44 protein-coding genes (1 of these 44 running past the window's edge) are annotated in these 57671 nt (G+C 53.7%); 18 read left to right on the forward strand and 26 right to left on the reverse strand.

Annotation, left to right across the window (positions count from 1 at the left end; genetic code table 11):
* Together H7A51_19325 and H7A51_19330 are read left to right on the forward strand one after the other, a co-directional pair.
* Positions 1–829 (forward strand): transposase (locus H7A51_19325; GenBank protein ID MCP5538371.1); only part of this gene is annotated, 829 nt, incomplete at its 5' end.
* Positions 830–1022: 193 nt separating this feature from the next.
* On the forward strand, positions 1023–1655 hold the full coding sequence (locus H7A51_19330) for a hypothetical protein (GenBank protein ID MCP5538372.1): 633 nt from the start codon (positions 1023–1025) through the stop codon (positions 1653–1655).
* Between the two features lie 25 nt (positions 1656–1680).
* On the opposite strand, the gene H7A51_19335 is transcribed toward H7A51_19330, so the two are convergent.
* The 17 genes from H7A51_19335 to H7A51_19415 form a co-directional block, all read right to left on the reverse strand.
* A complete protein-coding gene (locus H7A51_19335) occupies positions 1681–2619 on the reverse strand; it encodes a hypothetical protein (protein MCP5538373.1) in 939 nt (312 codons plus the stop codon).
* Positions 2620–2672: 53 nt separating this feature from the next.
* The gene (locus H7A51_19340) at positions 2673–3704 is read right to left on the reverse strand and encodes a hypothetical protein (protein MCP5538374.1); all 1032 of its coding nucleotides are present in this window, start codon (positions 3702–3704) and stop codon (positions 2673–2675) included.
* Between the two features lie 25 nt (positions 3705–3729).
* Positions 3730–5502, reverse strand: coding sequence for a dynamin family protein (locus tag H7A51_19345; protein ID MCP5538375.1), 1773 nt, complete (start codon positions 5500–5502; stop codon positions 3730–3732).
* A gap of 126 nt (positions 5503–5628) precedes the next feature.
* Positions 5629–6678 carry a hypothetical protein gene (locus H7A51_19350; protein MCP5538376.1) on the reverse strand — a complete coding sequence of 350 codons (1050 nt, stop codon included), beginning with the start codon at positions 6676–6678 and terminating at the stop codon, positions 5629–5631.
* Between the two features lie 69 nt (positions 6679–6747).
* Positions 6748–7683 carry a hypothetical protein gene (locus H7A51_19355; GenBank protein ID MCP5538377.1) on the reverse strand — a complete coding sequence of 312 codons (936 nt, stop codon included), beginning with the start codon at positions 7681–7683 and terminating at the stop codon, positions 6748–6750.
* Entirely contained in the window at positions 7680–8717 is a 1038-nt protein-coding gene (locus H7A51_19360) for a hypothetical protein (GenBank protein MCP5538378.1), read from the reverse strand. The genes H7A51_19355 and H7A51_19360 overlap by 4 nt, the downstream gene beginning before the upstream one ends.
* A gap of 259 nt (positions 8718–8976) precedes the next feature.
* Positions 8977–10116 carry a phosphatidylserine/phosphatidylglycerophosphate/cardiolipin synthase family protein gene (locus H7A51_19365; GenBank protein ID MCP5538379.1) on the reverse strand — a complete coding sequence of 380 codons (1140 nt, stop codon included), beginning with the start codon at positions 10114–10116 and terminating at the stop codon, positions 8977–8979.
* On the reverse strand, positions 10116–11468 hold the full coding sequence (locus H7A51_19370; protein MCP5538380.1) for a hypothetical protein: 1353 nt from the start codon (positions 11466–11468) through the stop codon (positions 10116–10118). Before H7A51_19370 ends, H7A51_19365 begins: the two co-directional genes overlap by 1 nt.
* Positions 11461–15414: an AAA family ATPase gene (locus H7A51_19375; protein MCP5538381.1), complete on the reverse strand. Its 3954-nt coding sequence runs from the start codon at positions 15412–15414 to the stop codon at positions 11461–11463. Before H7A51_19375 ends, H7A51_19370 begins: the two co-directional genes overlap by 8 nt.
* A gap of 21 nt (positions 15415–15435) precedes the next feature.
* Positions 15436–16728 carry an aminotransferase class I/II-fold pyridoxal phosphate-dependent enzyme gene (locus H7A51_19380; GenBank protein ID MCP5538382.1) on the reverse strand — a complete coding sequence of 431 codons (1293 nt, stop codon included), beginning with the start codon at positions 16726–16728 and terminating at the stop codon, positions 15436–15438.
* Positions 16725–17759, reverse strand: a complete 1035-nt coding sequence (locus H7A51_19385; protein ID MCP5538383.1) for a hypothetical protein — start codon at positions 17757–17759, stop codon at positions 16725–16727. Before H7A51_19385 ends, H7A51_19380 begins: the two co-directional genes overlap by 4 nt.
* Positions 17756–19159: a GNAT family N-acetyltransferase gene (locus H7A51_19390; protein ID MCP5538384.1), complete on the reverse strand. Its 1404-nt coding sequence runs from the start codon at positions 19157–19159 to the stop codon at positions 17756–17758. Before H7A51_19390 ends, H7A51_19385 begins: the two co-directional genes overlap by 4 nt.
* A gap of 27 nt (positions 19160–19186) precedes the next feature.
* A complete protein-coding gene (locus tag H7A51_19395) occupies positions 19187–21247 on the reverse strand; it encodes a hypothetical protein (protein ID MCP5538385.1) in 2061 nt (686 codons plus the stop codon).
* A 12-nt stretch (positions 21248–21259) separates the two neighbouring features.
* Positions 21260–22300: a hypothetical protein gene (locus H7A51_19400; GenBank protein ID MCP5538386.1), complete on the reverse strand. Its 1041-nt coding sequence runs from the start codon at positions 22298–22300 to the stop codon at positions 21260–21262.
* A gap of 14 nt (positions 22301–22314) precedes the next feature.
* Positions 22315–23142 (reverse strand): hypothetical protein, encoded by an 828-nt coding sequence (locus H7A51_19405; GenBank protein ID MCP5538387.1) that lies wholly within the window; start codon positions 23140–23142, stop codon positions 22315–22317.
* Positions 23139–23600 (reverse strand): hypothetical protein, encoded by a 462-nt coding sequence (locus tag H7A51_19410; protein MCP5538388.1) that lies wholly within the window; start codon positions 23598–23600, stop codon positions 23139–23141. Before H7A51_19410 ends, H7A51_19405 begins: the two co-directional genes overlap by 4 nt.
* A 236-nt stretch (positions 23601–23836) precedes the next feature.
* Positions 23837–24637: a DUF2339 domain-containing protein gene (locus tag H7A51_19415; protein ID MCP5538389.1), complete on the reverse strand. Its 801-nt coding sequence runs from the start codon at positions 24635–24637 to the stop codon at positions 23837–23839.
* Between the two features lie 788 nt (positions 24638–25425).
* Here H7A51_19415 and H7A51_19420 point away from each other — a divergent pair.
* Entirely contained in the window at positions 25426–26163 is a 738-nt protein-coding gene (locus H7A51_19420) for a hypothetical protein (GenBank protein MCP5538390.1), read from the forward strand.
* 91 nt (positions 26164–26254) lie between these two features.
* Here the strand turns inward: H7A51_19420 and H7A51_19425 are convergent, their stop codons facing one another.
* The 6 genes from H7A51_19425 to H7A51_19450 all read right to left on the reverse strand — a co-directional run bounded on the left by H7A51_19425 (position 26255) and on the right by H7A51_19450 (position 35348).
* Positions 26255–27097: a hypothetical protein gene (locus H7A51_19425; protein MCP5538391.1), complete on the reverse strand. Its 843-nt coding sequence runs from the start codon at positions 27095–27097 to the stop codon at positions 26255–26257.
* A 150-nt stretch (positions 27098–27247) separates the two neighbouring features.
* On the reverse strand, positions 27248–28597 hold the full coding sequence (locus tag H7A51_19430) for a replication-associated recombination protein A (GenBank protein MCP5538392.1): 1350 nt from the start codon (positions 28595–28597) through the stop codon (positions 27248–27250).
* A gap of 347 nt (positions 28598–28944) precedes the next feature.
* A complete protein-coding gene (locus H7A51_19435; GenBank protein MCP5538393.1) occupies positions 28945–32094 on the reverse strand; it encodes an efflux RND transporter permease subunit in 3150 nt (1049 codons plus the stop codon).
* Positions 32095–32136: 42 nt separating this feature from the next.
* Positions 32137–33417, reverse strand: a complete 1281-nt coding sequence (locus tag H7A51_19440; protein MCP5538394.1) for an efflux RND transporter periplasmic adaptor subunit — start codon at positions 33415–33417, stop codon at positions 32137–32139.
* Between the two features lie 33 nt (positions 33418–33450).
* Positions 33451–34869 carry an efflux transporter outer membrane subunit gene (locus H7A51_19445; GenBank protein MCP5538395.1) on the reverse strand — a complete coding sequence of 473 codons (1419 nt, stop codon included), beginning with the start codon at positions 34867–34869 and terminating at the stop codon, positions 33451–33453.
* Between the two features lie 137 nt (positions 34870–35006).
* The gene (locus H7A51_19450; protein MCP5538396.1) at positions 35007–35348 is read right to left on the reverse strand and encodes a hypothetical protein; all 342 of its coding nucleotides are present in this window, start codon (positions 35346–35348) and stop codon (positions 35007–35009) included.
* A 230-nt stretch (positions 35349–35578) separates the two neighbouring features.
* On the opposite strand from H7A51_19450, the gene H7A51_19455 reads away from it, so the two are divergent.
* Positions 35579–36550, forward strand: coding sequence for a hypothetical protein (locus tag H7A51_19455; protein MCP5538397.1), 972 nt, complete (start codon positions 35579–35581; stop codon positions 36548–36550).
* A 52-nt stretch (positions 36551–36602) separates the two neighbouring features.
* On the opposite strand, the gene H7A51_19460 is transcribed toward H7A51_19455, so the two are convergent.
* Together H7A51_19460 and lepB are read right to left on the reverse strand one after the other, a co-directional pair.
* Complete coding sequence (locus H7A51_19460) at positions 36603–37427, reverse strand: squalene/phytoene synthase family protein (GenBank protein ID MCP5538398.1); 825 nt, start codon at positions 37425–37427, stop codon at positions 36603–36605.
* An 81-nt stretch (positions 37428–37508) separates the two neighbouring features.
* A complete protein-coding gene (gene lepB / locus H7A51_19465) occupies positions 37509–38780 on the reverse strand; it encodes a signal peptidase I (protein MCP5538399.1) in 1272 nt (423 codons plus the stop codon).
* 178 nt (positions 38781–38958) lie between these two features.
* Here lepB and H7A51_19470 point away from each other — a divergent pair, with 178 nt between their 5' ends.
* From H7A51_19470 to H7A51_19535, 14 genes are all read left to right on the forward strand, one after another.
* Complete coding sequence (locus H7A51_19470) at positions 38959–41160, forward strand: TonB-dependent receptor (protein MCP5538400.1); 2202 nt, start codon at positions 38959–38961, stop codon at positions 41158–41160.
* 101 nt (positions 41161–41261) lie between these two features.
* Positions 41262–42053 carry a DUF3450 family protein gene (locus tag H7A51_19475; GenBank protein MCP5538401.1) on the forward strand — a complete coding sequence of 264 codons (792 nt, stop codon included), beginning with the start codon at positions 41262–41264 and terminating at the stop codon, positions 42051–42053.
* Position 42054: 1 nt separating this feature from the next.
* On the forward strand, positions 42055–43443 hold the full coding sequence (locus tag H7A51_19480) for a MotA/TolQ/ExbB proton channel family protein (GenBank protein MCP5538402.1): 1389 nt from the start codon (positions 42055–42057) through the stop codon (positions 43441–43443).
* Between the two features lie 31 nt (positions 43444–43474).
* On the forward strand, positions 43475–44002 hold the full coding sequence (locus H7A51_19485; protein ID MCP5538403.1) for a MotA/TolQ/ExbB proton channel family protein: 528 nt from the start codon (positions 43475–43477) through the stop codon (positions 44000–44002).
* A gap of 2 nt (positions 44003–44004) precedes the next feature.
* Positions 44005–44412: a biopolymer transporter ExbD gene (locus tag H7A51_19490; GenBank protein ID MCP5538404.1), complete on the forward strand. Its 408-nt coding sequence runs from the start codon at positions 44005–44007 to the stop codon at positions 44410–44412.
* A 131-nt stretch (positions 44413–44543) separates the two neighbouring features.
* Complete coding sequence (locus H7A51_19495) at positions 44544–45248, forward strand: energy transducer TonB (GenBank protein ID MCP5538405.1); 705 nt, start codon at positions 44544–44546, stop codon at positions 45246–45248.
* A complete protein-coding gene (locus tag H7A51_19500; GenBank protein ID MCP5538406.1) occupies positions 45245–46627 on the forward strand; it encodes a tetratricopeptide repeat protein in 1383 nt (460 codons plus the stop codon). Before H7A51_19495 ends, H7A51_19500 begins: the two co-directional genes overlap by 4 nt.
* A 235-nt stretch (positions 46628–46862) precedes the next feature.
* Positions 46863–47414 (forward strand): PEP-CTERM sorting domain-containing protein, encoded by a 552-nt coding sequence (locus H7A51_19505; protein MCP5538407.1) that lies wholly within the window; start codon positions 46863–46865, stop codon positions 47412–47414.
* 107 nt (positions 47415–47521) lie between these two features.
* Positions 47522–49231 carry a VCBS repeat-containing protein gene (locus H7A51_19510; GenBank protein MCP5538408.1) on the forward strand — a complete coding sequence of 570 codons (1710 nt, stop codon included), beginning with the start codon at positions 47522–47524 and terminating at the stop codon, positions 49229–49231.
* 54 nt (positions 49232–49285) lie between these two features.
* Complete coding sequence (locus H7A51_19515; protein ID MCP5538409.1) at positions 49286–50953, forward strand: ASPIC/UnbV domain-containing protein; 1668 nt, start codon at positions 49286–49288, stop codon at positions 50951–50953.
* A 53-nt stretch (positions 50954–51006) separates the two neighbouring features.
* Complete coding sequence (locus H7A51_19520; GenBank protein MCP5538410.1) at positions 51007–52716, forward strand: hypothetical protein; 1710 nt, start codon at positions 51007–51009, stop codon at positions 52714–52716.
* A gap of 148 nt (positions 52717–52864) precedes the next feature.
* Positions 52865–53077: a hypothetical protein gene (locus H7A51_19525; GenBank protein ID MCP5538411.1), complete on the forward strand. Its 213-nt coding sequence runs from the start codon at positions 52865–52867 to the stop codon at positions 53075–53077.
* A gap of 109 nt (positions 53078–53186) precedes the next feature.
* Positions 53187–53447, forward strand: a complete 261-nt coding sequence (locus H7A51_19530; protein MCP5538412.1) for a hypothetical protein — start codon at positions 53187–53189, stop codon at positions 53445–53447.
* 124 nt (positions 53448–53571) lie between these two features.
* Entirely contained in the window at positions 53572–55047 is a 1476-nt protein-coding gene (locus H7A51_19535; protein MCP5538413.1) for a metallophosphoesterase family protein, read from the forward strand.
* A gap of 11 nt (positions 55048–55058) precedes the next feature.
* Here the strand turns inward: H7A51_19535 and H7A51_19540 are convergent, their stop codons facing one another.
* Positions 55059–57671, reverse strand: partial view of an ATP-binding cassette domain-containing protein gene (locus H7A51_19540; protein MCP5538414.1) — the 3' portion only. It continues 936 nt past the right edge of the window; only the last 2613 of its 3549 coding nucleotides appear in the window; its start codon lies off the right edge, out of view — the gene reads right to left on this strand; its stop codon occupies positions 55059–55061.

A 57671-nucleotide genomic window follows, 5' to 3' on the forward strand; every position in this document is an offset into this window, starting at 1 on the left:
GGCGCCCCGGCTTGCCGGGCACGTCGGCGAAGGCGACCTGTTGCTGGCCGACCGGGCCTTCTGCACCTATGAGTTCATTGCCATCCTGTTGGAAAAAGGAGCGGACGTACTCATGCGGCTGCACCAGGCCAGGCACCGCAAGCTGGACTGGCGGCGCGGAAAAAAAGTCAGCGCCATCGAGAGGCTTGTGACATGGAGAAAACCCGCGCAACAACCGGCCGGAAGTTCACTGGACAAGAAGAAGTGGGAAAGCCTCCCCGACGAGATCACCCTGCGCTATATCAAGATGGGTTATGAAAACCGAGCGGGGGAAAAGCAGATGCTTGTCGTGGTGAGCAGTCTGCTCGATCCGGTGGAATACGACGCCGTGGAGCTCTCCTCCCTCTACGCCGAGCGATGGCAGATTGAACTCAAGCTGCGCGACATCAAGACCACGCTTGCCATGGAACACTTTGCCGTCCAGACACCGGCCATGGCGCACAAGACACTCTGGATGATGATGATCGCCTACAACCTTGTGAAACAACAAATGCAACAAGCCGCCGTGGAGGCGGACAAGCCACTCAATGAAATGAGTTTTAAAGGCACACTTGATTACCTGACCGAACAACATGAATCCCTCCGGCCTCTGGCGGGAAGCCCCCGCAAGCTCGGCAAACGGCTTGCAGGAATCATCGCGGTCTGTGCCAGCAAACTCATCGACGTCCGTCCATGGAGACAGGAACCCCGGGCACAGAAGCGAAGGCCCAAGGGATACCAATACCTAACAAAGCCCAGACGGATTTTCCAAGAAATCCACCACCGCAGCAATTACCGAAAACCTGCTTAAGTTAGCGCCATTCGGTGCTGACACCATAGAATATACGGGAGGCTACGATGGTTGGGCGATTTCCGGTCGCTTCGCATATAGTCCATGGACAAGCGGTGATTTTGACAGTGAGCTACCACCAGTAAAGCGTGCTGCAGGGTTTGACCTCGGCCTGCTGTGCCCAAACGAGTGTGGGGGGAAGGTCGAACGGTATATGAATTACTGTCCGTCATGCGGAAAGGGGGAGCCTCCCGGGCTTATTGGAGCGGCCAAGCGTCTCGTTGGTTTTGACGTGTCCGCTATTGTCTGGAATCGAGAAGCCAATCCAGGAAAGCAATACCTCGCAGGGGCATTACTTAGTGACGATTGTGCTCGTTGTGGGTGGGAGGTTAGTAAAAAATGGATGCACTGCCCTTGGTGTGGCCTTGAGCGGCTTGTCCTGCCTTTCAGATTATGCGAAGCCATTGACTGTATCCGCAGCCAGCTTACCGATGACGAAGACATTCGCTTGCTCAAGACGATTGAGAGCCATGCGATCAACAACCATGACGAGAACGATTATAGTGATACTGTTCATCACGTGAGAACTTTTTTGGAGAACTGGCTTCGTTATATCGCTGAATGCAATGGGATCGCGGTAGGCGAAAGAGATGGAGCAGGAAAAATTGCCTACCTGTTAAAGAATCAACTCAGACCCGATAGCGAAGAGCTTTTTGAGTATGCCGGATATGTCATCAGCATCGGAAACGAGGGCGCCCACCGGCGACGGCAGATCAGCGAGGCTTCGGCTGTAAAGGCTCTTGAGAGCCTGAATTTATTTTTAGAGCGAACCAACGACTTCTTGTAAGAAGATTTTTCGAATCAATTTTCTTCTATGCACTGACCCGACAGAGGTGAGAGGAAGGTGATCGTTTTGCCTTGGTTGCTACTTTCACTGTGAAGGAAGCGATGCAAGCAATCTGCTCTTCTTTCGGGACAACAAGGCTGTGGAAATCCGCTGCGTCTCGGTAGCCGTGGGCCACGTCGAGAAGTTTGTGTTTGGGGATGTTGGTATGCTCGGAAATTGATGAAATGATGGCATCTATGTGGTTGTCGAGAAACTCACCTGCGGGGTAACCCTTGGGGCAATAGCTAAGGTCCCAGAATACATCGAGCATATCCGTGAGGAGGTTACTCCAATCACCAGCATATACAGGATCTGTAGCTAGATTTTCCCATATAGAATCAATCCATGGTACAAGGGTTCGGCTGCAAGGCATATTTCTTCCAGGGGCGACGGTGATGATTTCAAAGGGATGTTTGAGCTTGATGTATGTCTCATGTTTTTTACTCCATGTCATCCACTCCATCACCTCATTCCAAGAGCTGAAGGTTCCCATTACTGGATCATTTGCTGAGTCTACCCATACGTATCCACCATCATCTGTTCGGCCGCCCAGACAGATCCAATGATTTTCTAGTTCAGACCTGATGACTACAGGATTTCCAACCCGTAGAGAGGCATCCACTTTACGACGGATAGAAGAAGCTCGCCAGGATTCGATAGCCTTTGCTTTCAGACCCTGATTGCGAGCAATAGCGGTCAATTCATCAGATCCGGTGCCGGTTAATAGAAGTTTGAGAAACTTGGGATGGCTGCGCAGCAAGTGGAAATTTTGGCCCTGACCGAGTAAGACCATGGCGTGATGCAAAGCGAATAAACCGCACGAGCTTACATTGAGTAAGTTGAGAGATGTCAGGTTATGATCTCTGAGAGTTCCGGACCAAGTTTGGTAAGGCATGAAGCCATGCCATGCTATAGCAATATTCATAGTGCAATTATGTTAAGCTTAATGGATGTTAGTATGCTCAGCTATCAAATGTTCTAGGCGCTTAATTCCTCAGCTTGCACCAGCGCAAATAAGTCACCCGGGTAGTTCGCGAGGTAATCTTGGATGAGTTTATTTCCTCTCCGGATGTCCCCAGCCTTATGTAGGGCGGTTCCACGAAGCCATGCGTAGAAGAATGGTTCACCCTCCTCTTGTTCACCCAGTATGCGGAGTGCTTCTATTTCGTCTTCCCCCTCGATGAGAGCATGCAGATACGCAGGGTCCAGATACGCATCTCCCTCATACCTACCCTCTTTTATTCCTGCCGCGTGGGCGGCCCTAATGGATGCTTGCCACTTTCCGAGTTCCCGGTAAGCCATTGACTTGAAACGCCCCGAGATTTTAGTGGGTATGCCGTCAGCGTGATCGTGCAATAGCTGAATTAAATCGCGCCACCTGCCGAGTCCTTGCGCAAGTCGCATTAGTTGGTAAGGATTCTGTTTAGCTTGAGGTTCATTCAGTCCCTTATCAAGAATAGCCGTAGGGTTCTCCGAGAGATGTTCTCCATAATACTGCTCCAACTCTAAGAGGTCCCATCTGCGAAGTCGCTCCGGCATGTGCAATGCGCAGAACATTTCGAGATCGTAGCCGACAGCGGCTATTCCAAACACTCTCTGGGAGACAAGAGGTGTATCATCCGCACGAACCACAAGATCACAGCCAATATCGACCGTGTTACGACGTGCGCCGCTGCTTCCAAGTCGAACATGAAAAAATGTATCCTCAAGTAGTGAGCCAAGAATGAGTGCGTGCTCAGCCATATGGTCAAGAAATACACCAGCGGCGAGTGTGAAGCGCAGCAGTGTTCGCTCGTGGTCAATCGCCACAGGCGTAACCCATACCAATTGCCCTCCATCTAGCAGTGCACATAGTGTCCATGTTCCTTTCTCATCCTGTTCGAGTTGAGGAGTTTGAGACCCTTCTTCATCCGTATATGCCAATTCATTGAATACAGGTATCACTAGATTCTCCAGAATAGCTCTAAGCTGTTTCTTAGAGGAAGATAAGCTATGGTTTCTCCTGTGCATGAATGTGTCTTTGGTTCGTTCTAATTTAGCTGCCATCACGCAGGGTTGACAATTCGCTTTGAAGTAATGTGACATCTTCAATGTCTACATCGATCTCGCCGAGTGCGTTGTCGGACTTCTGCGTCCAGGAATTGAGGTCATGGTCGATTTTCCCAAAAAGATTCCCGAATGTATGCTTAATACTGTTAGCTATCTTTTCCTCGAAAACTGATCTGGAAGACTTGATTTGCCGCTCCATATCCTTGATGATCGCTCCTCGCTTCACAAGCAGGGTCAAGCCAATTAAGGTAGCCCCCAAGCTTGCGAGGATTCCACCAGTAATGTCGAATATGGCGATTTGGGTGAGTAGAGCAATGGCGCCACCTATGGCGATCATTGCCCCGCCACCGTTGATGTTGTTCTCAAGCTGGATGTCATCTGGTAGGCTCCGCTCAAAGCATTCGACCAGCGATTCTTTGTTCAAGTCATCACCAATGCCCTGATTCTTCTCTCTTCCATCAGCCATCAGGTCTGAGAAGCTATTACTCTGGGTGCTATGATGATCTTTGATTTTTTGATCGATTTCGTTAATCATGTCGTTGATGTCAGCGTGCAGTTGTTTGGAGCACCTTTGAGTGTCGAAGTTGATCTGCTTGGAGGCTTTTTGCTGAAAGTTTTTTTCGAGATCCTTTAGCCATTCCCTTAGGCTTACATCTTTGATGAATGGTATGCTGCGTCTGAAGACGGTGCGAATAGTGAGCCCAGCTTGGAAATCACGGACTAACTCATCTGTTAGTCTGTCGTATGTCCCCATCAGGCTCCCGGTTACAAAGTCACTCATTTCATTGATGTGGTGCTTCCGGTCATCAACGACATCTTGCAGACTTTCGGCGAACTGGAGATCGGCCATAAGCTTATCCTTTCCCTGGGCGAGATCGTTTGCGATTTCGTCCAGAACCGATTTCAGGATCTCACAGGACCCATCAAACTTGATATTCCAAACCTCTCCTGTTTCCACAGCTTTCTTTACATAGTCGCGGAACGGACTGTAGCCACTGTTCTCATCACCGGTTGCTTCCTTGAGAGCGGATACGGGAAAAATTTGAGGGTCTGATATACCAAATTTCCTCGCCTGCTTACGTACGATTTCAAAGTTTGTTTTGAGCGCATCTGGTGTTGGTAGATCGGCCTGTTGAAGCACAAAGACAACCCGGTGAAGGTAGTTGCTGCGAATTCGTCCCAGAAAATCCCACGCAGACCCAGTGTGAGGGTTCATAGCCGACAGGACAAAAACGACCACATCACACCTATGCAAATAGTCTTCGGTGATTTTCTCATGGTGCTGTTCGATGGAATTTGTGCCGGGTGTGTCCACCACCGTGATGCTTTTGAGCTCATCACAAGGCAGTGCGACCCGTTCCCACTTCGAATCTAGTTCGGTATGTTTTCGAGTGGGTCCATGGACTAGTTCCTGAATACTTTCGGTGCAAGGCCCAGCGTCAACCGGGCAGATTGCAGCACCAAGAAGCCCATTGATAAAGCTGCTCTTGCCAGCTTTAACCTCACCGACGATGACGAAAAGAGCAGCGAGGTCGAGTTGATCCAGCTTCTCTTTGAGGCGCTTAATCTGGCTTTTACTGGCAAGTCTCCCTGCAGCCATAAGGATGGTCTTGGTATATAGCTCTCGGAGATCCTCAAAGCTATTGTGTAGTCGTTCGCTGAGAATGCTATTCGATTGCTTGTTCTGTGAGATGAACTCTGGTGTAGATTTTGTTAAAGTTATCATTGTCTTGTCTATTTCGTTATTCTCATAAGGCATTGGGAATTGAACTGTTCCGGAATTTTATGCTTTTTTTCCAGAGGAGAGGGGGTGTTGGTTGTCATGGATGGGGGAGTGTGAGGGCTAGGTTCTCTGCCCACCGTGAAACGAGACTGGCTGTAGGGGCTAACGAGTCCAAACTAGGTATTCACCGCTTGCAGGATTGAAAATCATTTGCTGACGAGTCTCGCTGTTTAAGACGGGGTGATAGTCCAGACTGGATGCGATTCGCGCGAGCGGAGCCTGAGTAAGGCTCTTGCTAAGGTGTCCTTCGAGGGAACTGACACGATCCATTGAATCCTCGATCGTTTCGTCATCCCATAGATCGTTGTGATGGGAAAACTTGTGTGTTCGGTAATGGTTAGCTGCGCCCAGAACGCCATTGCGCATGTTGCGCCTTGAAAATTCTTTGCGTGTTCGCTCGATCAAACAGGCCTGACCAGAAGCTGAGCATACTGTGAACAGGACATTTGCTGATAGGCGTGTGTGGCTGAGAGCATAGCAGGCGTCCTGATAGGTGTCACAGGTTTCAAAAACGTGACGCAGAAGAAAAAGGGGGCCAAAATCGAATCCTGGAGTGATAGTGGGCGGAGCGTAATTGATGGTTGCCGAGTAGGCCCCTGGTAGCATGCCTGAAAGCACGCCTACCATTCCCGGAACCCCGACAGTGACGAATTCCCGGTCTCCCTCTTTGAAACGAAAGATCCTTGAGGCTCTCCCCATCGATTCTAATGGCCAGTCCATGTTCCTAACATGTAAAGTCTGATCTTTGGCCACTCGGACGGCGCCGGCAGTGCATCCCAGTCTAAGGGTCTTGCGTAGCCATGATGGCAGGTTTTGACCCAACATGTCTTTACGCTCACAAAGTTGGCTTAGCTCATATTGGCAGTTTAGAAATGTGATCAGATTTTTGGAAATTCCCGTGCCCTTGGACCAGGCGTTTATCTCTTCATGATAATGCCCTCCCGTAAGCGCGTAGACGTTGTTGAAGAATTTCATGCCAGCCCTTACGATTGTTGTTAGGTCATGTGGATTTGCCCCGAAGGTGTCGAGGGTTGATCGCTTGACTAGCGACTTTGCTATAGTTTTCTCATGGTGGATAACTTCATTCCATCTCTCGTTTTCCGGAAGGCTGATATCGATGATGTATTCATGAGTAAGTTGTTTGGCTTTCATGTAAATGTAGGATTAAATGTTGTGGAGTTGGTCTGAGATACTCGGACCAAGTTATTTGAGCCATCAACCCTAATTCAAGTGATGCGACTCCGGTGCTTCATTGCAGCTCAGTTGCTTGAGTGGTTCCTGATTGGGATGGCGAACATTCCTCCAGATCGATTTAGCGAGGCTAACAGCTCTTTGGGTTAACCAGAGCAGGGGTTTCCGCAAGTAGGTCAAGACCACCAATACGATGACCCAGGAGCATACCGTTATCAGCGGCCCTAAAAACCCTGTTAGAGACGCTTCAGCGAGTCCAAGGGCAGCCTCGGGTGCCTGCCATGCACTGACCAGAAGAGCGCCTGCAAATCCAAAGCTCGCAATACGGGCGGGTGTCATCAACTGAATGGCACGAGAACCTGACCTGCTCCATATTTTGACCATGGCTACAGTTTCTCTTGGGGTTTGGTGGACAGCAAACGATGCAATTCTCTGGAGGTCGGTAGGGGAGGCATCTGCGGCCAATTTGGTAAGCCACTTCTTAGGAGCAGTTGCTCCCAGAGCTTCCCCGCAGCCCGGGGCTCGTGCTTCGATCCTAGCTGCGTCATCCCCCCATTGCTTGGCCACCTTGAGCAAGGATTCGGTTCGCCCAGCCAGTGCTCGAGGCATTTCGGGTCCAATTTTAGCAAGTCGCCAGACATCATCTCCGTGTGTTACAGCCGCTTCCACGAGACCAAATCCGCCGCTTTCGGTCATTTCAGCTACTTCGTCGCCATATTTGGCAATGCCCTTTTTTACTGCTTCCTTGGCGGCAATCTGGCTTGCGTCATCCACGACGTGTCCACCTGCGCGAATCACGCGTTTTACCACTTCGCTGGCCAGACTACCATACGATGGGGTAGTAGCTCCGATCGCGAGAAGAATTCCTATTGATGCGAGGGCGTGTTTGATGAAGTTCGTTTTCATGGCTTTTGGTTTTTTATTGTTGGGTTTCATAGTTTTTGGTTTTTCAATATTGGATTTCATCGAAGAGCGGTGAGCAGCTCAGAATGAGCATTCTCACGGGATTGCAGTGACTGTTTGGCAAGTTTTTGAACTGTGGTATCCACTCGACTGTCCAGTATTCGCAGATGCTCATCCGCTGCCTGCTTGAACTCTTTGTGGACACCACCTCGAATCGCGCGAGGAAGAGTGGCGACGTCATATATTGTCCAAATGGCAAGCCCCACGGTGATGATGTCGCCAAAGGGAAGTGGGCCATCTGCAAGGGCTGTTCCCGCTCCGGTAGCAGCCTTGGCAATTTGGGGGGCAAGTTTGCTCCTCAGGTATTTGTAAACTACCTTGACCGACTCCCGTGTGCCTCGGACGGTGACAAGTTCGATGCCTGTTGCAGTGCCCGCGACTCCGACTTCAAGAGTCACATCAAAAGGCACCTTTTCATAGACTTGTGCTAGGTGGTCAAAGTTGGATTTGGGCAGGGTGGCTTTGTTCTGTTCAATGATATGTCCAACGGCAATGGCGTAGCGGTTGTTTACCGCTGTGAGGTCATGCTGCAGGGCATTAAGTAATCCGTCGACCCGCACGGAGGATGCTTTTAACGATTTGGTGAAATTTTTCGAGCGGGCTTCGATCCTTTTCTTTGCCCTGTCACCGCTCCGAACCTTGTCTTGTGCATAGTCGGTGATGAGCCACCCAATTTCACTAGTCTTGACCAGATTGCTGACAGCTGTATTGACACCTGCATGTGTATCCTCTCGATTCGTCTTCTGAGCATCTGCTATTTCAACGGCAAACTCCTCCCAGATTTTTTTTTCGGCAAGTTCAGCATCGGATTTGGCCTTTTCCAGACTTTGTATCACCTTTTCTGATGACTCATTCCAATTAACTCCGTTGACATCTTTCCTGTTGCGACTTCCACGGTCAGGATCCAGCAGCCCCACAATCAATGGGGTGACCAAAGCGCCGAAAACAAGGAGCAGTGGAATAAATTTTATCCATGCTTTACGGGGCTTGCGAGGTGTGGGTGATTCGGATGAGTTGTTGGATGGTATTGTTTTCATACACCCACTCAAGGCAGGTTCTCATCTGTCATTCCGAAAAAATGAAAACTTTTTCCATTTTTCGTTAATCACCATATTCCTATCCCACAGCAACTTGCTACAAACATGGGGGGAGGTCGTCTGCGACCGGTTCCCTCACGTCTACATCATTTCGGCTTGAGAAGCGATATTGAACAACTTGTCTGGCTGTGAGCCTCTCTTGTCAGAGCATAATAGACCTAGAATTCACCCAAAATTCCAGACATCTCCTTGGAATTTTTTAACAATCGTGTGCGAAGCAATGCGTCGGCTGGTCGGCGAGATGCCGGATTAAGGATCCCCATTCCGACAGCACCGGATGATCGACAGACCCTACGATCCCGAACTCAAGGTTTGCCGTCTTACATCCCGTATCGAGGGAGTAGGGATTGAAGTTCGCCGACTGCAGCCCGCAGAACTTGCCGTCGATCATGAACCCCTTGGCATGGAGTCCGGTCACTCCCAGTAGATGCAAACCTGACTCAATTAACCTCTCGGTAGCCGGATCAGGGTAGTCTTTCAGCTCGAAACGCTCGGGACGTACAACGGCACGTACACTGACGCCTCTGGCAAGACAACGTTTCAAAGCAGCTCCTAGAAACGGGATCTCGTCAGTTTGAAACAGAGTCATCGCGGCCAAAATAACTTCTTCCGAAGCCTGGTCGATGGCGTCCGCCAAGGCTTCGGCCATTGCGGGAGCACCGCCAGGATAGGAAACTAACAATTGTCCCCCGTTTCCTACATCCCATTTTTGGCGTCGGAGTTCTTCTGCACTGGACGGAGGCGGGCGATTCTCCCGTAAACTCACGGCTCCCGACCGATGCATCATTGAGAAGGTGGAAGCCGACCACGCGTCATCAAATGCGGCCTTGAGCCCAGCAAGCAAGCTTGTCTCATCAATGCTAACAGTTGCTTCCAAAGCATTTCCACGCAGCGAATTACGGGTAAGATTTGCCGAACCGAACCAAGCTCCGTTGCCGTCGGCATGTATTACCTTGGCGTGAGGAGTCGTCGCAGGAGATCTTAACAAAACCCCCTCCTTGGCTAATTTTCTGATAGCTTCATGATGAGCAGGAAGATCTTGGGATTCATCCCATCCCTTGGTAACAACCCCTTTCCGTGCATCCGTCAAACTAGTAAGACACTTCACAATTACTCCCCTCCGGCGAGCATCGAGAATAAGCGCGATAACTCCCGGATCATCGACGACCGGACTGATGACTCGCAAGACTGAACCTGATCGGGAATTTCGTATTACAGCCTCTGCCCCATCTGCCGGGTTCACATGAGACGGTGTGCCTTCAGCCTTTCCGATCACTGGGACAGCGACAGCAAGTGGTGCGTCCCGGTAATTCATTTCTATCCATGCACCCATTTCCATCAGAGGTATTCGCCCACCAGTTCAACTACCTGGCCATCAGGTGAGCGACTGGCTTCACTGAGCATCTTTTCCATGGTGACCCGGCAGTCGGCCAACTCGGCCGGCCAGTCCCCACTGATCCGTTCCTGAAACTCGCTCCACCACGAGCCAAGATCGACTTCTTCGCTTTCTGCCAAGCTAGAGACCTGTCGCAGTTCATCCATACCACGCAACAGCAACATTGCATGGGCGGTGGCCTTGTCGCCGGGAACCACCCGCCTAACGGCACAACTATAAGGATTCCACCAATACGGAAACCGCAATATGGTTCGCAAGGATGCTGGCATTGGGAGTTCCTTTCCTACCTCTAATTCCTCTCCTGCGGTATCCTCATGATCGTCGATTTCCTCGTCGTTGGCCCAAAATTGAAGTCCGGATGGATTCCTCAGTTTCACCACAAAGTCTCCGTCATTCGCAGAAAAATCGATGTGGCTTTCCCAATCAAATTTGACGTCACTGGCAACACGTTTGTCTGAATCCGGATTGAGAATTCCAGACGCTGACTCGCCTCCCCGCCGAAGAACCTCCTCGAAGGCCACACGATGTTCAGCGCTGACATTGGCCAACTCCCAAGACGGCATGAATGCCGGACGAACTGTCACTTCACCTCCCTCGGTGACTTCGAGCAACGCCAATAGCCAGCGTTCGTGCTTGATCTGCGATTTATTAGGAACAATCCCGAATGCTCCCGTTGGAACACCTAGCATTTCCCTGGATTTCTGATCCGCAGTCGTAATCGCTTCTGTCAAAGAAGTTTCACCCATGTTCCCTGTTGATGCGATCCAACAGAGGTTCCTGACTTCGTTTCCCGTAGAATCGGTAATCCGTCCAGCCGATCCTTTCGGATCTACTCGAAGCCATTTGGAACGATGCATTTTTGATAAGCTGACCGGCAACAGGCGGCCGCCCATTCCATCGATGAAAAATGCTTCGCTGCTTTCAATCTTGCTGCTCCACTTGCCTTGACTAAGTCTCTCAAGAGTATCGAGGGGAACGACATACCCCCCGTCCACGATACTAATCGTGCCGGGAAATCGTTGCAGGTTCTTCATGACGGCTTCAACCACGAATGCCTCTAAACCCATAAATCGCGCCATATGCCCAGCGTCCATTGGCCCGAATCGAGCCAACGCTTCAATCAGATAGCGTTCGACCACTCCGATCTCTTCCTCAACCCGAATCTTGATCACATGCTCGACTTCCAGAATCGGCCACGCGACCGGAACAAGACGGCGAATACCCGCTGCGTTCTCGGATCGAGCCAACGCTTTGTGGACGATCTGGTGGATTTGAATCTCTTCGTTCTTATTCATGTGATGCCTCCTCCCAAAGTTGAAGAACCCGTCCACGATCAAGCACATGATCCCGGAAGCGCCTAAGTACTTCTGAGCCCTCGCTAGTCCCATATCGAGGATCCGTGAGCACCTCAATATCACCAATAAGGACGAGCATTTTACGAGCTCGCGAAAATGCCACATTCAGTCTCCTGAGGTCATGTACCCACCTCAGTTTCGAGCCGAGGAAGCCCTTACCATAACACTGGGGGCACTTACCTCCTTGTTTGGTTCCTCTGCCATCACAGCGCTGACACTTCTTTGGACTACGCACCAACGACGCGATCATAACGTCCCGTTCAGATCCCTGGAAACTGTCCACCGAAGCGATGTCCGCCTCACTCATTTTAACCCTTCCATCACCCTGCAAATAGCTTCCAAGCGACTTCACCAGCAGTTCCCTCTGCGCCTTGTAGGGGGTGACGATACCGAACTCCGCGTCTTCAAGCATCCCATCGGCAGCATGACTAAGGACACGCTCAACCAACCGAGCCTCCAACGGGTTTCGATAGCTCGTGCTTTCACCAGTTGCCTGCTCCTCGACACGATCCTTGTAGTTTGAAGTCGAGATCAGGCATATCGACTTCGTGAACTCACCAAAGGAAATAGTCCGCTCTGCAGCAGCTACACCCGTCGCGAGCTTTCCTTCATAGAAAATATCGGCAACAAAATCGGCGATGTCCGGGTGCATCCTGAACTGCTTGTTAAGCATCACCCGCGGCACATTCGGCGAAGTCTCCATCAACCATTCGAAAGCGCTGCGCTCCAACCAGCATGAAGACATGGGGGGCTTGAACCGAGAGGTGCCTTTTGATTGAGCTACCTTGCAAGAAGGAAACCCCTTACAAGCTTCCTTGCAGTCGTCCCGAAGTTCCATTGGAGGAGCCGGAGGGAGTTGCATCTCGTCACCGATCAGCACCACCTGCTTTGCCCTGCCCATCGGGATCAGGGTCTGGGTGAGAGTCGCGTGAGCGGCTTCATCAATGACTGCCAGTTGAACGCCATCCTTGCCGAATTTGTCGTAAAACGATCTCCAGGATCTCATGCCAACGCAGGTGCTGAGAAATACCTGGCAAGTTTGCCAGAAAAGACCGGTCAGCTCGCCTGTGGCAGATTCCACGGACAGTTGCCACCTCCCGAAGAACTCAGCCTCTTCGGTATTTCTAACAATCGCGCGTTCGACCTCATTCAGCCGCTGCTCCCATTCGCTCTCGGTATTATCTTCATTGGCGATACCGGCAAAGGATGATTGTTCCCATTTCTCCGCAGCGATTTTCTGCGGCTCCCGAAATTTCTTTTCGGCTGCACTCCTCTCCTCGCGTAGTTTGGCGAGTTTTTTTACCAATGAGGCGATGGCCAATGCCCTACCATGTCTTGCATTGTCCCTCAGTTCCCCGAAATCACGCTCATGCAGGGACTTCACCTCTTCGATCTCGGCAAGAACAGTCTTCATTCTAGCTTCTTGTTCAGTAATCTCCCGCTCTGCCGCCACCCTCCCGTCCTCGTATCTCGACCAGTAGTCAGCGATGAGCTCAGGATCCATGAATCGATAAGGAACAAGTCCTGACAAATCGATCTTCCAATCCAACCGCTGGCTCTCGATCCACTCAGGATCCTTTTTGACTTTTTTCCGATAGGCCACTGCCGCCTTGTCCCGTCCCTTTAAGGCCTTATCACGCAATTTAGCGGCTCGATCGTGCCTCTTGCCACATTCGCGAATCTCCGATTCTCGGGACTGTCTCTGCTGGGTGGATTCCTTATCGAGGTTAGTAAGACCGGACGTTTCATCATCGTTGACCACCGCCATCGTCTCTTCGCAATGATTCCGTGCTGCCGTGACTCTCTTATCGAGATCATAGCGGATGTTGGCGAGAGTTGCAGAGGCAGTCTTCGCATCCTGCAGGCTCCCCCGAAGTAGCGCTAGCGAAGTTCCTCTCTCCTTACAAAAAACAAGCACTTGCTCACTCCGATCCTTCACCCGATCCAAAAAACCGTGCCTGGAACCGGCTTCCAAGTAGTCCCGCTCCAGGTCGGTCAACTTCGAATTCCCCTCTCTTGCATGGCGAACCATACGGATTCCCCCGTTCTTATGCAGCCTCTCAAGAACATTGCTCACCGCCTGATGCGTCTCACTAGATACGAGCACACGCTCTCCACGAGCGATACTTTGCAGAATCAATTCTGTAATCAACGTCGTTTTTCCGGTGCCTGGCGGACCTTTGACCAGAACCAGCGGCTCACCAGACAGGATCAGGTCCAGTGCCTCTCTTTGCGCTGGATTGTCGCGAACATGAGGACTGATTGGATTGATTCTCGGAGGCGTCTCGATAGACCGTTCTGTATTGGGAACAAAAGCAGTTAGAATATCCGGTGACTCATAAGGTCTGCACCATTCGGCCAATTCCGCTTGCTGAGTCAATTCGGAGGGCTTCACAACGTCAGCCTTGACCCACAAGTTATCAGGAAAGTCATCCGGTTCAATCTCCCGAGGAAGACTGATTTGGAAAAACCGCCCTCTCTCATCGTCTGCCACACCGAAAAAACTCACATTCACATCCTCTTGTAGCCGACCTGAAACACGTTCGATTTGCTCACCTGGCACGGAACGAGCATGGTCGCCATTATTCTCTAAAACCTCATCGCTCAGAAAAATCAAGGGTGTATCCAGAGGGAGTGGCTCCTCGTTATGCTTCAGCCACAAAGGTCGGCCGATGATAGGAAACTCCAGGACATGGCGTCCTTTCAGTCTCTTTGTGCTCGTCCTGGCCTTCCCCAGGCGCACTCGAAATTTCACTTCCTTGCCGGTAATCCCTCCGACCTGCATGGCACGCTCCAGGCAATGGTCGATCCTCCCAATCTCAAGCTGAAGCCCCCGTATCTCCTGCTCCTTGATCCAAACTAGATCCGCTCTTTTAGCCAAGTTCGCCAAAAACGAATTCGCCCCTTGGTTGAGGGGAATACGATTGTGAGATACAGTATCGATGGCGAACACTTGCTCTGGAGCGAGCGGCTTTCCACCTGCATTGAATTCTCCAGTGGATAGATGGAAACTAACCCTGATCGAACCCTCGCCGTGGCAGGGAAAACAATCCTCGTGGCCTGTCCCATCGCATGACGGACAGGTCAAGATCGGTGGTTCGCCACTACCATCGCATTTGTTGCAGGTAGCTCGGCCCGATCCGTTACAAATGCGGCAATGACCCAGCACTTCTCCATATTGCCCGATGCACTGACCCGAACGACCACGTTTTGGGCAGGTAACGACGCCAGCGCCGCCACACTTCCGGCAATTTCCGTCCGGCTGCCAACGTCCGCTACCACCGCATTTTGTGCATCTCTGTTGTCCACCCCCTTCGCACTTCGAACAGACGGTACAGAAGTCAAACGCCTCGGGTGCAATGAGTCGAATCCCTTCCCCCTCATCCACAAACTCGTTGGAATTCAGCGGCCGATTTGCCAATACCCACATCGGAAGCAACGAATTGGCCCATATATTAATAGCCACGAAGACATCATGTCCCGGCAGAACTTCTGCAAGGACGGTCAGTGGGCCGATTTCAACCGCGAGGAGTCGGTGGTCCTCCCAAGCAACGGACAACTCGGAACCCGGTGCTGCCGGCGCTGCCACTGCGGAAATGCCAAACACACTATCAATCCTGGCGGCATCATCACGGGATTCCCGCTTTTCATGAGGGAACCTTACAATCACATCCTTAGCCCGGTAGTTGCGACCCTTGTATTCAGGAACCAAAACACTCCCCGCGAGCGGCCGCCGAATCGAAACGGGCCAAATCTTGTGATCTTTTACATCTCGAATCATTGCACCCAATCCCTTCGGCACGGCCACTCCCAATGATTGAAGAGTCGGCGACACCCTCTTCTGAAACAGGTTATCCAGCGAGCGGGGTATAAATAGGTCGGGCATTGTCTATCGAATGGTCGAGTTCTACTCTCCTAAGGCAGCAGTGTAAATTTCATTCCACATTTTTTGAAACGCTAGAATGGTATTCTGCAATCTGGATTCATCCAAATGTCCAGTAAGGGTTGGTATCGAAAGCGTTCCTGCGTTGTAGCGTGTCGCTGCCGGATACTGACCCGGATCGAGAGGTGCCTTCGGCCAAGGGCCGACAGGAAATCTGGTGGGGTCGAAAATCGGCAGTTCGTGGAGGGACGGAGACCCCGGTTCATCCACTTCAATACCTTCGGCCTGTAGGGCTTTGACTAGATCACAACGCCGGATGTCCAATCCTTCGCAATCGATCCATGGTTTGAAGCCATACCAAGCCCCCATCGAAGTCACTTCTGGCCGAATCACCGGCGGGACAAGACCCGGAAGCCCAGAGAGACCATCCCTTAATCGCGTCAATGAGTCACGCCTCTGCCCAACCCAAGAATCGAAGTGGTTCTTCAGTTGATCGAGTATTACCACTGCGGCAATCGGATGAACACCGAGTTTGAGTCCATACCCGGTGCGACCCAAATCCTCGAAGCCGGGCGTCCGGATGTCTTTTTTGGAGCGAAAAAGATAATGGCTGAATAGCACTGCTCGATCCATAAGATCATCCCTTCGTCCCATCAGCACGCCTCCCATTCCCCCGGTCAGCATCTTCTCAGCACCGAGACTAGCACAGGCAAGGTCGCCCCAAGTTCCAACCTGTTGACCTCTCCACGAGGCTCCATGTGCGTGACTAATGTCCTCAACCCACGCGAGGTGGTGCCTATCACAGAGCTTGCGGATTGCGTCCTGATCAACGGGATGCCCCCATTGGGCATTGGTAACGATTGCCCTTGTGCGTGAAGTCACCGCAGCGGCGGCGGCAAGTGGATCGATGCAGCCCGTTTCCGGATCCACGTCAACCAAGACGACTTTTGCCCCGAGATGTAGCGCGGGGGTCGCGGTGGCATGAAAGGTGACAGTAGGACAGATCAACTCATCTCCCGGTTCGAGACCAATCGCAAAGAACGCGGTGTGGAGTGCAGCCGTTCCAGAGGAAAGCAGGATGGCTCGGGGTTGGTCGAATTGCTCACAGAGCGCATCTTCGCATTCGGCAATGATCCCATCACGGCCTTTGGGCGTCAGTGAACCACCTGCGGCAAGGTATCTGCTGATTACCGGTTGTGGATCATAGTCTGTCGGAGGCCATTTCCACTTGGTTGGCTGGTTTGAGGCTGTCCCGTCTGGACAGACATGGTTCGGATGCGAATTCATATCGATGACTTTGGGGTTTCTATTTTTCAAGGCATGAAGGAATCGCGAAAACCCCACCACGCCTCAGTATCATCCTCGGCTGGATTTTCCCTCCACCATGGAGCATTCAAAATTTCTTTCCCTTCTACAGGTCTCTCCACGAGCGTGGTGCCGCCAAGGTCGACCGGGGGGATTGCGCCGGGAAAATGTTCTTCGAGTATGGGCGAGGCAAAGGCCGGAGAGCCCAGAGCGCGACTCCAACCCGCGAACCACCAGCGTTCCGCATGGTATTCCTGCGGAAGAACCTCTGCAGCCAATAGAAGTGCTGGAGAAGACTTTCCCCCCATGGCTGCGAGGCGAGCTTCCGCGATCAGAGTCCAGAACTTCGGCATGCCTTCAAGCCCACTTCTTTCGACCGATCTCAGACGTGCCAAGTCGCCAGATCTAGCTGCCATCAGAGCCATGCCGGCAGCGGCATAGGCGGCCGTAACCCCTTCACCGACGGAGTGCACTACAAGACGGTAGGCCAGAGCCGCCGCCTTCTCTCCCGTGTGACCTAAGCGGGACCACGCATGCGCCTCGTAACAACGAACCCGGCCGGCGTATCGGTTCCCCGGTCCCAATAGAGCAACATCCTCCGCAAATGACGCGGCAGCATCTAGGGGTCGACCAGCCCGGAGCAAGACCTCTCCTCTTGCGCCCGCCACCTGAGCCATGAGATCCAGATGCTCGTTCCTACCTGCGGTGAGCCACGCCAAGGCACACCAATCCAGTGCATCAACCCACCACCCGCTGTCCGACGCCACCTTCGCCACACCCAATTGTGCCCAAGCTTTCAGCCACCCGTCCTCCTCTTGGCCGGTTCCTTTCAGAAAGGCTTCAAGGGCCTCCCGGTAGCGACCTCGATAATACGATTGCCAACCGAAAATAACCGGTTCGGCCTGATCCACGGCTTGTCCCTTCCTGTGGAGCAAAATTTCAAGCAACCCGGGATCCTGACGAGCCGCCTCCAGCGCCGCGTCCCACCGTCCAGCCTCTGCTAGATTCCAGGCAGCTAAAGTATGTTGCCAGGCAGTTCTCATGACCCGAATCCCTCCAATCCATGGATATGCGCCATTGCATAGGCTCGTTCAACCAATTCAAAAGCCTTTAAATGATCCCACAAGTCCACCGGTAGCCGCCCTTCCATTGCCGCCGCTTCCGCCAGTTCCACCAGCCTACCTGATTCCGCCGCCTCCCAGGAAGCGCTGCATTGATAGAGGACGCTTCCATCCGGTCTGAGCACCTGTTCGCGGTTGGCGTGCCACACTCCATCGGAGGTTCTAGCCCGAACTTCCTCCCGGCGCGCTCCTCCATGCCGATCCACCTCGATTCGCACCCATGTCGTCCCACAACGGCCAAGGAGCTTTGCCGAAGACTCGATTCCGGCAGCGAGATCACCAGAGTCTTCGAGAAAGCACGAAACGAGTTCCAGTGGCTGCCCAAGGACGAAGTGGACGAGGTCGAGCGCATGGTATCCTAGATCCAGGAGGGCTCCGCCACGGCAAAGGGAACGAGTAGCGCGGTGCCCGGCAGGTTTATCGCCAATCGGGCGCCCCAGTGAGATTCTCACCGACATTTCCGAAGGCCGGTGAGACTGGAGCGTGGCACGCAGTGCTACATAGGATGGATGAGAGCGCCTCTGAACCCCCACGATCAACGGAACCGGGTTTGACACCAGAACGTCCTGGAGTTCCGCAAGCTCCGTGAGCGAACCGGCAAGAGGCTTCTCGACCAGAATCGCAAGACCCCTATGCATGCATTCCCGTTGTAACTGCCCGACTCTGGTGGGCGGAACGGCAATAACCACGGCTCCCACTCCGTCCATCACACCCGGATCATCAATGCTGGTGAAAGTGGGGATTCCAGAGTCATTCCAATGCTCTCTGTAAGGTTCATGTGGTTCCACAATTCCCCTCAGCGACCACATCAAGGGCATCGTCTGGATTCGTTCGACCCATTCGCCGCCCCTCCCCGCAGGGTTGGCTCCGATCACAACAATCCCCATGGGGGCGGAAATCAGTGGTAGGCGCCAGATCTCGCGCACTCCGTCAAACCGTCCGGCAAGTTCAGCCCCGCAAAGATGCCATCCCTCGCGTCGCAGAATTTTCTGCATCCCGGCGCGCTCCTGAAAAGTCTTCAGCCAAACGGAAACAGCTCCGCTCTCCTTTGCATTTTGGACCACTGCGCGAAGAAGACGGGTGCCCAGGCCATTTCCGCGATGGGCCTCGGAAACGACAAGAAGCCAGCAATACCAGGATCCCAAATGCCCCTTCTCCACGACTGCCGCTGCCACAGGGGTCGAGTCCGAATCCCGGAAGACCATTATATGGGCCAACTCTAGGCGTTCCATCTCTGGCTCCTCACCCAAAACATCACGCAATAGGGGTGCCGTCTCCAACGCTGTGGCGGCTGAATCGAGAGGCAGATCTTGCAAATTCATAGGAAATTAAATGGCTACGGAGGAGTTTCAGTATTGATAAAAGAGCTGTGGATTGGTCTGGGGAGATGAACCGCGATCAAGGACATGCCTCGCTCGTAACAGCCATCTGTCCGGGGCTACAGCGGACTCACGATTGATCAGTCCAAATCCATGAATTGTCTCGAACAGTGCTGCCGACTCTCTCATGAACTCTGCCGCCGCATCAGGGTTTGAGGCCATGAGGCTCTCGCCAGCCTGAAGCAGGATGGTTCCACGGATGAATGCCAGCAGCCACCCGTTAGCCCTTCGGAGAATCTCCGACGCTTCGTCGAAATCACTTTTTGCACCTTCAAAATCGCCAAATGCCGCACGACAAGCGCCACTGTATTTCAGGGCCGTGGCAGCCGGCCAACCGTCCGCAAAAGCGGTATCCGGGATCGGCGGTTCCTCGGTCGGCCACCAGGACAATTTCGGATCACCTCCAGATAACAGCGCCCGGTAGCGGGCAAGATGCGCCGCACGTTGCACATAACCATCACCGTGCCGACTTTCATGTGCAAGACGCAATGACTCAATATATAGGTCGCCAGCTTGCTCCGGGCGATTCAAGGCATGCCACAAAAGTAAATACGTAAGGTTTCGTGGTTCAGATCTTTTATCAAGGGGCGCGCCGATATCCAATTCTTTAGCCAAATGCAATGCTTCCTTCAAATCTGCACGAGCTGAATCCGCCTTTACTTGGTCAGATGTCTCCAGCGCCTCATACATGCGCCCTTGTCCTCTCGACCCGATGGCGTGCAATCGAACGATGTGGCCATCAAGTTGGGGTAAACAGTTTGCCGCATGTAGGGCCTTAGTAGTGAGTTCCTCACACTGGTCGTGCTTGCACATGTCGGTAGAGGCAACGGCAATGCGAATGATTGCATTGCAGCCTTCTTTTGAGACCGTGCTGGGTATTTCGGGAAGTAGCCGAATGCACTGGTCGGGCACTCCTTGGTGGCAATAAAGGTCTGCACGTAACTTGGCAGCTTGGGATCGGCAGACATCCCATTGTAAGCCCGGGGTGTTTGAGATATTCGATCGCATGCAATCTAGTTGCAAAGCCAGAACGTGCAGGTCGGGTCTTGCGTTGCGCATTGAGTCTTCTATTTGTTCCAACTCTCGTAATGTCTCGTCCAGATTCGGAATAGTCTGGTAATCAAGAAATAGTGAATTCAAAAACCGCTCCAAATCGGCATTAGAATTTTCAAGGGTAGGAAATTTGGATTCTGGCAATAATTGCCGATCATGAGGGATTCCAATTTCGTCAATCAATCGTTTTTTGGCGGCCCATTCCTTGGAAAGGTATTCGGTTGTTGAGGTTTTTTCTGAGATGACATTCAGACCACCAGATGCAGCCCAATCGAGAGATGGCACATGTAGGTTTTTGAGGTGATGAAAAATTGCGACCAAGAAAGGCAGGGTAGCGCTATCGCCGCTTGGAAGACCGGCAGTTACAGGTGTAATGCCTATAATCCGAGCTTGTAGCAGCACCGCATCAGTTGCCCACTGGTTACGAACTGCGATTGCCCATGCCTCTTCCCACGATGCCCGCAGGCCTTCCACACTAGTCTGAACTCCATCGCTTGCGACCACTGTTGGGTCATCTCGTCTGTGCCTTGGTAGAATAATGAAAGGCAGCGCAATAGCCTCCGGCATGTCCTGACCATCGTTCCTGATAACCAGTGCTAATAACCCGTTTGCTTGCCTCCACATGGCAAGCGACTGATTCACGTGAGTCATGAATGCTGCCGAGCATTCATCGCACGCAATCTCCTCGCCATCATATTCCATTAACCGTTCGCGCTGGTTTCTGAGTAGCCACCCGCGAATTTGTTCCAGCACGCCTGCTGGGAGCATATCGTTTGGTATGTCCACCTTCGGCCAAGGTTCCCGCTGTCTGCTGATCCACGCACGGATCGTGCATTCCGCAGCTACCTCGAGCGCAAGATCGTGATCGGATACAGGATTGACCAACAATCGAAGAAGCTCATGCAGTCGGTCAACTCGCATCAACCTAAGGTGTCCACGGGATCGGCATACTTTACGAAGATCGTCTATGGTTGTCATGGTGGCCTTACCTCAATAGTCTGTTGGAATTAGGTTTGCTGATTGGCCGTCTGACAACTGGATACTCAAGCTGTTAGTTGAAAATTGAAGGGGTGTGCCCTTGCTTCCCGCCAAACCATTTCGGATCACGCCCACTTTTGCACCACTGCCGTCGTGAACGGTAGCGTTCTCAAACATGCCTGATGAATCATTTTCAACGCGCAGAGTATAAGCGCCCGGAGAAGCAAGAAGTTCAACCAGATGAACCACCACCGCTGAACCTTCTACTTGCCACGAATGGATCGCGAGCTTTCTGTCAGGTGTATCTCCTGCTGCAGCCAGACTTAGATGCTCCTCCACCTTGGGGATAATGGCAACAAAGGGAGTAACATTCACAGGCTGAAGTGAAGCCTCAGCTTCGTCAAATTGGATGGCCAGCTCGGTCAGGTGGTCGAGAAGCTGCATTTCTGACTTCAGGTATTCTAATCGAGGGTCATCTGAGTCGAAAATCTTCGTGCCAATCTTATCGGACAAGTCACCCATAGAGCTATCCCCATTACCTATCATGCGGCTGTAGAGGATTTTTGCAGACTCAACGATGGACAGATCAACTCGGCAAACCCCCCAGCCCTTACCAAGAATTTCGTTGGGGCAGGAGCGGGCGTTCCAAACTTGTAGAACCTGCAGAGGCTGGGCCTCTAGATGAGTTAGCAATTCCCAGTCGGTGGCAGGGGCAGAGTAGACCGAAAAAGGCATGAACCATGACCAGTCTTGATCCCATTCACCAATGACCAACACGTATATAGGGCGGATGTCGTTACCGGTGACCGTATGGCTCAATAGAAGCACCGATCCTGAATCAAAGCCAGACGCGTCGGAATCATAGGCTGGCGCTTGGAAAAGGGTATTGCTGCAGGCGCTGGCTTCACTAATCGGAGGGCTATTCGCCGATTTATCCTCTGTGCTTGTTTCGCGTAAGGTTTGCTCAGTCTCCCTCTCGCGACTCCATGCGACGTGGTGTCCATGTCGGGTCGAATAGTCCGGCAGGCCGTCTGGTTGAAAATTGGTGTTCATATACAAGGTCAGTGCTACACTCCATTAGCTATAAGGCAGTTCCCAATGCCACATTCCGAAGAATTTGCCCATTCAGCCAGCAGCCTGAAGAGAAACCCGGTTGCTTCGGGCAGGTCTTCGGCAGTGAAACCCTCTCTTTTTAGTCGAGAGAGAACTCGATCCAGTAGAATTTTCTGCCTCGTGTAGAGCGTTGACTGACTTGCTCCCAAACGATGGAGAATTTCAGGATGGCCAAGTTTGATTGTGTATGCTTTGGCCAAGAGTAGAATTTTTTCCTCTTCGGACAAATCATCGAATATCTTCCGAATAATGCTTTTGGCATTCAAATCGAGAATACTCGATTCGTCTGGTGTCTCACCTTGAGAAACATCTCGATTCGTATCGTCAGGAATTTCTGAGCTGAATTTTCGAGATTGAGTGACAATGGTTCGGCAGCGACTTTTTATCAAATTGTCTGTGCATTTTGCTTCCAGATAATTTCGAGCCTCTTCAGGCGTGCCTTTTGTAGAAGCTACCTCTAGATGAAATTTTTTGTAGACCTTTGCTCCTTCTTTGCTGCCTTCATCTTTAGAATTACGATTTGGTTTTGATCGAAACCAATACGACTCCTCCAAATCATACCAACAATCTTCACAATTGCCTGAGTAGTATAGATCGCGCGCATGTACTGGGAGGTTGTTTTCCTCATAGCCCACAGCTGCAAACAATTTTTTCCTGTAACGTTCATGCGCAAATTTTCCTAGCGCAGCACGCGTCTCGTCTCCACATCGAGACAAGGCGCACTTATCAAACCACTCAGCCCAGTGCTCAGGTTTGGTCAGCTTGGGGGGGGCATTTCTCATGGTTCAGTCAAGAGGCCTTTTTTTCTTAGAAAACTCCGAAGCTCAGATTCCTCGTTATCAGAGAGTGTAGGCTTGAATCTGTTGCGGCTTATGGATTGATTTCGGTCATCACCTGCATACGTGGTAAAATCCTTGGCCTCAAACATTGCTGGCCGCAGCACTCGGCCAAAATACCCGACTTTATCAGGATCGTTAGCATTCATGCCAGTCACGGGCAATGGGCCGGATTTGGAAACACCTAGAAGCAAAGGCCATGGGTCAAAAACGCTGGCTGAATTTGTGGTTCCTATACAGAGCCCGGGGTGTTTTCCCCCTGGGCGGGATTTGAAGGTGGGTATTTCGCGAAGCCAGAACTGATCAGGAACCCACCATAGAGAGCCATAATCTACACCAAAGACGGTGGCTACCAGTCTATGAAGACGAATGCTATTTGATTCCTTTTGAGATAGTTTGCTCATACATCTATGTAACTAAATATCTATTAGTTGTGTCCTTCTAATTGAGGTTATAACTTAAACGGAAAAATACTGCTGCTCTGATAGATAGATTCAGGAACGAAGTCAATATCCTTTCATTTGGGCATTTTTATTTAACACGCATAATAGCTCAGGGTGACTGCCGGGCACATATTCGGATCCATCTTTCAAATTCATTAAAACGGCATGAAGGAAAAAGAGCCGAAGCCACACTCGCCTCAGAGGAACTTGCGGATGGTTTCCTGGAACTTGTTGTAAAGGAATCCAAGCGCCAGCAGCACCAGGCCCAGGGTGATGAAACTGAGGATACGACCGAGCGTTTCCAGCCGCATCACATCGATGCATACGACGTGCAACACCGCGGCGGCAAGCCACCACATGCCGATCAGGCGGTAGGGGCGGCAGCGGATGGCGAGCCCGGCACAGAAGAGCAGCGAGGCTAACAACGCCCAGCAGATCGCCAGCCCGGCACCGTCGAAGGCCTCCAGCACATGCACGGAGGAGGCGAAGACCAGCGTGACCAGCCCCGTGAGCAGGAGTATGACACGGCACGGCTTCCACGCGTCGTCGTGTTTCGTTTCACGCCAGAGCATCGCGTGCATGACGAGGACGGCGAGAATCGGCAGGTAGCGAAGCCAGTCGTCCACGGTATGAATCATGACGGCACTCAGGGCAGCGAGCATGAGGGGAAACACGGCACCCGCCATCATCATGCCCGTCTCGCGGCGGCGGGTCGCCCAGGCCGCCATCAGCAGCCCGAGCGCGGTCAGGGTGAGGTCCGGGCGGTCGAACTCCTGGAAGGCGTGCGTCGCCACGGCGAGGGTGATGCCGAAGGCCAGCAGCCCCTTGAACACGCTGCCGCCCAACAAGCCCCATCCCCGGTCCACCAGCGCCAGATGCGCGGCCAGCAGCAGCGCCGGCGCCCATCCGGCGAGCGGGTGGCCATTTCCCAACTCCACCAACGTGACCAGAGCCGACAGGTGGAACACCAGTGCCGGACCACCGATGCTGCGGCGCATGAAACACTGCGCCATCCCGCAAAATGCAAAATTGGTCAGGCAGAGAAAAGATGCATTGAGATCATGTTAGGAGAGGTTCCAGTCCGTGGATTGTGGATTGGATGGTTGTTAGGTATGTATGTTAGTCTCCCAAATATCAACCTTTCAAATGCTAGCCGCTGACGCGGGAGGCTGTCCAACTGCCGCCGCGCCCCCTCCTTCGCTGAAGCTACGGGAGGACACGGCGGCATCCACCAGCGGACTGGCACGTGTCGTGCTTGGCTGACATCGCACAACATCTGTAATGGCGGCAGTGCTTGATCCTGCGGGAGCCATTCCGTGGGACTGCCCCATCCCGCAGCGCACCAGGCACGGTTCCGGCAGATCGTGCCTCACCGCCTTCACCATGCCTTCCGCCGTACCATTACAGCGAGTTGTGCGAAGTAAGCCGCACGCCTTGTGCCGGTCCGGCAGGTTGGCTCCTTGCGGCGCAGTTTTATGAAAGCTCCGCGCCTCGCTCACGTTGTCCGCCACCCCCTCCCGCCCTCGGTCTGCCCCGCAGTCAAAAAGATAACATAGGGATAGGTCTGGCGGTTCGATAGTCGAATCGCCATGCTTCAAGTGCTCGAAATGAAGAGCTTGAACCAACAAAACCTAACCACCATGTCAAAAAACAAATTTACCTAAAATGGAAGTAAGGAAGGCAATGTTGGCAAAAAGGGAGCAATGGGGGGGCCTTGCACCCTACATGGTTTTCGGATTCCCTTTCCCCTTGAGTTTTAAGGCTGTTTGGTTAAGCTCTCCGAACTATGAAAGCTCTTTTAGCCGCCGTTTTGGTATTTTCTCCGGCGATTCTGCTCCGTGCCCAGGAGGGTCAGGACAGCAAGCCGATCTGGAAACCCGAGGTGGGTGATTTTTGGACGTATCAGGTCGTGGTTGAAGTCCAGGAAGGAACGACGCTTCCGACTGGTGTGGATGGGCAGAAGATCGAGAAACTTGATGGCAAGGTGCGGGCGAGCTACATGCAGACCAGCGTATACCGGGGGCTCAAGAGCATGAAGGAAGGTGGCCCCGAGGTGCATGCTTTTTATGTTTCCAATGGTGACCAGTTAGAGGAAATCGAATACATGTATATCAGGCACGACGCTGTGGAAGCGGCGGGATCCAAGCAGGAAGGCAAGGCACCCAAGGAACTCATGCCGCTGAGCAAAGCGATCCCGCTGGTGCGCTCCGAGTGGAAAGGGGGCGAGGCCTTTCCGTTTATGATGGATACCGTGGTGGGGGAACAGAAGATACGCCTGGTTCGGAAATTCAAGGTGCTCGGTTGGGAGACTCTCGAAACCGATGCGGGCAAATTCAAGGCCCTGCATGTGCAGGTCACAGGCTTGAACGGCCCGATGGAGATTAAACGTAGCTACTGGTTCACCCCCGGCACCGGGTTTATCAAGGAGGTGAAAAAATACTACCTGGGCGATAAAACCGTATTCACCCAGACGCGTGTGTTAGAAAAAACGGGTAAGGCCCAAGCTAAGCCAGAAAAGGAATAGCGGCGGCGAGTAGAGCTCCACGGGCATTTCTTTTTCGCGTCATTGACGTATTCCGCGGTTTGAAAAACGAGCTTCTTTGCTGCTGACTTAACTACCAATTCCAGGCCTGTTTTTTCCAGAAGGCATGGAGTTCTTCAGTGCTGCCGTTAAAACCGTTGCGCTCAACAGGCCGGTCGAGGTTGCCAAAGTACTTGGGGGTGCGCCATGAACCTCCGCGGTAGTTGTAGGGGCGGGATGTACCGTTGCTCCACCAGACACCGCCGTATTGCCACATACACCAGTCCGACCAGACACCGGATGCCTTGGCGAGTTTGTAGGGGGTTTCCAGGCCTTTGTTTGTATTTGAGTACAGGGCAAGCCAGTAAGGGCAGCGACGTAACACGGCTTTCTGCGAGCTGGTGGCGTTTTGCAATGTCCTGCGGATCGTTGAGCTGTTCTCGAGATAGACGACGGGATACCTGCCTGTCAGCTGTTTGATTCTTGAGACAAAAGCGACGATGTTGGCCGCGCTGCAATCGGTGGCGATGTCGGTGACTAACAGTATCTGGTTGGCGCGGATGCCCCGGCTGGATTTGATCTCGCGCAAGCGGTTGATAAAGCGCTCAGCGTGATAGTTGGGCGCAGAATCTTTGAGTAGATGGTAGTAGGAGCCGAGTAGCAGGCCTTGGCGATCGGCCCCAGCCAGGAAATCGGCGCATTTGGTATCGAGTTCAGGCCCCTTGGCGCAGCGGGCGATGAGACCGTGGGCCCCGTTGGCTTTTAAGGCCGACTGGTCGGATGGGGAATAGGACCTACCGGCCCGTTGTTTTTCCTTGGGATCATAATGGGAGACATTGATGATCTTGGGTGATTTTGCATAGCTGACCTTTCCATACTGTGCGCATGAGGAGAATAATAGGGTGGCTAACAGCGGGAGGAAATATCGGTATCGCATTACCCGGTCAGTTTAACAGGTGTCAAAGGGGGAGAGAAGCGCATTTTTCATGGGGGCGGACTTGCAAACCGCATCAGTTTATCGTGCAAAGAATCAAGACCTGCATGATGCTCGACAGGAAGCCGTGGGCTACAAGTCGCCACTCCATGTTTAACCTTTGAACTGGCCACGCCAGTAATCGAGGCGTTCCTTGATGCGTTTTTCCAAGCCGTTTTCCGTGGGGGTGTAGTAAGTCCTGCCTTCGGGAAGGTAGGCCTGCGGCACGTAGTTGCCCTTGTAGTCGTGGGAGTAGTGATACTCCAGGGCTTGGTCGCTGGTGCCGGATTCCTTGGCCAGCATTTTGCGGGTTTTGGTGCGCAGATGTTCAGGCACCGCAAGCGTCCGACCTTCCTTGACGTCGTGCATGGCTTCACCGAGCGCGGCGTAGGCGCTGTTGGATTTGGGGGCGGTGGCGAGGTAAACGGTGGCGTGGGCGAGCGGGATACGGCCTTCCGGCATACCGATGAATTCAAAGGCCTGCTGCGCATCCATTGCGACGCGTAGCGCATTGGAGTCGGCGAGGCCGATATCTTCGCTGGCGGAGATAACGAGGCGGCGCGCAATAAACCGCGGGTCCTCACCAGCGGTGAGCATCTTGGCCAGCCAGTAAAGTGCCGCATCGGGGTCGGAGCCACGGATGGATTTGATAAAGGCGGAGATGGTGTCGTAATGCGCATCGCCATCGGCATCGTAGACGATGGCTTTTTGCTGGATGGATTCCTCTGCCACGGCCAGGGTGATGTGGATGCTTCCGCCATCGGTTTCTGGCGTTGTCAGGGCGGCAAGTTCAAGAGCTGTTAGTGCGCGGCGGGCATCGCCATCGCTTTTGTCGGCAATGTGGGCTAAAGCGTCATCATCCACCATCACATCCACGGCTCCCAAACCGCGTTCCTTGTCATGGAGCGCGCATTGCATCAGCTCTATCAGGTCAGCCGACGGGACCGGTTCGAGTTGGAAGATCTGTGAGCGCGACACCAGGGGAGAGTTGACGTAAAAGTAAGGGTTGTGGGTGGTGGCTCCGATAAACCGGACCGTGCCACGCTCGACGTGAGGGAGAAGCACGTCCTGCTGGGCTTTGTTGAAACGGTGGATCTCGTCGATAAACAGGATCGTGGTCTGGTCGCGGAGCTGCCGCCATTTTTGGGCCTGCACGATTTTGTCCCGGATTTCCGCGACATTGGATTCAACTCCATTGAGCATTTCAAAACGACTGTCCGTGCTATTGGCGATCACCGTGGCCAGGGTCGTTTTTCCCGTGCCAGGAGGGCCGTAGAAAATGAGGGACGAAAACCGGTCGGCTTCAATGGCCCGGCGCAGCAGCGTTCCCTCACCGAGGATATGTTTCTGCCCCGCCACTTCGGAAAGCGTGCGAGGTCGCATCCTTGCCGCCAGCGGGGCATCATGGGCGGGCGCGGCAGGGGCCGTGGCAGGAGGTAGGGATTCTGGAAAAAGGGAGTCCATCGCGATGGGCGTAGTTTAGACCAAGCAGAGCGGTAAGGCATACTAAAAATCCGACCGTGTTGACAATAGTACAAAAAGGCACGGTTCACTGGTCATCATCGCAGACCTCGGCCACGGCAGCTTCACAAGGTTGGAGTGATTTATCCAATGGGGACCTGATATGTTTATCGTGGTGCAAAACGCAATGTTGTGGATGCAATTTGGGAGTGCTGAGGCTTGGCTCCGCTTTCTCCTGAATCGGCTTGCCGTTCCCTGCCACAAAGCGGTGGCAAACCACGCGCACTCCAGAGAAAGCCATGGTAAGTCCAGGGGATCGGGTTTACGGTTGATGGGCGCGGTCGCAGCCCTTACTCTTTCCGGAATGGTTTCGCATACCACCCCCAGGCTTTTGCCATGAGGTTCTTGAAATCCTCAGTGGCCAGATAGGCGCAGGGAATGAGAAACAGGGTGATCACGGTGGCAAAAAGAATACCAAACGCCAGCGACACAGCCATCGGGATCAGGAACTGGGCCTGGATTGAACGCTCAAATATCAGCGGCATGAGTCCGGCGAATGTCGTGATGGATGTCAGCATGATGGGGCGGAATCTTGCCGAACCGGAATGGATCACGGCATCATAGGCATTTAGACCTTCCTGTCGCCTGCGGTTGGTGAAATCCACCATCACCAGGGAGTCGTTGACGACCACACCAGCCAGGGCCAGCATGCCAAACAAGCTGAGGTAGGAGGGGGTCAATCCTAACAACAGGTGTCCGGCGATCGCCCCGACGGCACCAAACGGGATAGCCAGCATCACAAAGAAGGGTTGCAGCATGGAGCGGAACGGAATGGCAAGAAGGGCGTAAAGCGTGAACAGCATGAGGCCGGCAGAGAACCAGAAGCGTTTTTTGTTTTCCGCGTCTTCTGCCAGCATGCCATCAAAACGCCATGTCACACCGGGCAACGCCGCTGTCATCTCATTGAGCTTTGGCTCGATTTTCTGCCCGATCAGGCCGATATTGGTGCTGGAATTCTGAGGCACGGCGGAAACGGTGAGCACACGGGCACCGTCTTTGCGTCGAATCGAAGGTGGTGAAAACCCACGGCTGATCTCCGCGACAGCATCCAGGTTGATGAGAGCGCCATTGGGTAGGCTGACCTGCAAGTCATCGAGAGTGTGCAAGGACTCGCGCTGCTCTTCCGGGAGCCGGACCATGACCCGGATGTTGTCTTCACCGCGTTGGATGCGTTGGGCTTCCTCCCCGAAAAACGCGGTGCGGACCTGGCGTGCCAGGTCGTCCTGGGTGAGTCCAAGGTCCCTGCCATACGGCCTCAGTTTGATTTGAAATTCATTTTGGGGGCTTTCGATGTTGGTCGATGCACTGCGGACCCCCTCGATGGCAAGCAATGCCTCCCGGACCTGGTGGGCCGCCGGGATCATGGTTTCGTCATCATTTCCGCGGAGTTCGATTTCGACATCATCACGCTCACGCATATAACCGCCGCCGGAGCGTTCCGTGCGGATGGTAAATGACCGGGCCCCTTGGATCTCACCCACCGCCTCGCGCCAGGCATCGGCGATTTCGGAGTTTTTGGGGCCGGCTAGTTTTCTTTTGCCGGGAGGCACGATTTCCACCAGGACAAAACCTCTCCGGTCATCGTTATGCCCCCAGCTGGGCCAGCCACCAGTGGATGCCAACACATTACCAATCAAGGAGGGACCGCCTTCACCATCGGTGAATTTCTCGCGGAGACCATAGGCCGCCTCGGTGATTTCCTGGATACGCTGCTCGGTTTGCTCGAAGGTGGTGCCGTCTTCCATACCGAGTTGCGCGAAGATATAATAGCGGTCGACCGTTGGTATCGATTGGAATCCCATCACACCACTTTGCCAAAATCCAAAGCTGGCCATGCCCAGGGCCAGGAACAGGGCCAGTGTGATGTAGCGCCACCGCACAGAAAGGTCGAGTAGCGGCTGGTAGACCCGGTCGACAAAGCGTTCAAGCCATCGGCTGACAGCCTGTTGGATGCGGGTCACCAAACCCTTCGCCTCGCGGTTCACCTTCATGTGTTTGAGGTGGGATGGCAGTACGAGTTTCGATTCGATGAGGGAGAAAATAAGGACGGGGATAACCACGTAGGGGATTTGTTTTGCCAGGGTTCCCATCCAGCCCGTCTGAAAGGCCAACGGGATGAAGGCGACCACGGTGGTCAGGACACCGAAGGTTACGGGCACCGCGATTTCCTTGGCTCCTATCGTGGTGGCATCCATCGGACTCATCCCGCTCTTGAGTTTTGAGAAAATGTGTTCACCGGTCACGATGGCGTCATCGACGACGATACCGAGCACGATGATGAATCCGAAAACGCTCATGATGTTGGCCGTGATGCCGAGCTGGGGCATCAGCATGAGAGCACCTGCGAAGCTGACCGGAATACCCAGCACCACCCAGAACGCGAGGGACAGGCGCAGGAAAACACCGAGGAGTAAAAAGACAAGGATACTGCCTTGGAGCAGGTTCCAGAACAGGGTGGAGATCCGGCCGCGCAGGCTTACCGAGTCGTCATCCCATGTTGCCAGCTTGACCCCTTCCGGGAAATTGTTTTTTGCGTTGGCGACGTAGGCATGGACTTGGTCGGAGATCTTCAAGGCGCTCTCATCACTCTGGCGCTTGACCTGCACAAGGGTGCAAAGCTCACCGTTGAAGCGGGTGACTTTGCGTTGATCATCAAAACTATCCTTGACTTCGGCGATGTCGCCCAGTCGGATTTCAGCGCCATTGGCCCGACTGATGATGATGTTTTCAAACTGTTCCCGCTCGAGAGCCTGGTTGGATGAGCGCAGCAGCACCCTGACCGAATCGTCGCTGATGGTGCCGGCGGAAAGGTCCATGGAATTCTGGCGTATCGCCCGGGCCACCTGGTTGAGGGTGATATCGTAGTCGCGCAGGATTTCCTTGTGGATCTCAATCCCGATTTCCTGTTTTCTTGCGCTGATGATATCCACGTTGGAAATCCCCGGGAGTGCCGCCATTTCGTCACGGGCCTGTCGGGCGGCTTCTAACAAATCCTTTTCGGTCATGTTCCCTGAGACCACAACGGAGATCACCTCCATCCAGTTGGCGGTGTCGGGAATTTGCACACGGGGTGGCTCCGCCTCGGAGGGGAAGGTGTCGATCGATCCGATACGCGACTCGATTTCCGTACGGAGTTTGTCCATATCCACGCCGTCCTTGACGTGGATGCGGAAGTTGGCCCGGTTGCGTGCGGCCTCGGCGGTGATGGATTTGATTTCCGAGAGCCCCTTCAGGACATTCTCCACGGGGATGACGATTTTTTGTTCCACTTCGCGCGGGGCACCGCCACGCAGCGGGATATCCACCATGATGAATGACATCCGGAACGACGGGGTGACTTCAGTGGGGATCTTGAAAAACACCGCGTAGGCGCCAGCCAGCAGAACCGCCACCATCAGGAAATTGGCGGCGTAATCGTTGCGTGCGAACCAGCGGATCATGGGGGGGCGGGTGACAGGAGTCGGGAGTCGGGAGTCGGGAGGTTATCTCATGGAATGTGTGCCATGCGTTCTTTGTCCTCCACCTTGGGATGATTTGTTAGCGGCATCAACTTTACCTTCGGAGATAATCTCTACGGGGGCACCCTCGGGGGCGTAGGGCAAATGCGATGTGGCAATCAGGTCGTCGGGTTCGATGCCATCACGAATGATGACCACCTCCTGGCCCGACCAGACCGGGTTGACACTGATGCGTGTAAGGGTTCCACCGCGTACCAGCAGCAGCTCATTGAGGCCGCTCATGTGTTCGCGGCGGACGACGTAGACGTTGTTGAGTTTTTTGCCCGGTATGGTTGCCCTGACAGGTTGGCCGATGTAGAGCGGCGGCGTATCGGAATTGAGTGAAAAGGGGTCGTCGATCCGGGCGATGACAAAGAGTTGGCGTGACCCCTCGTCCAGCTCCCCCTCGGCCCGGACGATGGTGCCGCGCCACGCGGGCGATGCCCCGGTTTCTTGTTCCGTGAGGATGGAGTTGAATGTCACCTGGTCCTGCTCGCCCTGTTCACCGGGTTTTTGGGGTGGGGTGAAATAATTCAGGTCCCGTGTTGTAAGGGGGAGTCGGACCTCGGCGAAATCGGTGGAAAAAATTTCGCCCAGCGTGGTGCCGCCGCCGACCTGCTGGCCAAGTCCGACGTGACGTTTCCTGACGCGACCATCGTAGGGGGCGCGGATTTTCGTCCGGGCCAGGTTACGTTCGGCGCGTTCGACGGATGATTTGGCGGAGTTGACGGTTGCCTCTGCTTCGCGGAGCTGGGGTTTGCGCAGGACCAGCTCACTTGGCTCCTCGCTGAAGCCGGCGTCCTTCCAGTTCAGCAGGGCCTGTTTGGCGCGGGCTTTTTCCTGGGCGAATGATGCCTCGGCACGTGCCAGCTGGGCCTGGGCAGAGGTCAGTTCTGTCTGGTAGTCCGCGGGATCGAGCTCCAATAGGATATCATCTTTTGCAAAAAAGGCACCGTCTTCAAAATGCTCGGAAATACGGATGATTTTGCCACTGATCTGAGCTGTCAGAGATGTGGCATTGTGGGTGCGGACCTCTCCCTGTGTTTGCAAGAGCACGGTGTGGTCCTGCCGCTTCAGGGCGATGGCTTTGGTCCGCAACATCGGTCGTTTCGAGCCAGCCTGACTCCTTGCAGGCTTCTCATTGAGTTCGGGCCCGATTTCGCGACCAAACAGGGTCATGGATTTCACCCCTTTGAGTCCGAAGAATGCCGCGCAGCCCACCGCTAGAATGGCGAGCGGAACCAGGATGTGAAAGAGTAGACGCATGGATATCAGGTGTCGGGAGGCAGGTGCCGGGTGTCAGGATGAGAAACTGCCGCCGAGGGCGAGGTGGAGATTGATACGGTTCTGAATCCTCTGATTTTGCAGATCGATCAACGAACTTCGGGCACTGGAGGCACGACGCTGGGACTCGAGTAAATCGATGATGTCGACACCCTCGATGCCTTCCGCGTAATCGCGCTCGGCTTGTCGTTCCGCCAGGGCGGCCTGCTGCAGTTCCTTGCGTAGGTATAGCTCTTGTTGCTGCAGCCATTTCTCGGATGCCAGCGCCGACTCGACCTCACGGAAGGCGCGCAGGGCGACATCGGAAAAATCATGGATGGCTGCCTTGTTCCTGGCAACGGCGGCACGGGCGTCCTCGCGCAGAGCCCCGCCCTCAAAGAGCGACTGGCTGATGGATGAAGCAATGGATGATGCAAGGTAACCGGGGTCGAGCAGTTTCCCCAGATCCGCCGAGCTGGTGCCCGTACCCGCGGTCAGGCGGAGAGAGGGTAATAGATTCTTCTGGGCGGCACGGGCGCGGTGGAATGACGCTTCCAGGCGTTTTCTTGCCTGGACGAGATCGGGCCGACGATTGATCAGCCCGGACGGGATGCCGGCCGGAACGGATTTGCGAATGTTGGGAAGGGCTGTCGGGGCGGTGATCGCTGCTTTGGGGTAGCGCCCTAGGACGATTTCAAGATTTCTTCTGGCATCGCCCCGTCGTTGCTGGCGCGAGCGGAGGATGCGTTCGGCACTGAAGACGTTGTTGCGTGACAGCTGGAGCTCCAGTGACCGCGCGGTGCCGGCTTTGTAGTTGCGTTCGATGATCTTTTCCACTTTCCGGTAACTCTCGAGCGTTTCCTGGGCCAGTTTGACCTGGTTTTCCGCGCTGATTAAATGATACCATAGACTCGCGGTGTTGGCTGCCAGCGACAGCCGGGTGTTCCGGAAATCAGCGACGGTGGAATCGTAGTCGGCCTGTGACGCAGTATGCAAATGGCGGAGACGACCCCAGAGGTCAAGCTCCCAGCTGGCACCGACGTTGATACTCTGGCTGGTTGAGTAGCTTCGGGTGCCACCGGCCGCATCCTCATTGGTGCGGCTCCTGCTGGCTGAACCCGATGTGCTTGCCGACGGCATCCTGTTTGACCGGGACTGTATCACACTGGCGCGGGCTGCCTTGAGTCGCTCAGCCGTGGCTAACAAACTTGGATTGTTAGCCATGGCCTCATTCACCAGTTTGGGAAGCCGGGCATCGTTGAAGTCTTTCATCCATCCCGTGCTGATTTTGGCGGACTCGCTTTGTCTGGACGCCTCCCAGGCGCTTGGAACACTGATTTTGGGCTGGACGGATGGGATGCCGCCCGGTTGGCAGGATGCCAGCATGGCCAATGCTCCCAAAGACAGCACTGCGGCTCGGTGATGGGAAGTCGGTGGTCGGTGCTGGCAGGTCATTTTTATGAAAGCAGATTACGTCACTTGGTAGAACGGTGTCCGGTGAAGGAATTGTGGGTCAATGAGATGAAAAAAAACCTCCCCCACGGAGAGTTTGCGCGGGGGAGGGGGTGTTTTCAAGAAATTGTCGTCTCCATTTATGGAATCCGGAAGTGCTTGGAAGTGCTGAGGTCGGGTTGGCCGGTGGCGGGGTTCACCTTGGCGGTGGACGGGTCACCTACAATGTCCCCACGGCGATAGCCCTTGACGTCGATGATGTTGTAGGGGCGATAGGGGCTGACGACCATGTTAGGCCTGTTTTGCGGGTCGGGGTGTCCTGTGGGGACGTCGCTTTCGCCTTCCACCCGTGGTGCCGGGACTTCAGGTCCGCCCGACTGGGATGAATCCCCGGGACCGTTTGGGTTTGGTCCGGGGGTAGGTGCGCAGGAAGCGAGAGCCGCAGCGGTGACTGTGAGTAGTGCGATATGTCGGTTTTTCATAAATAGGGTCAGCTTATGGTGAATGGATTGTCGTGGCATTGACGCACCCGTTATTGATGATTCGCGATCATTATACGGGCAAATCCATTTATGGCTATCAAGAAATCTTCGCTGGTTACTGGAGCTTTAAAGGATTGACGAAAGTCGACCTTTATCATATGGTTAACCCGAAGTGAATTTCAGAATCACTTAGGAAAAATGTTCTGGAGTCATGAATCACCCTTACCAACATGAAAGTCAAACTATTACTACTGCTTGCATCCGCCAGCACCCTTCACGCCCAGGCAATATTCACCCACGACTTCAGTGTTGGCGGTGGCTGGGGTCCCGGGTGGACTACCAGATCTAACATGCAAGCGGGACGACTGGACAACCACGCGCTCAAAGGCGATAGCACCAACGTCGCTGGTGCATTTATCAACTCGAACACCCCTGGCCAAGCGCCGACTGGAATCTCCAGCAATACCTACAACCTTTCCACTGTCGGGTCCTCGCTGACATACAACATGAGTTACTCGGCGTTTGAGCCAAGTTATGTTCCTAACTCCATTTATTCTGGAAGCGGGTACAATACTCTCAATGCCTCCGGCGACAACCAGTCCTTCCGTATCGGTCTAGCAACAAGCACCAATGATGATTTCACCGGTGGGGCACAGGATTCCTTTTTTCTTGCCGCCAACGAACTGTCTTATGGCTATACCAATCCTGCCGGGCACCTTTTGCCGACAATTGACGCAGCCCTTGCGTTCCGCAACGAGAACAACGCCGTTGTGCAGGCCGTTGATCCGTCCTTCACGATTGAGATGGGGGATTTCGAACTCACCGGCAACAACTCCTACAACAAGGATAGGATTTTTTACGCCATATCACAGACTTACACCAATGTGGGTAGCGGATTGTTTGATATCGTGGTATCCATTGATGCTTGGAATGCCCGCATCGAGGCATTTTCAGGGGGCTGGAAATCCGAATACAAAATCGGTAATGTAGGTACCTATACCTTTAACAATGTGGCACATGGATTATCTGATCTCACCGCCTTACGACCTGCACTGGGTACCTATTACGCGGACTATAGCTATGCGACGTCCGGGGCCAATTTCGACAGCTACCAGGGAGCTTCCGTGGTTCCTGAGGTGACATCCAGCCTGTTGGTCATCTTGGGCGGCATGAGTTACGTTTTCCGCAGGAGGCGGGCGTGAATTCGCTAGTCACCTGGATGAAAGCACCAGGAAGTCGAGTGGAGTCGTTGTGTTACCTGCCTAGCAGGGTTGCCACGAGGATCCCTGTTTTTCTTGCCTTGGAGAGTGAGTAGCGCTGGGTGAAAACCTGGAAATTGTCCGCGCGCATTTTTTTTAACAGGCCGTGGTAGATTTTCCGCATTGCCTCCGCCGCCCTGAGGGCCTTGGCGTCCTCGGGCTGGAGGTGGTCGACTGCTTGTTGATAGAGTTCTTCAGCCCGATTGGCCTGTGAGGTCATCATGGCGACAAAGCGGTCATTGTGCACCTGGTTTGACAGGTCGTCCTCGGAGTATTGGAAGTAGGTGAAATCCTCCCTGGGTAGATAGATCCGCCCACCGTTGCGATGGTCCTCGGCGACGTCACGCATGATATTGGTCAGTTGCAGGGCATGGCCGAGGGTGACGGCATACTTTTCCGAGTCGGGGTGGGTGCAGCCGAAGATCCTGATGGAGATGATACCCACGCAACTCGCCACCTGATAGGTGTATTTGGTAAGGGCCTTCCAGGTATCGAACCGTTGTGGTTCCAGGTCGGAGGAGCAGCCGTCGATCAGTTCGAGAAAGGGTTGTTTTGGGATGGAATAGCGGTCGATCAATTCGATGACTTCCTGCTGTAGTGCATCGGGTTGCACAAACCCGTTTTGGATGCCTGTGCGCCAGGCATCGAGCTGCTGGATACGTTTTTCGATGGCGATATCGAGGTCGTCGGCAAGGTCGTCGATCACCCGGCAGAAGGCGTAAAATGTCACCATGTCCCGCTTGCGCTCCCTGGGAAGGCAGGTGAGGGCAAAGGCGAGGTTTGACTTCGCCTTACGGGTGATTTCTTGTGATGATGACATGGAGGGAAGGGTGAGTTGTGAGTGATGACCGGGGAATGCACCTCCTGGTGATCACCGGGGGCATTGACCACGCACAAGTCACTATTTGATAACTCCCCAGTGGCCACTCTTAAAGGGCCAGAGGGAAAAGGCGGCGGGTCCGATGACGTTGAACTCCTTGACGGTTCCCCAGTTTCGAGAATCGGAGGAGTTGAAGCTGTTGTCGCCGAGCGCGATATATTCGTTCATGCCGGGTATGTCCGAGAACCGGGCTTTGAAGGTTTTCCCCTCGGCGAGCTTCTGGCTGGCACCGTATCCATGGTAGCCGTTTTCCTTGCTCATGACTCTGACGAATCCCGGTTCGGAGGCTTTTTTCCCGTTGATGTAGAGGTCTGTGCCGACGGCGTGGAGTGCGTCACCGGGAACCGCTGCAAGGCGTTTGATGTAGTGTGAGCCGGCAATACCACCGCTCTTGGCTGCATCGCTGTGGATTTTTGTAATGTCCCGGGTGTCGAACACAAAGACCTCACCGCGACTTGGGCGGCGGAAGTGATAGGACATCTTGTCCACGAGGATCAGGTCACCACTGTCGATGTAGCCCCGGGCAATCACGGTGCCGGCGGCTAGGTGGGGTCGCGTGTAGATCGTGCTCCTGCTTCTGGAGCCCTCGACGGATAATTCTGATCGGAGGGTGGTCTGGGCTTCGACCCGGTATTGCTGTTGTTCCTCGTCGCTCATATCCCGGGTCGGATAGCCGCAAACGTGGCCGAATCCCATGCCGTCACGGTTCATCAGGGCTGCTTTCGGCCCGGGGAAAGTCACTTTGCTGCCGTCCTCGAAGTAAATGTAGGTGCGTGTAAAGAAGTGTAAAAACGGGGTTTCAACCACCGGGTTCTCAGAGCGGAGGCGCTTGTCCTCCTTCAAGACGAGGTCGACATACTTGCGGCCGTGGGTGGCGCGTTGCAGCGTCCTCGAAACAAGGTTTGGAAAATCATCCGCGGATTCCACCGAGGTGGCGACAATACCGTTCAGCGTCGGCTGCATCGACCCCGTGGGGATGCGGAACGGCTGCACGACGTAGGCGCGCAGACCGAGGGCGATGACGATGGCGACAAAGATCACCTCCAGGTTTTCTTCAAACCAACCCTGGCTCCTTTGGCGGGGCAGGGCGTTCTCGCAGGTGGCTTGAAGCTGCTTCGAGGCCTCCGCGCATTGATCCTTGTCGCCTTTTTTGCGCGCGGCCTTGAGATCGGCGCGACGTGACTCGATTTCGGCGATCATCTGCTTGTCCAGCAGGTCGCGTTTGTAGTTCAGAAACTTCTTCGCTGCTTTGTCGAGAAGCTTGGCTTCCTTTTTCCACTTGGGTGCAAACATGTCGGCACGAATAGCGGTTAGTCAGACGATTCCAGCAAGGCAAAAAAACAAGATTTCCATCAGATAATACTTGCAATTGAGAATCAGTCGCAATAACGAGAGGGGTCGCGTGTGTTCCGCGATCCTAAAACCAGGTCAAAAAACGACCTCAAAGTACCAACACATCATGAGATATCCAATGCATAAAACAATGGCCCTGGCTGCATTCAGCCTGGGAAACCTGGCGGCCCTCAGTGCTCTAACTGCCGATGACGGCTCCCTGTCACCTCTCACCGTCGTAGGCGGCAAAGACCGCGCCCTGGATCTGGTCGGTTCAGCGGCATACATCGATACGGATGATATTCGCCAGCAGAACTACACCAACATCAACCGCATCCTCGCGAAGGTGCCTGGCGTTTACACGCGTGAAGAGGATGGCTTTGGTCTGTTTCCAAATATCTCCGTCCGTGGCGGACTTGGCACAAGGAGTGAAAAAACGACCATTATGGAGGACGGGATCCTGATGGCGCCGGCACCTTACTCGGCGCCCGGTGCCTATTACTCACCCAATGCGGGGCGCATGAGCGGTTTGGAAATTCTGAAGGGTTCGAGCCAGGTCAAGTACGGTCCGCATACCACGGGCGGGGTGATCAACTACCTCTCCACTCCTATTCCCGACCAGGAGAGTTTCTATGCGAGGTTTATTTATGGGTCCGACAACACCTTCACCGGTCACTCCCATTACGGTAACACCGTGGAAACAGAAAACGGCTTGCTGGGTTATTTGTTAGAAATGCACTACCAAAGCTCCGATGGCTTCCGTTCGATCCAGGGGCACGGTGGCAGCAGCACCGGCTTTGAGCGTATCGAACCAATGTTCAAGTTGTTCTGGGAGCCGGACACCGCCCTGAAGCAACGTTTCGAGTTTAAGCTGGGCTACACCGATTTTGATGCCGACGAAAGCTACCTGGGGCTTGCTGAAGCCGATGTGCGTAGCCGTCCTTATGATCGTTACGCGGCCACCAAGTTCGATAACATCGACACCTTCCAATACCGCACCTATTTAAAGTACACCGCCGAGCCGACCGATGATTTCAAGCTGGAGGCAACGGCCTACTACAATCGTTTCAACAGAAACTGGTATAAGCTGAACAAAATCAACGGTGCCAGTCTTCATTCCGCGCTGCTGAACCCAGCCGCGGTGACTTCTCTTCAAGGGATGACACCTGGTGATGTGATCGATGTCAAAGCGAATAACCGCGACTACTACAGCTACGGGGTGCAGTTTGCCGGCACCTATGACTTTTCGCTTGGATCAGTCGATCACAGCATCACCAGCGGGATCCGGCTGCACAAGGACCGTGAGTATCGTTACCAATGGGTGGATCAATACACATCAACCGGTGCCGGTGACTTTGGCCAGACAAGTTCTGGTGTGCATGGTTCTGATGCCGACCGCCGACAAGAAACCGTCGCTACCTCGGTCTTCCTTGAGGACGAGATCAAGTCAGGAAAATGGACACTTCGTCCCGGCCTTCGTATTGAGCACATGGAATACAATTACGAAGACTACAAGGGTAACGCATTCCGCGACGGTGCTCTCACGACCTGGGCCGGCGGTATGGGGTTCACCTTTGATATTTGTGACACGGACAAACTCTTCGGGGGGATCTACCGTGGTGTTTCCACACCGGGTCCGGGCGGTTACACCAATACCAATCCTGTTAGTCAGACCGATGAGGAGACATCCATTTCCTACGAGCTGGGATGGCGTCACCACGATGCGGAAAAAGCACGGGGTTTCGAGCTTGTTGGTTTTTACACCGACTTTGATAACCTGTTAGCTCCGGCAACGGGTGTTGGTATCGGCGATCCAGCCAACGGCGGTGCAGCCGAGGTTTATGGTATCGAGGCTCAAGTCAGCTTTGATCCAGCGACGGCTAACGGCCAGGCATACCGTCTTCCCATGTATGTCAGTGCAACATGGACACAGGCGACTCTGAAGCAAAACCTGGCCACGGACACCGAGAATATTTTCACCGATTTCCAAGGTGGTAACGAAGCAGGAAACGACATCCCCTACATCCCGGAGTGGAAACTGGCGGCAGGGATCGGTGTCGATATGAGCAGCTGGGGCGCCAATCTCGATGCCACCTGGACGAGTTCCATGTATGGCACCGGTGGTAACCACGCTAACCCGGTCACCTCATCCCGTGAGGGCAAGGTCGACGAGGCGTTGGTCTTCGACATATCAGCTTGGTATCAAATCAACGACAACTGGAAGCTGATCGGTGGTGTGGCCAATATTTTCGATGAGGAAAATATCGTCTCAAGACTCCCGGAAGGGCCTCGCAATGGCCGTGGCCGTAATATTTACGCCGGATTTGAAGTTCAGTTCTAAGCCGTTTACCACATAATGGATGGGAAGGGGGGATTTGCTTCCTTGCAGATCTCCCCTGATCCACTTCATAATCCCCTGGCCGTCACCCGACTCATTTTTCCATGCCGCCGATCAAACCAATCATCACCATTTGCCTGACCCCGTTTGCCATGATGGCTTCTCTCTGGGCGCAGGATGCCGGCACGACTGAAGACCCGGGTGCCACGAAAGAGCTCATCCACCAGTGGGTGAAAACCGAGCGGATGATCTCGGAGGAAAAAACGTCCTGGGAGGTTGAGAAAAAGAGTATGCAAAGCTTGCTCGACCTCTATCGAAAGGAGCTCGCACTGCTGAATGAGGAGCTCACCCAGGCTGGTGCATCAGTGGAGCTGGTGGATCACGATAAAGAGAAGCTCGAAGCCGAACTCAAGCAATACCGGGAGGCCCAGCAATTGCTGCGTGCCAGCATGGCCCGCATGCTTCCCAGAATGAAAAACGTGATAACTCGCTTCCCACAACCACTGGCCGATGAGCTGAAGTCGGATCTCGATGCCTTGTCGGCACCTGACGCCCTGGGCAAGCCACGGGATGTCCTGAAGTCGATGCTCGCGGTGCTCTCTGCTGCGGGCCGGTTCAATCGCAGCATCACGGTCGCCGAAGAAACCCAGACTTTGCCCGACGGTAAAAAAATGACGGTCAGCGTGCTCTACCTGGGGTTGTGCCGGGCCTATTACACGACCAGCTCGGGTGATACGGCAGGTATTGGTTCACCGGGCAAGGAGGGGTGGGTATGGCAATCCGTGCCCGCCATCGCCGCGGATGTCAGACGCGCCATTGCAGTGTATCAAAAATCCCAACAGCCACAGCTCATCAAGCTTCCCGTGAAGCTGACAGGGGGAGGGGAGAGCAAGTAAGATGATGAAACACCTGGCCATATTTCTCTTTGTTTTGACGGGGTGGATCGCATCTGCCGGAGCCCAGGACATGGAGTCGATCCAAAAGGATTTGCATGATGCCCGCAAACGTCTAACCGAACAGCGTGAAGCCATCGCCAGGGAGAAACCCGGCCTTGGAAAATCCTTTCACGAAACCAAGGCCGAGCTGCTGGAAAAACGCCGCAAGGCGCGTATCGCCCGGATGGCCAAATCAGACCGTGAATCCCTGCTCAAGGAACTGCAGAAAAAGTGTTACACCTCCGAGCAGGACCACAGTTACGTTGACAGCCAGTTGCGTGATTACGGCCTGAAACTTGAAACCTTTTTACTGCCGGGGGAGGTTTCTCAATCGCCCGACACCACTCCCGCATCCGGTTCGCCGGCCGAGGCACTTAAACATCGCCTGGCCGTACTCGAGGCCGGGATCAATCGGCTCGACGCACTTCTTGGAGGCAGCGTCGTCAAGGGCGAGGCAGTCGCTCCCGATGGGGAGGTGAAGCCGGGGACCTTTGCCCTTGCCGGTCCCGCCGCCTGGTTTGCAGCCGATGACGGTAGTCTCACCGGTGCGATCGTCCGGGAAAAAGGCACCCGCAGTCCCAAGGTGCTTGCCGGTCAGGAAAGTGAGGTCAGGGAACTGCTCGCGGGTAACGAGGCCTCGCTGGACATCGACGTCACAGGAGGAAAGGCACTCGCCCTGGCGACCCTGGAAAGTGATAAACTTGACATCTTCCGCAAGGGGGGATTCTGGATCTGGCCGATTCTTGCTATCGCGCTGTTCTCAGCCGTCTGTGGTATTGTCAAATTGGCACAAATCGCCCGCATCCGAACACCTCAACCCGAGTGGGTTTCTGGTATCCTTGGCGCGTTGCGTGAGGGCGACCAGGAAAAAGCGCAAGGCCTGGCCGGCGGGGTATCCCACCCTGTGGCAGCGGTGATCAGTCGGTGCCTGACCTATGCCAAAGCAGGCCCCGATGTGGTCGAGGAGGTTTTGTATGAACAGCTCATCGGTGTGCAGAACAAACTCCAAAGCTGGTTGCCCTTCATCGCGATCACCGCGGCAACAGCTCCCTTGTTAGGTTTGCTGGGAACGGTTTCCGGTATGATCAGGACCTTCAACGTCATTACCGTATCAGGCACGGGCGATGCCAAACCTCTGGCTGGGGGGATTTCGGAAGCACTGGTCACAACACTCTTCGGCTTAGTGGTCGCCATCCCGGCCCTCATCATCCACGCCCTGCTCTCCCGTCGTTGCCAGGGTATCATTCAAAACACCGAGAAGCTCGGACTAACACTTGTCAACGGCTTGCGTGGCGAAAAGTTCCCAAAACCGGACACCAACCACCTGGAGCGCGTTGCAGGGGACGAGTAATTCTGTAAATTTTGTTCATTCTGTCTAAAAAATGCTCAACGAATTCCAACATACCCTGAACCAGGGAGGCCCCATTCTGTGGGCGCTGATCCTCCTGGGTATCGGACTCTACAGCATTCTTGCCTCCACCTGGCTCGGACTCAAAAAAGTAAAACAAGAGCTCTCCGGTCTCGATTTCCAATGTGATGGAAGACGTCACACCATCCGCCAGTTTGCCACCTTCGAGCTGGACCGGCTCGCCTGGGTGGAACGCCGGCTCCCATTTATCGGGGTCCTGGCAGGTGCGGCACCACTGGCTGGTCTGTTAGGGACCGTCTCGGGAATGCTGGTCACCTTTTCAGGTCTCGCAACCAGCAGCGCGGCGGCACCCATCGATAAAATCTCCGTCGGCATCTCGGAAGCCCTGATCACCACCCAGGCAGGTCTTCTCATCGCCATACCCGCCGCATTTCTGCTGGCTCTCCTCAGGAAACAAACCGAGTCGACCCACGCCAAGCTCCAACAGCGCCTCCACCACGCACTCATACCCGCCACCCGCCCCCTGACACCCGCCCCCTGAACATGCGCCGCTTCAGACATTTCACAGGAAACGAATCCGCATCATCGGAGATCAACATCTCGCCGCTGATAGATGTGGTCTTCATCCTGCTGATCTTTTTTATCGTCACCACCGTCTTCATCGAGGAAACGGGGGTCGATGTCAACAAACCCCGGGCCGCGTCAGCCCAGGACCTGGAGAAAAACTCCATCCTCATCGCCGTCACCGCCAATGGCCAGGTCTATCAAGGGGGCCGCAGCATCGGGATCGATGGCGTCCGCAGCGTTGTCGCCGCCATGCTCGAGTCCGACGGCACGATCCCCGTCATCATCCAAGGCGACACCCAGACCGACCATGGCACCATCGTAAAAGTCATCGACGCCGCCAAACTCGCCGGTGCCAAAACCGTCAACCTGGCAACGTCGAAGTAATAAACTCCAACGACCAAACTCCAAAAACCAAGTAAGAAAATTCCGTGGCTTCTGTGTTTTCCGTGGTTAACAAAAAACACATTACCCAAGCCTTCCTTTCGCGCATTTCGCATCCTTTAGCGGTCAAAAAAATGAAACTCAAATCCATCATCCTGGGAATTGCCATGACCGCTGTTTTGCTCAGCGTGCTGGTCGCTACGCGTCTGATGGTGCTTTCCCCGCTCAGCCCTGAGTTTGAAATCCGCGAGATCGAAACCGTCAGCCTGCCCGAGCCGCCGCCCCCACCTCCCGAGGAGCCGGTGGACGAGGACATCCCGCCACCACCGCCACCCGCCTTGGCCGACCTGGCGATTACCCCGGACCTCAGCCAACCGGCTCTCCCGGTGGTGAACAATCAAACCAAACCCCAGCTTGCCGTGGATACATTTTTTACCGACCAGCCACCGGCGCCACTTCCCGTCGTCACCCGGCCAACGCCGCGTGCCGTGACAAAACCCAGGACCCAATCCCCGTCACCACCAACGATCCGACACGCCCCCCCCCAACCAAAGTCCCAATACTCGCTTGGTGAACTCGATAAAAAACCGCGCCTGCTCCGCAACCCGTCGGTTGTTTTTCCCAGTAGCATCAAGGGGACTAACAGTGGTCGTGTTACCGTGCGCGTTGCCATCCTGCCGTCGGGTCGGAGTCAGTTTGTTTCCGTGATCTCTACCACCCACCCGGCACTGGTCCCGCTTGCGCAGCGGATTGCCAACGGCTCGCGGTTCACTCCACCCACCCGACAGGGACAGCCTGTGAAAGCGGTCATGACATGGCCTATCATCATCAAGAAATGAGTTATTCAGTGATCAGTTATCAGTTATTGCTTATCAGTGTGCTTCTGACTTCTCTGTTAAGTGCCGCCGAGCCGTTGCCTCTATCTCGGGACTACTGGAAAGACGAGGCGTTTTTGAAATCCTTTAACGGCTCTTATCGGGTCAATGCCCAGATTGAGCCTGTGGTGACTACTGCGGAACGCGGTCTGTTAGTTTCGATCCAACCGTTGATGGCTGCGGGTAAAAGAAAAGAGGCCTTGGAGAAACTCATAGGCAGCCCGCTGGTGAAAACATCGGCGGCGATTGCTTATAATGCAGGTAACATCCAGTTCGAACTCGGTGAGCTCAAGGAAGCGGCTGGCCACTACCAGTCGGCTCTTGCTATCTTCCCCAGCTTCCGGCGCGCCCACCGGAACCTGGGTTTTGTTTACGCCCGTCAAGACGACTGGGACAAGGCTCTGAAGTCGTTGGAGGAGGCCATCCGATTAGGTGATCAGGATGGCGCCACCTACGGCCAACTCGCATACGGCAGAATGCACAAGGAGCAATACGCGTCCGCTTTGCAGGCCTACCGCCTCGCCCAGTTAACCCAGCCTGAAAGCGTCGATTGGAAAGCCGGCACCGCGCAGTGCCTGCAACACCTACAGCGTAACGAGGAAGCTCTCGCGCTACTCGATGAGGTGATCACCGCCCGCCCGACCGAAACATCCTACTACCTGCTGCAGTCATCCATTTACCTATCGATGGATCGCAGCGATGATGCCATCACTAATCTCGATCTGGTCCGGAGAATGGGAGAGGGGAAACTGGATGCCGATAACCACCTTCTGTTAGCAAACTTGCACCTTCGTGCGGGAAGTAATCAACTTGCCCGACCAGTCATGATGGCTGCCTTGGAAATGGAGAACAAAGCACCTGCCGCCGCCGCATTGAATGCTCTCGAATTTGCTACACAAGTCCGCGATTGGAAACTTGCCCGCGACTTCTCACTTGCGCTCGAAAAAGCCTACCCCGAGATCAAGGACGCTAAACTCCAGCAGAAACAACAACGTCTTACCGCTCTCATCGATATCGATTCCGGAGAGGACCCTGCCCGTGGTGCCAAGGTTCTTGAATCTCTCATCAAAGAAAATCCACTCGATGGAGAGTCGTTGCTTTTACTCGGTCGCTATCGAATGACTGAAAAACGCTACCAGGAGGCAGAGATGCTTTTCCAGCAAGCGGGTCGGGTCGAAGGTCACGAATACACATCACGAATCGAGTTAGCCAAAGCCTATGTCGCTACTTCCCGATACCGCGATGCTGTTAGCCAACTCGACAAGGCTTTGAAAATCCGACCAGTCGAGGCCATCCAGACGTATCGCGATGCTGTTTACAAACTGGCGGACGCAGCGGAATAGACCCATATGCCCACACTTGTTTTGAGTGACTTGCTACACTGTCGGTTTTGGGCTTTAACTTAGGATCGGGTAGCTTGAAATGGGGTGAAATGACAAATATACTCGATTTATTGATTGTATGATGCGTAAGTTTGCTTAGATATGACGGATCAACATCGTTGCATCCATTGATTTATAATAACTCACATCTATCGGGCACTTCGTTGAAAACTCTGACACATACCCTAATCACTTTATGAAAAACAAAACAGCAACATGGGCAGCACTCCGTGGTCTAGTTCTGGCCGGTGGCCTTGGTGCAATGAGTGTAGGACAATCCGCCAAGGCGGTGTTTGTCTTTGATGTCGTGGATGCCGATACGTTCACGGTCACGGCAAGTGGCAGTTCATTGACTGGGAGTCCAAATTATTTTTGGGGTATTACAGGGAGTTTGTCCACAAATGGAAGCATTGCATCATCTCCAGAGGGCACAGTGCCAACTGCAACACAGGGCGGCTTTATACACTATACCGCTAGTACGATTTCCGGACTCAGGCTATCACTGAGCCCGTTTGGTAGTGGATCATTTACGCTTTCCGACGGTGGCGTTTACACTGTGAGTAATGTGACTTTAGTTGATTTAACTACACTCACGTTGCCAAGCTCACCACTGCCACTTACTACTGGTGGTGCGCAAGCATCGGGAACAGACAACAGCTTGGTCTTTACCGCTGTCCCTGAACCCTCCAGTACGGCGATTCTCGCTCTCAGTGGCTGTGCGATGCTACTGCGCCGCCGCCGCGCATAAGTTTTTTTTAGCCAATTAAATAACCCGCCTATGGTCTGAACAGAGGTGGGTTTTTTGACGAATGGGCTTGTCCTTTTGAAGAGAGCAATGATGATTTCAAGCTCACCATGAAACGATTACTCAGAGCTCTTATTTGCGGTGGTTTAGCCTTGCTGGTTTTGCCCCAAGCACGGGCCGAGAAAATGTGGGATGCCGAGGTGTGTACTAGTCGGTGCATGGCACAACTCAAGGTATTGGGAACAGCATTGAAAAAAGATCAACTGTTAGGAGAAGATACTAAAAAACTGTATGCACACGGAGGAGCCTACTTCCCACTTCGACCGGAGATATTGAATCATAGTTCACATGGAAAACTGCAAGTCGTGGAGGGTGCTTTCCCTGTTGAAAATAATCATAACGCGACCAAGCAGGGGGACTCGGTGTTGAGAGACTGGGTTCAAGGACTAAAAGTCGAAAGAACCTCATTTAAAATCACAGGTGTCGAGAAAGTGGGGTTGAATACTGTTAAAACCAGGGTGCTTGCGGGGATGTATGGTTCAGACTCAGAAGGGCGTAGAGGGGAACGTCACGGAACCTGGCAGATCGATTGGGATCTGGCTGGAGACGTGCCTCTTATCACTGGGTTGAAAGGTATGTCATATTCGGCTGCCTACTGGACAAATGAGTCACTGCTTCAGGATAAGTCAGCATATTTGTTTTCGTCGGCTCCAGACGCATGGATGCAACTGAGGATTCCTGCCAATGAATGGTTGCAGCAGATGAGCAATGAGGTGGCGCGCACCCAGAATTTTTACCAAGGGCTCGCGATTGCTGATGTTAACGGGGACGGTCTTGAGGATGTATTTATTTGTCAGGGCGACGGGCTACTGAATCGTTTGTTAATACAGACTGCTACTGGTGAAGTGAAGGATATCACCAAGGAGGCTGGACTCGATCTACTCGACCGCACGCGTGCGGCAGTCTTTGGTGATTTGGATAACGATGGTGATGCTGATATAGTGCTGGCTACTTACAAGGCGTTGTTAATCTATCGCAATGACGGATCAGGTAAGTTTACACAAGAGCATGCCCTGATGGATCATTTCCCCTCTCTCTTTTCCCTGTCACTGGCGGATTACGATCAGGACGGGTTGCTCGATATTTACGCCTGTGATTATTATAAAAACGAACACAAGACACGTTTTGCCACAAGGCCGGGACCGGATTTATTTCAGGATGCTACCAATGGAGGCGAAAACAAGTTGTTCCGCAATATTTCGAAGGGGGGCACACTTAGCTTCGAAGATGTAACCGAAAAGACAGGCTTAAACAAAAACAACCATCACTTTTCATTGGCTTGCAGTTGGCATGACTTTGATGATGATGGAGATTTGGATCTCTACGTCGCGAATGATTTTGGGCGCAACAACTTGTTCCGAAATGACCGGGGAGTTTTCACCGATGTCATCGATGAGGCGAGGGCACAGGACCAGAACTTCAGTATGAATGCTGCATGGGGCGATTGGAATCGGGACGGGCTCTCTGACCTCTATGTCAGCAATATGTTTTCCTCGGCCGGAAAGCGCATCACTTTCCAGAAAAGTTTCAAGCCTACCAGAGCGGAGAAAGACCGTAGGCAAATACAGCACCTTTCCCGAGGTAATAGCTTGTTCACTCAAGGGGAGGGAAATCGATTTAGGGAAGAGGCTTACCCACTGGGAGTTTGGCTGGGTCGCTGGGCATGGTCATCTCACTTTGCTGATCTCGATCACAATGGCTGGCAGGATCTGATGGTGGCGAATGGTTACCTTACCAGCAAAAAGAAGGACGACTTGTGAAGTTTCTGGTGGCGGCAAGTTGTGCCGCGAGCAACAGAGACTAGAGGTGAAAACATGGGACTCAAGCAGTCGCGTCAGCAACTTTCCGAGCAGCTTTTCTACGGCATGTCATGGAGTGGCAGTGAACGCAACTGCCTGTTCCTCAATCATGGTGGCAAGAGCTTTGCCACGGCTTCTTACATCACTGGTTTTGACTTCGACGATGATGCGCGTGGAATTGCGATGGTCGATTGGGATCACGATGGTGATCTCGATATGTGGGTCAGCAACCGCTATGGCCCCCAGGTCAGATACTTGGAAAACCAGATCTCCGACTCCCGTTGGATCAGCATGAAACTGCTAGGGGACGGTAAAAAGATCAACCGGGATGCAGTTGGCTCAACGGTGATCGTCTGGATCGAGGAAGATGGAAAGGAGGTTCCGTTAAAACGTAGTGTGGCAGCCGGTGACAGCTTCCTCAGTCAGTCGTCGCTATGGCTTAATGTAGGGCTTGCTGAAGCCACGATCAAACGCATTGAGATCCGCTGGCCGGATGGCAGTAAGCAGGAACTTTCAGCCCTTAAGGAGAACCGGCAATACACCCTGAAATACGGCGATAAGGATGCTGCGGTATGGAAACGCCCGACAAACTATAAACTACCAGATACTCCTCTTGAAGAACCTGTGCGTGACCATCGCGGCATTCGCCTTGTGGAAGGTTCTCCCTTGCCTCCGCTCGGTCTCGTGGATGCAAAGGGGAAACCTGCTGAAATTCCCAAAGGCAAAAGCACCCTGATCAAATTCTGGGCAAGCTGGTGTCCGGATTGCCAGAACGATTTCAAGGAGCTTGAGCTCTACCGCAATTATTTTTCGCAAGTGGGCGTGGATGTGGTCCTGGTCAATACCGAGTTCAATGATGATGGTTCTTTGAAAATGGCGAAGTCTCCCGTGAAAGGGTTTCCATCCTATTTTATGAACAAAGCCGGGGTAGATACTATCCAGCTCTTTCTGGATAGTATCTCTGTATTGCATCAAGAAATGGCATTACCCCTGAGTATCTTAGTGAATGCCGACGGCAGGGTCAACGGAGTCTATGTTGGTCACGTAAAGCCTGAGAACATCGCTCGTGATGCCATCTGTGGTAGACGTGCGACGGCCTGGCGATACATGAATGCCGTGCCGTTTCAGGGAAAGATGTTTAACAACACCTTTATGGCGAACTATGATCGTGTGGCTACCAATTTTCAAACTGCCGGGCACTACAAGTATGCTGCCAGTATCTATCAGATTGCACTACCTCATTACCCGAAGAGTGCTAAGCTTCACTTCGAATACGGAGAGTGCCTGAACAGGCTCGGGCAGATGCAATCTGCTATTCCGTTGCTGGAGAAAGCACTCAGCCTCAAGCCGGATTTTTCAGAGAAGCCTGATGCACTTCGAGCTTTGGGCTTTGCCTATATGCAATCGGAGCAGCCACAAAAGGCAGAAAAGGCACTCAAGGAGTCCCTCCAGATCAGCGAGGATAAAAGCACCCACTTATATCTTGGGTTGCTTGCAGAAGGAGGCAGCCTTTTTGCCCGTGCAGAACAACATTATCGACAAGCCATTGCATTATCCAAGCAACAGAAACCTGTCTTTAAAAGACCATGGCAAGCACTCTACCGTCTCTACATCGAGCAGGGTAGAAATTTGGAAGCAGATCACCTCAGGGACGAAGCCTCAGAATTCGGTGTCTCATGGTAGGTTTGTGATTTGGGAAGAATAGACAAATCTGTCAATATATTGTCAATCTAATCATGTTAGGCTCATCGACTTTAAAAAATAAGATACCAGAGGTATATCATGTGGTTTCGTTCAAAACTGTGTCGAGAATGCCAGCTTTTGATGATTATCAAAAAGTGATCATCATCAAATCCATACGCCGATTGCAGCGGTTTTGTGCCATTGATGTGCTCACATATTGTGTGACGGATACTGATGTGGAAATGCTTGTTTCTGTGCCGGATCGTGAAAGCTATTTGACAAGGTTTGAGGGGAAGAACGAGGAGGGAAAACTAATTGACCACTTCAAACACCGATACAGTGCATCCCGAATTGCGGAAATTAAAGAGCAAATCGCGGAAGCAAGGGCAAGCGGGGAGGATGGTCAGGATGTGTTCGATCATTATACCAGGCGCATTTGTGATTTGAACCTGTTTGTGGAAGCGATTCAACAAGGATTCACCCATTGGTATAAAAATAAGTTTAGCAAGGACAGCTCACGGGTCAGAGGGCAAATCTGGGCGGCACGTCTCGCAAAGGACGAGATGGTAAAGGGGGCCGAACTTCGGCAGCAAGCAGTGCAGACAGATCTCGCTGCCATACGCAAAGGGTTGGTCACTGCTTCTCAAAACTATCGCTGGTCGGGTTACGCCAAGGCTTGCACAGGAGATAAGAATGCCCAACGAGGGTTGTGTCGCGTCATGGGAGCATCGTTGCATGACTGGGACGAAGTCAGGGCGAAATATGGCGACCTGATGAAAGTGAAAGCTGGCGAAATAGAAAAGGTTGAGAGTCCCGCCAAAAATGTCGACAGAGGTAATGGTAAACTGCTTATTAGCCCTTCCCATAAGAATAAACTTGGGACCAGAAAATGGGTTAAATGGAGTATGGTGGTGTTACTGTTAGGTGCTGTTGCCTATGGAGTGAAATTCTATACGGCCCCCAAAAAGAAGGATGGTCAACCTGTTGAGAAATCTGATGAGACATCGAATACCCCAAGTTCTCGATCAAGCCATGAGGAGCCAGCATTCGATAACGACCCTAATGTAGTTGCAAACGCTTTTCTTGCTGCAACGGATCCGTCCGAGCGCCTAAAGATGGCCCGCAATTGGCGCGATGTAAAAGCGCACATGACATCTTATCATGCTGAAGCCCTGAATGGGAAAACAATAGGTCTGGGTCCCGTGAAAATTGGTAATGTAGGCGGTATCACATGTTCCAGTTATGAGGTGGTTCTCGCCAGTGGCGATATGCGACAGTTGACAGTTGTGCCTACTGAGGACGGTATGAAAGTCGATTGGGACGCTTATGCTCGATACGGCACTGCCACTTGGTCACAGATACTTGCTGGTACAGTGAAGTCGGCGGATGTCAGGGTTAGGGTTAAGCCCGTGGGGCATTATATTTTTGCCTTTAGGGATGATACCCGTTGGCGCTGTTATTTGCTGAGTAGTCCTGATGTGAATCAATCTGTCTACGCCTACGCCAAGGTAGGATCTACAACCCATGAGATTCTCAAATCAGCAGCTACCCAATTTGACGGGCCGGGTGCGCGTTTGACTATTCGTATTTCCAGCACAAAGGAAGGGCTAAAGCATCGCCAGTTTAATCTCGATCGCGTTCTGGCTATTGGCTGGGTGCTCAATAAGCCAGAGAAATTTGAAAATACGTGGGTCAAACCTCATGCGGATATCCTTAATGGCGAGGGCGAAAAACTTCACGCACCACGTAGTAGTTTTAAGTAGTCCCGGGCACTGGTAGGCACCTCATGAAATCCTACTCCACAGCCAATCCCTCCTTGCCGTCCGCTCGATGGTAAGCTAGAGTGGTGGCGTAAAAGGGGCGCTTGCAGACACCCGGTCATCGGATGCCGCTCCGGCAGAACTGCTGGAGATGGCGCAGCGATTGGTGTGTGCTTTTCCGGAGTGTTTCTGGTATCGGCGCGAGGACTACCAGATGAGTTCGTTCGGCGATATCCGCCTCGTCATCAATGCAGCCGATGACTCCCCTCGTTTTTCCCAAGCTGTGGCCACCTTCCACGAGGGTGCTGTGGAGGTTGCCAGATCCAGTGTCCTCGACGTTAGTGTGTTAGAGACGAACGGCTAAGAAGTCGAAAAATTCCGAGGCGACCGGGAAAAGGAGACCGCTTTCCGCCATCTGCTGGGCTGCCTGTGGCAAGGATGAAGGCTTTAGCCCGATTCTCCTCATCCAGATGATGAGACGCTTCGCTAGAGTTACCAAAGAGGAGGTGGCCGAAGTCAAAGCCCGCGATATCGACCTCATCGAGCTGAAAAAAGCCTGGATTGAAATCTCGGACAAGGCCGAGCGCGAGCTCACAGCCCTTGCCGATGAGCAGCCAGACATGCCCATCGGTGTCGCATTTGTAAACCAAAACGGAGAACCCGGATGGTTCCGCGACGTCCCTACGCCCAGCCGTCCACCCCATTGGCGTCCGCGGCTGTCTGCCACAGATTAGTGGCTAGCCCGTTAGCATGGCTTTCTTATTGCCTTGGAGGACGAGGGGGCATCGTATTCTGCAATGCTGTCTTGCTGACTTTTAAATCGCCTAAGCCGGGGAAATTGATCAAAGTAGCGCTGCAATGCGTTACGCGATCGTTTCCGACATTCATGCCAACCTCCAGGCCTGGGAGGCGGTGGTGGATGATATGGCGGGTCTGCAAATCGACCACATCATCTGCTTGGGTGACATTGTTGGTTATGGACCTGACCCTTCTCCGGTTACGCAAGCCATCCGCAAACTCGCCAGCGTGGCTGTGGTAGGCAATCATGACGCCGCAGTGTGTGGCAGGATGGACACCTCGCTCTTTAACGACAATGCCAGTGAGGCCATCGCCTGGACCAAGGGGAAGTTGTCGGATGACGACTCGCGGTATCTTCGACAGCTGCCGGAGAAAGCACGGCCGGAGGGAGCCGGCTTTCTTGTCGTCCACGCGGAAGTGGTCGAGCCAATGGCCTTTGGTTACATCCTCGACGAAGAGACTGCCAGGGTGAACTTCGCAGCCTGTGACGACCGGATTATCTTTATCGGCCATTCACACCGGGCCGGGGTGTTTATGGAGCAGCCGTCGGGTGAAATCAGCCTCCATGATCCCTATGATTTTTGCTGTGATGCTCAGAATCGATATATCATCAACCCCGGCTCGGTGGGCGATCCAAGGAGCACAAGTATCGTGGCGTCCTACGCGATCTATGACGACCTGACAAGGGATGTGCATTTCCGGCGTATCGCGTTTGATATCGAGGCGTTTCGAGCCAACATCGATGCGACGGAGCTGGTGAGCCGACCGTTCTTCTTGCGTTACCTCGAGGAGATTGCGCTAGGTGGTGCGGCAGGGGCTTACTCCATTCCCTCGGTTCAGGAAACCGACAGTGTGCCTCGGATCAACCTGGCAAGTCCGAAGATAGTGGTCAAAAAGAAAGACCCTTTTGTCAAGGTGGGCATTGGGGTGATCCTGGTCGCGCTTGGCGCGGGTATCTGGTTTTTTTCCCACAACACAAAGCGCTCGGTCGAAAAGTCAACGGCTGCCCAAAAAGTGGCTGGAAGGCAATCCGGCAAAACCTCTTCATCGTCGGTGGTGGCCGGGGAAGCAAAGAACGGGGGGCTGCCTGAAGTGACTGAGCAACTACCGGTGACTGCCCGGTTTGTCCGGATTTCATTACCGCGCGACGGATACCTTTGCCTTGCAGAAGTGGAGGTCTATAGCGGTGGTATCAACGTCGCATTGAAGGGGAAGGCCACGCAGTCATCGAACATCAGTGGTTTCAGTACTGCAGACAAGGCCATCGATGGCGATATATCGGGTCGTTACCATGAGCAGCACATGACGCACACACAGTTGGGAACAGGGAATTGGTGGCTGCTCGACCTAGGTAAGGATTACCCCATCGATCAATTGGTGGTATGGAATCGAAACGAAGGCAGGAATCCGGAGGAATACGAAACCCTGTGGGCACGACTCGATGGTTATACACTTCAACTGCTCGATCAGGACAAAAACCCGGTGTTCCTGAGAAAAAACAACCCGGGAAAAGGCGTCCGGAACATCGTTAAGTAACCGCGGGAAACTCACCTGACCCGTTGACTGCGGATTTGCAGGAAGATCATCGTTGCGAGTTGACAGAGGGAGATGCAGCCGGCGATCACCCATAGGCAGGCGTGGGTGGTTTTGCTGGTTATGCCTAACCAGTATTTCCGCTCGGCAAGGAAAATACTCCGTTTTGTTTTTTGCCGGTAATCGAGCCGGTCGATCTCCGCCTTACTGACTAACAGGTCTGTGCGTATGTTGACAAAAAAGTCCCTCACCGGCTTGGTGTAAATGGTTTCATCATCTGGATAGGGGGGGATGGCCAGCAGGGCATCCATATCCTTTCTGCGGCCTGCATGGGCGATGCGCCAAGAAAGCTCATCTGCTTCCTCAACCGTCCGGGCCTCGGCCGCCATCAGCCGGGTGAGGGCTTCGGTCAGGATATTGAGACGCTCACTTTCTGACGGCTGCAGGCCCTGCTCTTCGTTGCCGGAAAAACGTTGGTCGTTCCGCTCCTTGAGGGGATCGATTTCACCCTGTAGCCTACGGCGTTGATGTTCAAAGGGGTTTTGTGTCGCCTGGCTGACAATCATGCCTTCATAGGCATAACGCAGCGGCATGAAGCGCGCCGGGAATGGCTCGGCACCCGCTGCGCGGCCTTCAGCGGCTCCCTTGAACAAACCGCGGTTCATTTCATCAAAGGAAACCAGCGCTCCCGCGAGAAGGATTTGTGGCACCAGCAGCAGTGGGACTGAGCTCAACGCGGCCCGTTCGGTAGTGACGATGGATGAGACCACCAGCGCCATGGATGTGCCACACAGAGCCGTGACGGTCATCCACCCCCAGTGGATGACAAACATACCGTGGATATCCAACATGAAATGCCCCAGCCAGGTGTAGATGGCACATTGAATCAGGGCGAGAATGGCCAGCGCCAGAAATTTGGCGGTGACATAGAGGAAGGTGCCCGACCGGCAGTTGCGCTCGCGTCGAAGAACGGGGGAGTCGCGCAGGATTTCCGTAGCGCTGTTAGTCAGGCCCAGGAACATGCCGATGGTGGCGGTCAGGAAAAGGTAAACCGGGAGGTGCAGCCCGGTATGGAATGAGTATCCTCCGTCCGGGGAGGCACGCAGTGTGACCCCTATGAGCAAGGCCAGCAGGGGGGCTTCCAGCAGGATGCTGTAGATCGTGCCGCGGTTCCTGAATTTGGACATCAGTGATCTGACCAGATGGGTGCGGAACAGGCGCAGCCACTCGGCGCCACGTTGTTTTCGTGAACGTGTCGGCACGGCCATGTGGTCCTCGCTGAGGGTGACATCGACCGTCTGGCTTTGTTCAGGCTTGCTTCCCTTGGCGACTTCATCGACCAGCTGGCTGCCCTCGAAGCGTTCCTGCCAGAAGGTGGAGGGAAATCGGCGGACGCCACCGCTTTCCCTTCCTGCGATACCGTGCAGGGGGGTTTCTAACACATCAAAAACAAAGTCGGCACCCGCTTGTTGGGCTTGCTGGCTCTTGAGGCGCATCGGTGGGAGGATATTCAGCTCCTTGCAGGCATCCCGGAAGTACTGCCCCATGGCCAGTGGTGTGCCGAAAAAGGCGACCCGTCCCCCCTGGTCAAGCATCAGGACTTTATCGAATAAGCGCAGCACCCGGGCACCGGGGCGGTGGAGGGATGCGATCACAATGTTATCGCGCGAGAGGGCATGCAGCGTTTCGGCCACATGTTCAGAGTCTTTCGAGGAAAGCCCTGAGATCGGTTCGTCAAAGAGGAAGATCTCCGCGGCGCTACCCAGGTCGAGGCCGAGATTGAGTCGGCCCCGCTCGCCGCCGCTGAGGGTTTTTTCTCCAGGGGAGCCCACCCGTCTTCTGGCCAAAGGTTGCAGGGCCAGTTCGGCGAGGATGGAGTCAACCCGCTTGGAGTGTTCCCGTGAGGAAAGATGGGGTCGTCGAACCGTTGATGCGTGAGCCAGGTGTTCCCGCACCGTGAGCTGCGGGTTCAGCGCCTCTTCTTGGGGCATGCTGGCGATAAATGGAGCCAGTTGCGGTCGATGTTCGTAAAGTGAGATGTCATTCAGCAGGACCCGTCCCCGGGTCGGTTTAAGATGACCGGCCAGAGAGGCCAGCAGGGTGCTCTTACCACTGCCGCTGGGACCCATGATACAGAGCATTTCCCCGCGTTTGACCGAGAAGGCGACGTTATCGAGCACGACCTTGTCATTGCCATAGCGATGGTTCAGGTTTTCTACGGTCAACTCCCTGATGACGGCACGTTCCTCGTCCAGGAAACCCTCACTGAACCTACACCGAACCGCCTGGTTTGGGCTGAGGCGGATCAGGGAGCCGTCGACGAGTTTGCATTCGCTCCTGACGGGATGCCCGTCGACGATCACGATGCGTTCGGCATCAATGACCGATAGGGAGCCTTGGGCAGACTGGGCATTGTAGTTGATTTTTAACACCGCCCTGCGTGCCAGTCCGGAAGTCAGCAGGACATCGCCACGTTTTAGCGCCGAGGGGTCGTTGGAGACGAGGCATTGCTGCCTGCCTGCATCCATCTTGAACCGGCTCCCGGTCTCCATCGATTGCTTGCGTAGCGATTCGAGACTGGTCTCCGCGCCGTTTTCTAACAACAAATGGTCCAGCACCGGCAGTTC

The organism is Akkermansiaceae bacterium (genome assembly GCA_024233115.1).
GTDB lineage: Bacteria > Verrucomicrobiota > Verrucomicrobiia > Verrucomicrobiales > Akkermansiaceae > Oceaniferula.

What these genes read in the sequence shown, in the direction of transcription:
- H7A51_19520 (MCP5538410.1), top strand. Translation starts at nt 51,007, where the DNA reads ATGTTAGGCTCATCGACTTTAAAAAATAAGATACCAGAGGTATATCAT.
- H7A51_19490 (MCP5538404.1), top strand. Translation starts at nt 44,005, where the DNA reads ATGCGCCGCTTCAGACATTTCACAGGAAACGAATCCGCATCATCGGAG.
- H7A51_19345 (MCP5538375.1), bottom strand. Translation starts at nt 5,502, where the DNA reads ATGCCTTATGAGAATAACGAAATAGACAAGACAATGATAACTTTAACA.
- lepB (MCP5538399.1), bottom strand. Translation starts at nt 38,780, where the DNA reads ATGTTTGCACCCAAGTGGAAAAAGGAAGCCAAGCTTCTCGACAAAGCA.
- H7A51_19505 (MCP5538407.1), top strand. Translation starts at nt 46,863, where the DNA reads ATGAAAAACAAAACAGCAACATGGGCAGCACTCCGTGGTCTAGTTCTG.
- H7A51_19440 (MCP5538394.1), bottom strand. Translation starts at nt 33,417, where the DNA reads ATGCGTCTACTCTTTCACATCCTGGTTCCGCTCGCCATTCTAGCGGTG.
- H7A51_19525 (MCP5538411.1), top strand. Translation starts at nt 52,865, where the DNA reads ATGGCGCAGCGATTGGTGTGTGCTTTTCCGGAGTGTTTCTGGTATCGG.
- H7A51_19350 (MCP5538376.1), bottom strand. Translation starts at nt 6,678, where the DNA reads ATGAAAGCCAAACAACTTACTCATGAATACATCATCGATATCAGCCTT.
- H7A51_19425 (MCP5538391.1), bottom strand. Translation starts at nt 27,097, where the DNA reads ATGCGATACCGATATTTCCTCCCGCTGTTAGCCACCCTATTATTCTCC.
- H7A51_19500 (MCP5538406.1), top strand. Translation starts at nt 45,245, where the DNA reads ATGAGTTATTCAGTGATCAGTTATCAGTTATTGCTTATCAGTGTGCTT.
- H7A51_19390 (MCP5538384.1), bottom strand. Translation starts at nt 19,159, where the DNA reads ATGAATTTGCAAGATCTGCCTCTCGATTCAGCCGCCACAGCGTTGGAG.
- H7A51_19470 (MCP5538400.1), top strand. Translation starts at nt 38,959, where the DNA reads ATGCATAAAACAATGGCCCTGGCTGCATTCAGCCTGGGAAACCTGGCG.
- H7A51_19370 (MCP5538380.1), bottom strand. Translation starts at nt 11,468, where the DNA reads ATGAATAAGAACGAAGAGATTCAAATCCACCAGATCGTCCACAAAGCG.
- H7A51_19395 (MCP5538385.1), bottom strand. Translation starts at nt 21,247, where the DNA reads ATGACAACCATAGACGATCTTCGTAAAGTATGCCGATCCCGTGGACAC.
- H7A51_19340 (MCP5538374.1), bottom strand. Translation starts at nt 3,704, where the DNA reads ATGCACAGGAGAAACCATAGCTTATCTTCCTCTAAGAAACAGCTTAGA.
- H7A51_19485 (MCP5538403.1), top strand. Translation starts at nt 43,475, where the DNA reads ATGCTCAACGAATTCCAACATACCCTGAACCAGGGAGGCCCCATTCTG.
- H7A51_19365 (MCP5538379.1), bottom strand. Translation starts at nt 10,116, where the DNA reads ATGGAAATGGGTGCATGGATAGAAATGAATTACCGGGACGCACCACTT.
- H7A51_19375 (MCP5538381.1), bottom strand. Translation starts at nt 15,414, where the DNA reads ATGCCCGACCTATTTATACCCCGCTCGCTGGATAACCTGTTTCAGAAG.
- H7A51_19435 (MCP5538393.1), bottom strand. Translation starts at nt 32,094, where the DNA reads ATGATCCGCTGGTTCGCACGCAACGATTACGCCGCCAATTTCCTGATG.
- H7A51_19410 (MCP5538388.1), bottom strand. Translation starts at nt 23,600, where the DNA reads ATGAGCAAACTATCTCAAAAGGAATCAAATAGCATTCGTCTTCATAGA.
- H7A51_19355 (MCP5538377.1), bottom strand. Translation starts at nt 7,683, where the DNA reads ATGAAATCCAATATTGAAAAACCAAAAACTATGAAACCCAACAATAAA.
- H7A51_19420 (MCP5538390.1), top strand. Translation starts at nt 25,426, where the DNA reads ATGAAAGCTCTTTTAGCCGCCGTTTTGGTATTTTCTCCGGCGATTCTG.
- H7A51_19475 (MCP5538401.1), top strand. Translation starts at nt 41,262, where the DNA reads ATGCCGCCGATCAAACCAATCATCACCATTTGCCTGACCCCGTTTGCC.
- H7A51_19455 (MCP5538397.1), top strand. Translation starts at nt 35,579, where the DNA reads ATGAAAGTCAAACTATTACTACTGCTTGCATCCGCCAGCACCCTTCAC.
- H7A51_19335 (MCP5538373.1), bottom strand. Translation starts at nt 2,619, where the DNA reads ATGAATATTGCTATAGCATGGCATGGCTTCATGCCTTACCAAACTTGG.
- H7A51_19530 (MCP5538412.1), top strand. Translation starts at nt 53,187, where the DNA reads ATGAGACGCTTCGCTAGAGTTACCAAAGAGGAGGTGGCCGAAGTCAAA.
- H7A51_19450 (MCP5538396.1), bottom strand. Translation starts at nt 35,348, where the DNA reads ATGAAAAACCGACATATCGCACTACTCACAGTCACCGCTGCGGCTCTC.
- H7A51_19385 (MCP5538383.1), bottom strand. Translation starts at nt 17,759, where the DNA reads ATGAGAACTGCCTGGCAACATACTTTAGCTGCCTGGAATCTAGCAGAG.
- H7A51_19495 (MCP5538405.1), top strand. Translation starts at nt 44,544, where the DNA reads ATGAAACTCAAATCCATCATCCTGGGAATTGCCATGACCGCTGTTTTG.
- H7A51_19360 (MCP5538378.1), bottom strand. Translation starts at nt 8,717, where the DNA reads ATGAAAACAATACCATCCAACAACTCATCCGAATCACCCACACCTCGC.
- H7A51_19415 (MCP5538389.1), bottom strand. Translation starts at nt 24,637, where the DNA reads ATGCGCCGCAGCATCGGTGGTCCGGCACTGGTGTTCCACCTGTCGGCT.
- H7A51_19480 (MCP5538402.1), top strand. Translation starts at nt 42,055, where the DNA reads ATGATGAAACACCTGGCCATATTTCTCTTTGTTTTGACGGGGTGGATC.
- H7A51_19430 (MCP5538392.1), bottom strand. Translation starts at nt 28,597, where the DNA reads ATGGACTCCCTTTTTCCAGAATCCCTACCTCCTGCCACGGCCCCTGCC.
- H7A51_19400 (MCP5538386.1), bottom strand. Translation starts at nt 22,300, where the DNA reads ATGAACACCAATTTTCAACCAGACGGCCTGCCGGACTATTCGACCCGA.
- H7A51_19445 (MCP5538395.1), bottom strand. Translation starts at nt 34,869, where the DNA reads ATGACCTGCCAGCACCGACCACCGACTTCCCATCACCGAGCCGCAGTG.
- H7A51_19330 (MCP5538372.1), top strand. Translation starts at nt 1,023, where the DNA reads ATGAATTACTGTCCGTCATGCGGAAAGGGGGAGCCTCCCGGGCTTATT.
- H7A51_19535 (MCP5538413.1), top strand. Translation starts at nt 53,572, where the DNA reads ATGCGTTACGCGATCGTTTCCGACATTCATGCCAACCTCCAGGCCTGG.
- H7A51_19515 (MCP5538409.1), top strand. Translation starts at nt 49,286, where the DNA reads ATGGGACTCAAGCAGTCGCGTCAGCAACTTTCCGAGCAGCTTTTCTAC.
- H7A51_19460 (MCP5538398.1), bottom strand. Translation starts at nt 37,427, where the DNA reads ATGTCATCATCACAAGAAATCACCCGTAAGGCGAAGTCAAACCTCGCC.
- H7A51_19405 (MCP5538387.1), bottom strand. Translation starts at nt 23,142, where the DNA reads ATGAGAAATGCCCCCCCCAAGCTGACCAAACCTGAGCACTGGGCTGAG.
- H7A51_19510 (MCP5538408.1), top strand. Translation starts at nt 47,522, where the DNA reads ATGAAACGATTACTCAGAGCTCTTATTTGCGGTGGTTTAGCCTTGCTG.